Source organism: Tumebacillus lacus (assembly GCF_026410385.1).
In the GTDB taxonomy this organism is placed as follows: domain Bacteria; phylum Bacillota; class Bacilli; order Tumebacillales; family Tumebacillaceae; genus Tumebacillus; species Tumebacillus lacus.
Genome location: NZ_JAPMLT010000011.1, coordinates 55,319 through 112,763 on the forward strand (window position 1 = coordinate 55,319; position 57,445 = coordinate 112,763).

The following is a 57,445-nucleotide window of genomic DNA, read 5'->3' on the forward strand; positions in this document are numbered from 1 at the left end:
GGAGTTGGTGCTGTCCCTCGACGGCCAGATCTTCGAGAAATTGGAACAAAACGATGTGGTGCATGTGCGGCAGGCCCCGTACAAAACCACGTTGATCAAATGGCATGACCGTGAATTTTATGACGTGCTGCGGCAGAAACTCCACCGCGCACCGTAACTTGTGAAGGAGCTCGATTCGATGAAGGGGCAACGCCTGTTAAAAATCCGCGAGATCATCTCGACAAAAGAGATTGAAACGCAGGAAGAATTGGTCGACAAACTGCGCGACGCCGGGTTTCAAGTCACCCAGGCCACCGTATCCCGCGACATCAAAGAACTGCATCTCGTGAAGACGCCGACCCCAAACGGCACCTACAAATATTCGTTGCCGGCAGAACCGACCTACAACCCGGAACAAAAGCTCCGCCGCATTCTGATCGACTCGTTCGTATCCATCGACCGGGCGGAGAACCTGATCGTGATGAAAACGCTGCCGGGCAATGCGCACGCTGTCGGCGCCATCGTTGATGCGCTGGACTGGTCGGAGGTGCTCGGCACCATCTGCGGCGACGACACGATCCTCGTCATCGTCCGCAGCACCGACGCCGCGCAAACGGTCGTCAATCGTTTCCTCTCCTACGTCTAACCAGGGGGATACACCATGCTTCTAGAACTCTACGTAAAAAATTTTGCCCTGATCGAAGAGATTCGCCTTTCGCTGGAGGAAGGGCTGAACATCTTGACCGGGGAGACTGGAGCCGGCAAATCGATCTTGCTCGACGCATTGAGCCTCATCCTCGGCGGCCGCGCTTCCTCCGAATTCGTTCGGCAGGGAGCGGCCAAAGCCACCATCGAGGCTCTTTTTGCCGTTTCTACGTCTCCTGATTTTCAAGAACTGTGTGAGGATATCGGCATCGACTCGGAAGAAGGCTCCATCGCCATCGTTCGCGAGATCTCCGCAAACGGCAAAAACGTCTGCCGGATCAACGGCCGCCTCGTCACCGTCCAGATGTTGAAAAGCATCGCGCCTTACCTCTTGCACATGCACGGCCAGCACGAGCACCAGACCCTGACCGATCCGCAGGAGCAACTGCAGATCATCGACCTTTTTGGCGGCGACACCGTGCTCGACCTGCGCGAACGCGTCTCGCAGTCGTATCACGACTATCGGGCGGCTCGCATCCGTCTGCGCGAGGCGAGGGCGGACGAGCAGACCCGCATCCAGCGGCTGGACATCCTCCGCTTTCAGCTCGCCGAGATCCAAGAGGCGAAACTGCGCCCTGGCGAAGAGGTCGCCCTCGACGAAGAGCGGCGCCGCCTCGCTCACTCCGAAAAACTCCACTCCGCCGCCCAGCGCTCCTACGAGCGGCTCTACACGGGCGACGGTCGGGGTGCGTCCGCCCTCGATCACCTCAACACCGTCACCACCGATCTCGAAGCGGTGCTGCGCTATGACGAAGGGCTGCTGCCGACGCTGGAGTTGGTCAAGACGGCGCTCTACCACGTCGAGGAAGCGGCGCACAACCTGCGCGCCTACCGGGATGACATCGAGTTCAACCCGGCGCGGCTGTCTCAGATCGAAGAGCGGCTGACCGGCATCAACCGGCTGCGGAAAAAATACGGCGAGTCGATCGACGAGATCCTCGATGTGGCCGACCGCTTGGAAACGGAACTGCACAACATCGAACATTATGAAGAAAACATCGAACGTCTGTTGGCTGACGTGAAAAAAACCGGCAGTGTGCTGGCCAAACAGGCGTTGCTACTCTCCAAAGCCCGCCAAGAAGCTGCCACCCGCCTCGCCGACGCCGTGATGGACGAACTGTCCGCTCTGATGATGCCGAAAACGCAGATCGCCATCACCTTCACTCAGATCCAGGAAGAGGGCGGCCTCTCCATCGGCGAGCGGCGCGTCCACGTCTCCGAGAGCGGCATCGACCGCGTCGAGTTTCTGTTTTCGCCAAACGCCGGCGAGCCGCTGCGGCCGCTGGGCAAGATCGCATCCGGCGGCGAACTGTCACGGACGATGCTGGCCTTGAAGACGATCCTCGCCGACGTCGACAACGTCGGGACCTTGATCTTTGACGAGGTCGACACCGGTATCTCCGGACAAGCGGCGATGGCCGTCGCCGAGAAACTGGCCGCCATCGGGGCGAAGCGTCAAGTGCTCTGCGTCACCCATCTGCCGCAGGTCGCTTCGATGGCAGACGCTCATTACCTGATCCAAAAACGCCAAGACGATCTCCGCACCAAAACGGAGGTGGCCGCGCTCTCCCCTTCCGAGCGCGTGCGCGAAATCGCCCGGATGCTGTCCGGAGCCGAACTGACCGAGACCACCTTGCGCCATGCGGAAGAAATGTTGGATCGCGCCCGTTTAATCAAGGTCTGAATCGGGTATCACGGTAAGACCGCCAAGAAACGCGCGTGGCACTCATACCAGATGTTTTCTCGGATAGCAGGGGCGCGGGGGTGGCATTCTATAGCCATCAACTAAAAGATGACCAACTGGCCTCCTGCAAGAGGATGACGGAGGTGTAGACGGGAAGGAAGGGGAGCGTGAGATGGTTTGACGAAACACACCGCAAAAAAGTTGATGGGACTCACCGTTGCAGTGCTCTTTGTCGCCTTGTGTTGGTTCACACCCATTCATCAGCTCGCAAGCATTCCCCAAGAACTGCGTATCCTGCAAGGCGCGAGTACCGCGCTTGACATCGGGCTCAAGTCGTTCGCGACGGTCACCACCTCCGAACCGGCGGTCGTCTCCGTCGCCGGCCCGCAGCAGGATGTATCCGCCGCACACCAAAAGACTCCTCTTACGCTCGATTCCGGGAAGACAGGCACCGCCAACCTGCAGGTCAAACTGTTCGGCGTCATCCCTGTCAAATCGGTGCACGTCAACGTCGTGCCCGATCTGAAAGTGATCCCGGGCGGCCAATCGATCGGCGTGAAACTGAAATCGTCCGGCATCATGGTCGTGGGCTACAACCTCGTCAAAGCTGGCGGAGAGTCGATCTCGCCCGCTGAGCAAGCTCAAGTCAAAGTCGGCGACATCATCACCGCCATCGACGGCAAAAAGGTCAAATCGGTCGAACAGGCCGCCGAGTGGATCAACAAGGCGGGCAAGTCGAACCAAAGTCTAGAATTTTCGATCAAAAGACAGAAAGAGACGTTGAAAGTGAAAGTCAAACCGCTCTACGACAAAGACAGCGACATCTACCGGATCGGTCTGTACATTCGCGATTCTGCAGCCGGGGTGGGGACGCTGACCTTCTATCAGCCGGATCACAACGTATTCGGCGCGCTCGGCCACATCATCACAGACGTGGACACCGGGCAGCCGATCGGCGTCGGCGACGGACAGGTCGTGCATTCCAGCGTCACCTCGATTGAGAAAGGCGAGAACGGCACGCCGGGGGAAAAGCGCGGGATCTTCGTCGACGAGGACAAAGTGCTGGGCTCGATTACGCGCAACAGCGATTTTGGCGTCTTCGGAAAGATGAGCGAACAGCCTGAGTACGGCAAGATCAAAAAAGCGTTGCCGATTGCCCTCGCCGAGCAGGTGCATGAAGGCAAAGCGTCGATCCTCACCGTCGTCGACAACCAAAAAGTCGAAGAGTTTGACATCCAGATCGTCAACGTCATGCGTCAGAAGTACCCGGCGACCAAAAGCATGGTGATCAAAGTCACCGACCCGCGCCTCTTGGAAAAGACGGGCGGCATCATCCAAGGCATGTCCGGCTCCCCGATCCTCCAAGACGGCAAAGTCGTCGGCGCTGTCACCCACGTCTTTGTCAACGACCCGACGCAAGGCTACGGCGTCTTCATCGAATGGATGCTCAACGAAGCGGGCGTCAAAACCAAAGCCTCGTAACACACCGCCCAGCAATGGGCGTTCTTTTTTTGCGCAGAACGAACGCAAGGAAAAAGGCTCTCGACGCGGGAGCCTTTTTCCTTGCGTTCCTGTCAGGCGTTCGCTGCGATCCTGTTCATTCCTTGGCGGCGGCCGTCAGCTCGGCGAGTCCGTCGCGCGTGTACACGTACGCCTTCTCCACGCCGCATACGCGCGCTTGCAACAGCGGCGGCGTCTTGCGGTTGCGGAACACCGGGAGCACGAACTCAGCGCCCAGAGCGGCGTTCACGTCGGCCATCGTCATCCGGCCGTCGCAGTACTTATAGAAGTACGCCTGCGCCGTATGGGTGCCCACTGTGTGCGCGATCCACTCCGACTCGCCGTCGCCGTCCAGATCAAAAGCGATCCGGCATCCTTCCGTCTGCAAAAAAGGCTGCGGTCCGTCGGCGGTCAACAAAAAGCTCACACCGCGCGTCACATTGTGCCCAAACCAGCCGTCACATTGCAACAACGTCTGCGTGCCAAACGGTTCCTCGCGCATCTCTACATGATAGGGGGCGCGGCCGACGGCGCCGAGGTCATACCGCCTGTCATTTTGACGCCAGCCGGCGTGGAGGTGTTCATCATCGCCGGCCTTGATGAACAAAAAGGCGGTGCCTGTCCCGGCCGGCACTTCACGCAGCACGTCCGCGATCTTGGAGGGGGAGAGCGGACGGATGCCGGAGCTTGGTTCCTCCGGCCGAACCGGGTCGAAACGCAACGGGAGCGGAGGTTTGACTCGCACGTCCGCATCGGCAGACGGGGCGGCGGCTTGAACGAACGACAGGACGAGGCTGTTGACTGCAACTTTTCTCAGCACGGGAAACCCTCCTCCGAAAATGGTGTTTGTTCTTACTTTGCCCCGAAAAGAGCCAGAAAAACAAAAAAAGGGACAAGTTGGGTCATGGGTATTTAGAACTATATTACATAACGAATGCTTATTTTTTTCGACAAATATCAGGTCTTTTATCCTGCACCGCTTGATCAAAGTCACGTCTTTCAACCTGTTAGTTTGCGGAATATGTTGAATTCCGTCAGAATGTTTATCAACCGGAAATGAAGGAATAAAAATGCTCTTGTCGAAATATCTTCACGACAGAAACCATAAACCAAATAGCTGAACCACCACCCCAAGGAGGTACACATACAGTGAAACAAATCAAAGTCCTGATCGCCGACGACAACCGCGAGTTTGCGGAACTGCTCAAAGAGTTTGTGACCGAACAGCGCGACATGGAAGTCGTGGCCGTGGCCTACAACGGCAGCGAAGTGCTGGAGCAGTTGGAACAGACGCAGCCGGACGTCATCATCTTGGACATCATCATGCCGGTGCTTGACGGGATCGGGGTCTTGGAGAAGATCCAAGGCATGCAGCTCTCCTTCGATCCGAAAGTGATCATGCTGACCGCCTTCGGACAAGAGAACATCACCCAGCGTGCGGTGGAGTTCGGAGCTGCGTACTACATCCTCAAGCCGTTCGACATGGATGTCCTCGCCAACCGCATTCGCCAAGTCGTGCGCGTGCCGGGCGTGACCACCGCGCCGAAGCAACAGATGATGACCCGCGGCAAAAACGTCGACGCCTCGATCACCAACATCATTCATGAGATCGGCGTACCGGCGCACATCAAGGGGTACCACTACCTGCGGGAAGCGATCGGCATGGTCTACAAAGACGTGGAGATCCTCGGTTCGATCACCAAGATCCTCTACCCGAAGATCGCCGAGAAATACAACACCACCCCGTCCCGCGTCGAACGCGCCATCCGCCACGCCATCGAAGTCGCCTGGGGCCGCGGCAACGTCGATTCGATCCGCTCCCTCTTCGGCAACACCGTCAACGTCGGCAAGAGCAAACCGACCAACTCCGAGTTCATCGCGATGGTCGCAGATAAGCTCCGCATCGAAGCGAAGATTTCGTAATTGCAATCGTACAATTCTCATTGTGAAAAGCCATTTCACCCGATGAACCTACTGGATTCATCGGGTTTTTTAGTGCTCAGAAGATCCTAATCTTTTAATCCCTTTCCATTGAAGATGGACTGCATATATTTTTGAATCCTGACTCAGGAGTTCTTGATATGAGACGTGACAAACACCTTTCAGCATTTGAAGTACAATCACGAAGATATACCGGGATATTTGCTTTGAGTTATCCTTCGCTGTCCCTCTAGACAGTACAAGTGATCTGAAAAAGGAGTAAGAAGCATAGGAAATTAGTCGTGCAATCTTTCATAGACACACTGAAACAGGTGTTCAGTTTGACTATCGATGACTGCATTCTAAGCATCAATACGTATTTAAATATATATGGATAAAACACAAAAATATCACTTGATATTATTTTAATTTATATGATATAGTGTTGGTGAAGTGAAAAACGACAGTAAAGGAGCTCGAACCTATGAAGAATCTCGTGAAAAAGACTGGTTTTCTGTTTCTTGCGGTATCCATGCTTTCGCTCCCTGTTGTCTCTTCGGCCTTGGCAGCGGACACGCTCAGACCTGGCCAATCCATTTCTCATGACGGAAAGCTGACCTCAAGTGATGGCAGATTTAATTTCGTCATGCAGTGGGATGGGAATCTCGTGCATTATCAAGGCGGTTCGTCTCTCTGGGATTCTGACACCAGAGGCGACAAGGTTGAAATCTGGGATCCGTTCTTGGGGCGTTACTTTTACAGATATGCCGAGGTATTGAAACTCGACAGCAGCGGCAATCTTTATATCACAGATCTTGAAGGTAGATTTATGTTTTGGCGTGCAGATACCGCGGCATGGATGGAAGGCTGGTACCACCCGCCGATGGTTGTTCCGACTGGCCTCGTAGGTGATACGCTGATCGCTCAAAATGACGGGAACGTGGTTCTCTATGACACCATTGGAAACTACAACGGCGAGTGGAAGCCTGTCTGGGCTACAAATACAGGCGGGCGATAAGAAGAAAGAACCACGGTTGTTAGGCGGCCGGAAGATGACTTCTGATATTCATCAGGAGTCATCTTTTTTTATGACCATTGATCAGTGCACTCGCAGTAGACGAATCAATGGAAGTGGAAGAAAAACGTGATGATCGCTGAGTCGATTGAGGAAGTTCAAAAAATACTTGAAGATCATGCCATAAAATGTGAGAACGGTTTTATTGGCAGAAGTGTGGGAAAGGAAATTTCCAATTGCGGGCAGGTGACACTAGAGGAATTTTGCAGAAGCACGTCGATCAGCGTATGTGGATGTTTAAGAACTTCATCTTTTACGCTGATTCCGTCGAAGAGGTGCTTGAGATCAAAAACATTTCGGGAGTACCACGAGTTGAAAACGCATTGCATGACTCCTGAACGGCGAATCCCTCTTTCATCCGAATGCCAGACGTCAATGGAGTGCTGTGCATCGGGCGCAATCCGATTCGCTTTATTGAGAACACCTCCGCAAGCGTCTAATCGAAAGCATATTCATGACAACACGACCGATGACAGACATAGCGTTTTGAACGGTTAAGATTATACTTGGGATGGTTAGAAAGATAGTGAATGTCAATGAATGTATACACCTACGGGAAACTAATCGAACTGCTGAATACGACCGGTAGATCTTTAGATCTATCGGTTTTGTTTATGTTATATAATTAATATAAAAATCACGAATTGCTCAATATTGAATTTTAATGGTAATATGTGGTGGCGGTTCATAGGAGCAATGGGAAAAATCCTCTAATAAGCGTTGAGCTACGAAAGGTGGAGAAGCATGAAGAGGTCAAAACCGCTGGTACTTGGTATTCTTGCGGCTGTTCTGGTAGTTGGTTTGCTCTGGTATACCGATGAACGAAGAGAAGATCAACATCGAGAGGAGTACGACCATCATGTGCTCAAAGCCTTTTCCGAAATTGATATGGCTGAACATGAGGTACAGACCGTTTTAGAAAATTGGGAAAAGAAGTCGCCACGTGATATTTCCAGTTCCCTTCTGGCTATCTCTACGGCGCTTGCTCTTGCAGAAAATGATTTGCGGAGTTTGGAAGGCTATCTTCGTTATCATGATGATGCGAAAAGAGGTGGAAGCACTTCATTTCTCTCAAATCTCTTCTTATATTACAAACAAGCGGTAGATGCAAGACTTCGCGAAACATGGCCATATACAAATGACTCGAATCCAGTCAATATGAATTCTGAATTTTGGTTCACGTTGAACAAAGATATGCAAACAATTCAGGGAGACCTTGAACTTCTCGGTGACACTGACAGGTCTGTATTTGAGGATGCCAGTATGCTCGAATTGCATAATGATTGGCTGGATCAGGCTTCGAGATTGAAGTTTCAAGAAGTGAGAACACGTTATGAAGAAATGGAAGGGCGGACCAACTAATATAGTACGGATGAGTTGCAGACCTCACCCGATGAATCCAGTTGATTCGTCGGGTTTTTATTTTCTTCGGAGACTCCTCGCATAAACCTAATCTATCCAGCAAATGGTAACCTAGACAGCTATTGATACACGTAGGTGAGGGGCGGCACGAGATGAGATTTCGCAAGTCAAAAGAACCACAGAAACACAAACATGCGACGGATCACAGAAGTCAACATGAGCACGAGCAAGTGCCTGTGACGCAAACACAAGTCACGCCCGGATTGCAAGATCGAATCGAAGAAACAGCAAAACTGCTGGGCGGCAGCACAGACCTCGGCATTCGGACGTTCAGGCTGGGACCGGCTGGGGAACTATTGATCGGCGTCCTGTTTCTCGATGGATTGGTGGATCAGGCCCGCGTCCAAGACGTGCAGGAAACTCTGTCTTTGCAAGCCGAAAAGGAGGGCTTTGCGAAACAGGCACTCAAGGAGCAGGCGGTCATCGAGTGGGCACAAAATGCGATCACGGTCGGCGACGTGAAACGGGCGACAGATCTGCAGGCTGCGGCGCAGTCGCTCGTATCGGGCGAGACGGTGATCTTGTTTGACGGCTGCCAAGAACTGTTGTCGGTGACAACGAGCGCTCCAGAACATCGTGCCGTCTCCGAACCGGTCACACAGACGGTCATTCGGGGTCCGCAAGAGGCGTTTACCGAGACGTTGCGGGTCAACACCTCGCTGGTGAGGCGGAAAATCAAAGATCCCAATCTCTGGATGGAGACGAAACAGATCGGCAAGGTGACGAAAACGGATGTCGCCATCATGTATATCAACGGCCTCGTCAAAGAGTCGGTCTTGCAAGAACTCCATGCTCGGATGGATCGCATCCAGATCGACGGAATCTTGGAGAGCGGCTATATCGAAGAGTTGATCCGGGAACAGCGATACGCTGTCTTTCCGACTGTAAACAATACGGAACGGCCGGATGTGGTCGCGGCTGCTCTGTTGGAAGGCCGAGTGGCGGTGTTTATCGACGGGACGCCGTTCGTCTTGCTGATGCCCACCGTTTTTATTCAATTTTTTCAGGCGGCGGAAGATTATTATCATCTGTCCGATTTCGGGGTGCTCCGCCTCTTGCGGTTGACCTCCTTTTTTCTGGCTTTGCTCGCTCCGTCGCTGTACATAGCCATCACGACGTTTCATCAGGAGATGCTGCCGACCTCGCTTTTGATCAGCTTGGCCGCGCAACGGGAAGGCATCCCCTTTCCGGCATTTGCGGAAGCGTTGATGATGGAGATCACGTTCGAACTGCTTCGCGAGGCCGGGATCCGCATGCCAAGGGCGGTGGGTACCGCCATTTCCATCGTCGGCGCGCTGGTGCTAGGACAGGCGGCGGTACAGGCTGGTTTGGTATCGCCTGCTATGGTGATCATCGTGTCGATCACAGCGATCAACTCGTTTGTTTTTCCTAACTATGCGATCTCCATCGCCACTCGCGTTTTGCGCTTTCCGTTGATGTTGCTGGCTGCGACGTTTGGCATCTTCGGCATCATCGTCGGCATGCTCGCGTTGCTGTTCCATCTGACCAGCATCCGGTCGTTCGGGGTTCCGTATCTGACTCCCTTCTCGCCGTTTGTATGGGGAGATCAAAAGGACGCTCTGGTGCGATGGCCCCGCGAGGTCAGGGTCGGTCAAAAGGGAGGGAAGGCGGAGTGAAGCGTACGTTCCTGCTCGTTCTCACGATGCTTCTCGTCGTGCTGATGATCACCGGCTGTTGGAATCGGCGGGAACTCAATGAGTTGTCCATCGTGGGTGCGATCGGCATCGACAAAGAACCGGGTGCTGACCAATACATGTTTTCCGTCCAGGTGATCAATCAAGGCGTGATCTCCTCGAAAGGCGGCGGGGAAGGGATCGGACAGGCGTCGGTCACAACGTTTGAAATGGAGACGTCGTCGATGTTTGAAGGCATGCGGAGATTGACGACCGTCTCACCTCGGAAGCTCTATCTGGCGCATATGCGCATGTTGATCCTCTCTGAGGAAGTCGCTAAAGAAGGTGTCGGACCGATCCTCGATCTGTTTTCGAGAGATCATGAATACAGACCTGATTTTTATGTGATCGTGACAAAAGACACGAAGGCGGGAGATGTGCTGAAACAATTTACCCAAATCGAAAAAGTCCCTGCGAACAAACTGTTCAGTTCACTGGAGATGTCGGAGAAACACTGGGCTCCGACGGTTGCCGTGCGATTGGATGAAGTGGAAGCGAGCTTGGTCTCCTTGGGCAAACAGCCGGTCTTGACCGGCGTGATGGTGCGAGGGGATGAGCGGGCCGGGGAAAGTGAAAAGGCTCTGCAGCGTCTGGAGCCGCCCGCTTACGTCGTCTACACAGGCATTGGCGTCTTCCGGGGTGACAAATTGGTCGGCTGGCTGAACGAGGAGGAGAGCAAGGGCTATAACTACATCGCGGACAACGTAAAAAGCACGGTCGGCCCCCTAGCCTGCCCGCAAAAGGGGGAGGTGATCTTGGAGATGATTCGCTCTTCATCCAACGTGCAGGCGAAATTTCAAAACGGCAAACCGCAGATTCAGATCAAGATCAAGGCCGAGGGGAATGTGGGGGAAGTGCTATGCGACGTGGACCTGCAAGATCCGAAGACGATTGAGAAACTGGAGCGCAACGGCGAGCAAAGAATCAAACAGATCATTCAGCGGGCAGTCGACAAAGCGCAGCACCAATACCGCTCCGATATTTTCGGCTTCGGAGAAGTGATCCACCGCGAGGATGCGAAGTATTGGAAGAAGATCCAAGGAGAGTGGGACGAAGTCTTTCCTCATGTTCCTGTGGTTGTCGACGTAGATCTGCAGATTCGCAGAACGGGAACGAAAGTAAACTCCTATCTGACAGAAATGCGAAAAGCAAGGGAAAAGGCCAAGGAGCAGAAGTAGGGAGGTGACGATCAAAGATGGCCGCTTTCACAGTCCTGGCAGCAGCGCTTGCGGTAGCTTGGATCGAAGTCCCCTCTCTTCGGAAACGGAAGCGCAGGAAAGAACTGTGGGTGTTTGCTTTCTTTTTGTGTGTGGCGACAGGGTTGAATGTCCTGAAGGCCCTCGATGTGGAGATTCCGAATCTTTTTCAGCCGATCAACGCGGTGTACAAGCCGGTGAGTGACCTGATCGAGGGAATGTTGAAGTGACTCGGAGTGGAAGACGAGCGAGCGAGGGGGCAAAGCTGTGGATAACGGGAAGATAAGCGGTCATCAATTGATGATCCTGACCATGTTGTTCACGATGGGAAGCAGCATCTTGGTCGTCCCTTCCGGGCTGGCCGGCACTGTCCAGCAAGATGCTTGGTTGCCGGTGGTGGTGGGGATTGTGGTCACGTTGGCCTTGTCCTGGTTCTATCTCTATATCGGGAGTTTGTATCCGGATCGAACGTTGGTCGAGATCATCGAGAAACTGTTCGGACGGTGGGTGGGTGCCCCGATCACGTTGCTTTTTATCGTGGTTGCTTTCTGTGTCGGCTCGGGTAGCTGCCTGTACTATCTGGGAGACTTCATGACCACGCAGATCATGCCGGAGACGCCGATCCAGTATTTCCATCTCCTGTATATCTTGCTGTTGATCCAGGGAACGCGGCTGGGATTGGAAACATTGGCCCGATCTGCGGAGATTTTATTTCCTTTTTTTCTCCTATTGGTGATCGCGTTCATTATCTTCGTGTCCCCTCAAATCGAGACAGACCGGCTGCAACCGATGCTGGAGGCGGAGTTCAAGCCGATCTTACAGTCCACGTTGTCTTATGTGAGTTTTTCCGGTTTCCCGCTGATCTTTATGTTGATGCTGACCCCGGCCTGTACGGATCGAGGCAAGAGACTGCAAAAGAAGTTTTTGCTCGGCAATCTGATCGGGGGACTGTTGATCTTGATCACGACGATCCTCTGTGTGCTCGTTTTGGGCGTGGATGCCACGTCCAGAAGCATGTATCCAAACTATGCGTTGGCAAGAAAAATCAATCTCTTCAACTTCATCAACAGGATCGAAGTGATCATGGCGATCATCTGGTTTGTTTCGTTATTTTTTAAAATCGTGGTTTATTTCTACGCTGGGGTGCTCGCGATGGCGCAACTGCTACGGATCGAGAATTATCGAGTGTTGACCTTTCCGTTTGGGATGATGTTGTATGTGCTGTCCTTGATGGTGTATCCAGACTCTTCGTTTATGCGGCACTGGGACAGCACGATCTGGGTGCCTCTCATTGCGACGTTTGGTTTGGTGTTTCCGCTGCTGTTCGTCGCCGTCGCAATTGGAAAGAAGTTCCTCACCCGATGAAACGAAAAACACTCCGCATCAATGGGATTCCGATTCCCGGTTGATGCGGAGTGTTTTGTTTTCCGGACCTATTGACAAGTTCCGTATGTGGATCTTTATGAAAAATACATAGGCAATAAGACTTATTTGTTAAACCTATCATTGACGATTTTTTATGAAAAATAGTATTGTACTACTCGGGATAATTTTATAAGTGGTTAATGAATAGAATTATTCCGAACTTAATCATCAGCTGTGGAGGTATTCCAAGTACATGTCCAACAATCGCATGAAGTTACTCACCGTTCTCAGTCTCACAGCTCCAGCCATGCTCTTTGCAACCACTTCATCTGCACTCGCATGGTCGGCAGATGATGCGCATCTCCCGGCGAAAAGCACGCACTTGTTTATCGCTTCCAACGCGGTTGAGATCTTGAAACATTCTGCCGACCCGTCGATCAAACTGGCCGGGGACACGATGGAACAGTATCGTCAGGATTGGGAGCAAGGCTTGTACGATGCGGATCACATGAATCCGTATTATGACAGCTACACGTTCACCTCGCACTTTTATGATCCGGACACGATGACCAACTACGCCGGACTGTCCTATCCGACAGCGCGCCAAGCCGGGAGCAAGTATTTCAAAATGGCGGGCGACCATTACAAAATGGGCAACTTGCAAAGCGCCTTCTACTATCTGGGCGTGTCGTTGCACTTTTTCACAGACCTGACCCAACCGATGCATGCGGCGAATTTCTCCAACCTCAATCACGGAGCACCCGGCTATCACTCCAAGTTTGAAGAGTACGCGACTCAGATTCAAAGTCATGCTGCCGTCACCTCCGGGCTCCCGACGCAACTCGCCACCAATGATCCGGAGCAATGGCTGCACCTCACCGCCAAGGAATCGAAGTCGCACTTCCCGGAGATTTACAACAGCGAGATTCAAGGATGGTTCTGGGATGCTACGTTCAGCCAGTGGGCGGCCGATCAATGGCGAGCCGCAGTCACCGCCCCGACGAAGCAACGTTTGACAGCCGCTCAACAACATACAGCCGGTTTCGCCTACCTGTGGTGGCAGACGTATCGCTAAGTGGATTTGTATTTGTTAAGTTTTTATTAAAAAACACATTTGTCATAAATGGTTGATTATGCGATGATGGCAAAAGATTTACACGATCCGAATTTTCCAAAAGAAGGGAAGAGTGAAAATCATGAAAAAACCGATTTCCATCATCGCATGGACAGCCGCACTCGGGTTGACGGCAGCCGTCGCCCCTGCGACGGAGTCACCGACTGCGCACGCTTGGGGAGCAGATGCTCCGCACGATCCGGAGCACAGCACGCACTTGTGGATCGCGGACAACGCCATCGAGATCATGGCACGAAACACGGACGGCACTGTCAAAGCCAACGAAGTCGGGTACTTGAATGATCCCCAGTACCGCAACCAGTTCGAGCAGGGCCTGTACGACGCCGACTATCTCGATCCGTTCAACAACGGCGGCTACACGTTCGGCGGCTGGAAATCGCACTTCTACGATCCGGATACAAAAGAAAACTACTACGGGGAAACTTCACCGACCGCGTTAACGGAAGGTTCGAAGTATTTCAAATACGCGGGTGAGTATTTTCAAAAAGGCAACTATGACAAAGCGTTCTACTTCCTCGGCGTCGCCGCTCACTACTTCACCGATTCCACGCAGCCGATGCACTCGTCCAACTTCACGGCACTCGATTCCCCGACAGGTTTCCACAGTGACTATGAAGAGTACGCGCAGACGATCCATGACCGCGCCTTGGTGACCGATGCGAACGGCCACTACAACAGCGCAATCACCACCCCGGAGAGTTGGGTCCACGCGGCGGCGGTCAACTCCAAGGCAAAATTTGCAACAATCGGCAACTCTACGGTGTACAGCTACTACAACGCCGGAAATACAGCCGCGTGGCAGCAGGCGGTCACGCCGGGCACCTTGTCCAGCCTCGATGCGGCGCAACGTCAGACGGCCGGGTTTCTGCACCTGTGGTTCAAAACGTACGTCGGCGATACTCCTGTCAAAACTCCGAAAGACAACGGGGTGCTGCTGGACTCCAAAGGCGACACGCTGCAGGCTGGGAAACCGTACTACCTGGTTCCGAGCTCGTATCCGAAGCGCGGTTTGACGTTTGAAGTGTATAACAACTGGGACTACGTGCTCCAATCAGCCGCCCAAGCGGACGCGTATGTCCACGGCACGCCGGTCGTCTTGCACAAAGAGGGCGATGTGAACGATCCGAACATCTACCACGGCAGCGATGCCTCGATCTCGATGACAGCCTCCAACTGGAGCAGCTACAACTACTTCACCACGTACAAGAAAAACAGCTACTACCCGTATCAGGACAGCCGAGGTGTCCCGGTCTACATGGACGTGCAAGACCACCGCGATGTGTATCGGCTGACGAGAACGGCCGCCGGCTCTTCTTCTCTCAACCTGAACACGGGCAAGTATCTGAACAGCATCTCGCCGCTCCAACAGGAACTCTACCTGGGCTGGCTGGCGATCAGCACGAAAAACTGGTCGTATCTGACGACCAACCACCAAAGCAGCGAAGCGATCTGGCAGTTCGTGCCGGTTCAATAGTTCAGAAGAGTGCGCAACACCCGATGAATCGAAATGATTCGTTGGGTGTTTTTATTTCGAAGGAAGAAGGCGATGTGCTTATCCGTGGCGTATATGAACATAGGCTATCCATACGGAGTCTATTCAATGGCAACGGGTGACTTCTACAACAACGATTCCTCATCTGCAGAGGAGTGTTTTCAGCGATACAATCAACGAGAAAGAGTCGGGTGATTTTTTTGACGCATCTTATCGGACAGGCGATGGAGCAGGCTGTTCTGGCATCGATTCAGAGCCATTTGTCTTTGATCTTGTTTAATACGCAAGGAACCGTCACGTGGGTCAATGAGAATTTTGCTCGGGCAATGGGCTATGAGACTCATGAAATCATCGGGCAACACCATCGGATTTTTTGTCTGCCGGAATTTACGTCGAGCAAAAGATACGAGGAGTTCTGGATGGACTTGCGGCAAGGGAAAGCCTTTCAGGACAAGATCCACCGCGTCGCCAAGGACGGAACTTCCATGATCTTGGAAGCCACCTACATGCCTGTTCGGGTAGAGGATCGTGTAGAGGCCATTGTGAAAGTGGCGACCGACATCACCGAACGGGAATCGCTGCTGCAATCGAGCACATCTGAATTGATGGCGATGGTGGAAGAGATGACGGCTCACACGGATGAAGTGCTGAAATCGACGGAGCGAATTGTGGATCAAATGAAGGAACTAAACCGGGAGTCCGAGTCGGTCAAACAGTACGTGTCGAGTATTGAATCGATGCTGTCCTTTGTGCAAAGTATCGCCTCCCAATCGCAACTGCTCGGTCTGAACGCAGCCATTGAAGCGGCACGAGCGGGCGAACAAGGAAAAGGGTTTGCGGTGGTGGCCAACGAGGTCCGCAAGATGGCCGACTCCAGCCACAAGTCGGCCGAGGAGATCACGCAGCAGTTGGCAGCGATCACCAAGTCGGTCGCGATCATCACGGAGAGGATCGTCGAAGTGACAGGACAAGTGACGACCAACTTCTCGGCTGTGAATGATTTGAAGGAAGCGTACGATCATATCGCGGGAACGACAGAGAAACTGGCGACCAGCATCTAACGGGAACGCACCCGATGAATCCTTCTGATTCGTCGGGTGTTTTTTCGTTGCTATTTAGGAAACAATACCCCTGTCACACAACAGGAGGTGAATCCCGTGTTTCAACAACTGTCTCAACTGGCATCTCAAGCGGTTGCGCAACTCAACCCGAACTCGCCGCAGAATCAATTGCCGGAAAACAGTTTCACCGTCCACGAGATCATGGAGATCCATGAAATGCAAAACTTCAAAACGATCTGTCTCAACCGATCCAAACTGGTGCAAGGCATGGTCAAGGACCCGGACTTGAAAGCGATGCTCGAAATGGATGTCCAAGCTTCGATCCAAGCGCTCCAAGACTTGAACTGGATCTTGACGCAGATCGTGCCGCAAGCGCAGGAACTGTTGCAATCCACCAACCCGTTGGCAGCATGGGCGATGAAATACCCGCAGGAAGGCCGGCAGATGGCGCAGCAACAACCGCCTTCCGCCCAAGAATCGCAACCGATCAAAACGCACCACTAAACAGGAGGTGACATCGCTATGGATACGCTGAAAACGGATGATCTTGCCCACCTCGCCGGTCTGGATCAGCTGGTCGATCCGGGGATCGCGATGGACCTGCTGCTCGCGACCAAAACGGCGATCCGCAACGGAGCCATCGCCTTGTCGGAGAGCATCACGCCTCAGGTTCGCGGGGTGATACATAAACACCTGGAATTGTCCATCCTCTTTCATGGACAGTTGACAGCTCTGATGATCAGCAAAGGCTGGTTCCACCCTTATCATGTGACCGAGCAATTCACGATGGATACGATCATGGGGCAGATGGCGATCAAGGTCGGTCAGATGCCGTTGTATCCGGATGAGCCAACCCCGGCAGCGACCCGTCTCGAGTCCCAATAAGGAGGAGCCCCCATGAAGGCCGTAACCTATCAAGGCATCAAGGATGTCCAGGTCAAAGAGGTGCACGACCCGAAGATTGAAAAAGCGGACGATCTGATCATCAAAGTCACCACATCGGCGATCTGCGGATCGGACCTGCACTTGATCCATGGACTGGTGCCGAATTTCCCGAAAGACTTTATCATCGGGCACGAACCGATGGGCATCGTCGAAGAAGTCGGCCCTGAAGTCACGAAACTCAAAAAAGGGGATCGGGTGATCATCCCGTTCAACGTCGCGTGCGGGGATTGCTACTATTGCAACAACCATCTGGAAAGCCAATGTGACAATTCCAACCCGCATGGCGATATGGGGGGCTATTTCGGTTATGCCGAAACGGCAGGCGGCTATGCGGGCGGGCAGGCGGAATATCTGCGCGTGCCCTACGGCAATTTCACCCCGTTTAAAGTGCCGGACGACTGTGAGATGGAGGACGAAGAGATCTGTTTGCTCGCCGATGCGGCCTCGACCGCGTACTGGACGGTCGACAACGCCGGGGTGCGCGACGGGGATACGGTGATCGTGCTCGGTTGCGGGCCGGTCGGACTGCTCGCACAGAAATTCGCGTGGATCAAAGGTGCCAAGCGGGTGATCGCCGTCGACTACATCGACTATCGCCTGCAACACGCCAAACGCACCAACAACGTGGAGATCGTCAACATCGAGTCGGACGCCAACATCGGCAACCATTTGAAAGAGATGACCCAAGGCGGTGCGGATGTCGTGCTCGACTGCGTGGGCATGGACGGTAAATTTTCGCCGTTCGAATTGGTACAGACGGCGATGAAGATGCAAGGTGGCTCGATGGGGGCGCTGACCATCGCCACTCAATGCGTGCGCAAAGGCGGCATGATCCAGGTCACCGGCGCGTACGGCGCGAGATACAACGCGTTCCCGCTCGGCGACATCTTCCAGCGAAACATCAATCTGCGCACCGGGCAGGCACCGGTCATCCACTACATGCCCTATCTGTATGACCTGATCAAACAAGGCAAAGTCAACGTGAGCGATGTGATCACGCATCGCCTCCCGCTGTCGGAAGCCAAGCGCGGGTACGAGATCTTCGACTCGAAAGACGACGGCTGTATCAAAGTCCTGCTCAAGCCGCATTAAGGGCACGAAAGAAGCACTGCTCCGACCGAACTCAGGGTCACGCAGTGCTTTTTTTGTACGAGTCAATAGGTTGACGGTCAAGTGTGAAAGGAGGACCCGCTCTATATGAGCGTTCACAGGAGCAGGCTTTTTTTTATTTGTTTACGCCTCACTCATAATGCATCGATTCTTGACAAAAGATAAGGCATCGAAAAGAGTCGAGGGGGACAATCGGATGGGAGTCGTCAGTATCCTTGCGATCATGTTACTCTTGCTGGTTGCATTCGCAGTTGTGCGACATCACCTGCATCCGCAGGAGGTCGTGACGGTGTGGTTTGCGTGCGCGGCTGTTTTGGCTACGGCGTTTGATGCATGTACACCGAGAAACAGCAATTATTTTAAGTTGTCGGACGAACCGCACCTCTTTCTGGTCGAGAGGATCCTCGAGGTGGTGATGATTCCGGTCTTGTTGCTTTTGTATCTGAATCTGATGCTTTGGATTCAATCCCGGACGGGCAAAGTCGCCGCCACTGTCGGGTGTTATGCGCTGTTGCTCGGATTGGAAGCGCTCGGTGCAGCGAGCCAAGCCTTTTGCTATGTGCAATATCAACGTTGGTGGTCGTTGATCCTGTGGGCGGTTGTGATGTTGATGGCCACGGCGATTCAGAAAGGGATTCGTGGACTTCTGCGCAGAGAAGGGGTAACCATATGATCTTTCTGCCGGAGCGGTTCGACCTCAACGAGTGGACCGTGATCGCTTTTTTTCTTCTCACGCTGATCATCGCACTGCGACTGCCGCCACGGTTTCCCCTCTCGATCATCGTGACGATGGCGGTGTTCAGCGCAGCGACGGCGCGTATCTTTGATCATGCGTTGGCTGGACCTGTCGTCAAGGATTTGTATGACATCATGGATCTCAACAAAATCGAATGGTTTGACCTGCTCACGTACCTGATGTTTGCACCGCCTGGGTACCTGTTTCTCTACGCGTACGAGAAGTGGCAACCGAAGGGGTTGCAGATCGTCGCCTTTCTGCTGGCAACTGCCCTATTGGCGACCGGGATCGAGTGGTTGCTTCACCTGGGGCGAGTGTTTACCCATAAGACGTGGAAACTCGAGTACTCCTTTTTGGTGTATCTTTTTGTGCAACCGTTGACGTTGCGGTTGTTTGTCTATCTGAAGAGATATCAATGGAAAGAAGACTAAAAAGCCCCTCTCACTGGAGAACAAGTAGTTAAAACAAAACCACCTGCTCGCAAGGCAGGTGGTCTTTGCGTATTTTACTTATCGTTTCAGCACCTTCAGGCCGGAGCCCATGTCGGAGCCGAGGATGTAGTTGTTGTCCACATAGACACCCCAGACCATCGCGGAGCTCGGCACGTAGGAGGCGACTTCGGTCGGGTTGGCGGGGTTGGTGATGTCGACCATGCGGATGCCGTCGGAGTAGTGCGACAGGTAGAGCGTGTTGCCGTGCACCTTCGGATCATGGACGGTATAGGTGCCGGGGATGCGTTCGCCCGCTTTGATCTGCGTGACGGAGTTGGCGGTGCGGAAGGTGGAGATCAGTTTGGGACGGCTCTTGTCTTTGATGTCAAAGATGCGGGCATACCCCCAGCCCCGCTCAAAGTTCGGGTCGGACGGGTCAGGCGAGAACACTTCACGGGTCTCGATCAGGATGTTGCCGCCGTGAGCCAACGCGGTCGAGTGCGCCGCTCCCTGCACGTTGCGGTCAAAAGAAGTGCGGCCGATGAACTTCGGATGAGCCGGGTCTTCGATGTTGAGGATGATCGTGCCGAGGTCCCAATAGGAGAGATACGCCAGTTTGCCCGTTTCGTCGGCGATCACACTGTGCAGGAAAGCCGTGCGGGTCGCGCCGTTTTCGTCGGTGAAGCGGTATTCGCCGTTGTAGTTTGGCGTGCCTGTCTCGCGCGGGTCCCAGTTGGCCAGTTCGACCGGATGCGCCGGGTCGGTGATGTCGATGATCGAGAAGTCGTGAACGGTGACGCCTTGATCCCGGTACTGGGCCGCTTTGTAGTTGGTGGTGAGCAGGAGGACGCGGTTGCCCTGCTTGGTGATCGTGAACTCATGCGTACCGGTCGGCAGTTCTTTTGGCGTCTTCCAGAATCCCAGTTGCTTCGGCTGCGCGGGATCGGACACGTCGTAGAGCACCACGCCGCCCGTTTCGAGGCGGTCGCTGCCTTTGTAAGTGGGGATCTTTTGCACGGAAAAAGCCGCCAGATCGCCTTTGAAATACGGGGTGGACACGCTCTCGACTTTGACTTTCTCTTGCCAAGTGCCCGGCAGATCGTTGCCCATCACAGAGATCTCGACCGGATGGGACGGGTCTTTCAAATCGAAGATGCGCACGCCCTCGTTGGTGCCTTGACCGCGATATGTGCCCACGTATGCATATCCTTTATGAGCGGTGACATCGCCGGTGATCGCGGGCACGCCTTTGAGCTGCTTCAACGGCACGGCCGCCACTTCAGTCAGCCCTTTAAACTCGTCCTTCCCGCTGATCACGGGCGCACCGCCGAGCGTTTCCGGTCCGGCTTGGATATGCGCCTTTTGCCCGTCCTCGCACGCCATCGCCGTCGGTGCCCCAGCCAGCGTCAAAACAAGCGCCACAGCCAGTGAGGCGCGGAATTTTTTGTTCATGAATGAGTGACCCCCTCTGTTAGTCAACGTTTACACGCGATCCACAGATATGTACGGTCAGAGGCCCGCTTTTAGTACGAATCAAATCGAATACGTCACCCACGGCCCTTTTTGGGCGCCCATTTTTTCATAAAAGCGTTGGGCGCGGTGGTTGTCGGGTGCGGTTTCCCAGGACATCCATGCATAGCCGTGTTCGCGGGTGTAGGACTGGCAGGCGCGGAACAGGCTTTCGGCCGCGCTGGTGCCGCGGGCGGACTCTGTGAGGTAGAGGTCGTTCATTACGGTGGATTTGTCGCATACGGTGGTGCTGTAGGTAAAGTACAGAGTGGCAAATCCGAGCAGGTCACCGTTCTGCTCGGCGACAAACTGGATGCCTGCCTGATGATCGAGCAACGTGCGGATCAGGCCCACGACGCGTGTTTCCGGCGGGCGGGGGCGTTGGTAGAAATCGCAGATGTATTCGTACATCAATTCGCTCAGGCGAGCGACGTCGCGCTCTTCAGCGGGGCGGATCGTGGCTGTTTGTCGGGTCATGGAAAATGACCTCCTTTTGCAGTAGTTAAATGTTGGTAATCTACATCATAACAAAAAAGCACCTGCCGGAGCAGATGCTTTTTTGTGTGGACTCAGCGGATTACAGCAGGCCACCGCGACGGCAACGGATGACGAGAGTGCGACCTCCGATCCGGACCACAACGGTACGACCGCAGCGCACGTTGACGAAGACAACGCGGCGAACTCTGCGACGACGAATGTTCATATGATTCCCCTCCTTCGTTCGATCAAGTTACTTCATCTTATGGAGGAGAGCCTCTGTCGGAAAGGGACAAAGCACCGAGGGGGAAATCCTATTTTTTGAGACAAGTATGCACAAAAATGTCACACATTCATATTATGTGACATACTAATTGCTTGTAGATGGCATGATTGTGAGTTATAATTCATTTAGACAGAGGAAAATATTGCTCAGAATGCGGAGGCGAGAGATATGGCACACAAGTTGGTCTATCTGTTTGACGAAGGTCGGGCGCAGATGCGTCACTTGCTCGGCGGCAAAGGGGCAAATCTGGCGGAGATGCTCCACGTCGGATTGCCGGTGCCGTTCGGGTTTACGATCTCGACGGAAGCGTGCAACGAATATTACGCAAGCGGTGAGAGCGTCACCCCGGAGACGCAAAGGCAGATCGCGACCGCACTGGCCGAACTGGAAGCGCGGACCGGCAAAAAGCTCGGCGACCCGCAACATCCGCTGCTCGTCTCGGTACGCTCCGGCTCGGTTTATTCGATGCCCGGCATGATGGATACGATTCTCAACTTGGGCCTGAACGATCTCACGGTGCAAGGGTTGGCCGACCTGACCGACAATCCGCGCTTCGCTTTCGATTGTTATAGACGATTTATTCAAATGTTTTCCGGTGTCGTGCTCAATATTGAGAATTATCACTTCGAGAACATCATTTTGGAAAAGAAGCGGGAGAAAAACGTCACCCTCGACCTTGAACTGGACGCGGCAGACTGGCAGGCGATCATCGCCCGCTATCAAAAGCTCGTCGTGCAAAAGACGGGCGAGGAATTTCCCCAAGACCCGCTCGTGCAACTCGACCGAGCGGTGCGCGCCGTGTTCTCTTCTTGGAACAATCACCGCGCCATCGTTTACCGTCGCCTGCACAGCATCCCCGATGACCTCGGCACCGCGGTCAACGTGCAGATGATGGTGTTCGGCAACATGGGCGACGACTCCGGCACCGGCGTCGCGTTCACGCGCAATCCGTCGACGGGGGAGAAGGAACTGTACGGCGAGTTTCTGATCAACGCGCAAGGCGAGGACGTGGTGGCTGGTATCCGCACGCCGCAGCCGATCTCGGCGTTGCAGGGGGCATTGCCGCAGGTCTATGAGCAGTTCCACGAGATCGCGCAACGGCTGGAGCAGCACTACCGCGATCTGCAGGATATCGAGTTTACTGTCGAGCGGGGTCAACTGTTTATTCTCCAGACTCGCAACGGCAAGCGCACCGCGCAGGCAGCCGTCAAAGTGGCGGTCGATCTGGTCAATGAAGGGCTGATCAATAAAGAAGAGGCCCTGCTGCGCGTCGACTGCGACTCGCTCGATCAACTCCTGCACCGCCGCATCGATCCCGATGCCAAACTGCACGTGATCGCCAAAGGGCTGGCCGCGTCTCCCGGAGCGGCGTCGGGCGTCGTGGTGTTTGACGCGGATGAGGCGGAGCGACTGGCCGGCAAGGGGCAGCAGGTGATCCTCGTGCGTCCGGAGACGACACCGGAAGACATCCACGGCATGATCGCGTCGCAGGGTATCCTGACCACGCGCGGCGGCATGACGTCGCATGCGGCGGTGGTCGCTCGCGGCATGGGGAAACCGGCGATCTGCGGCTGTGAAGCGTTGCGCGTCGATCTGCGGCACAAGACGGTGACGGTCGGCGAGCACGTGATCCGCGAAGGCGACCCGATCTCGATCGACGGCGGCACCGGCCGCGTGATCCTCGGCGAGATCCCGATGATCGACCCGGTGCTCTCCGAAGAGTTTGAAACGTTGCTCACCTGGGCGGACGACGTGCGCGAACTGGATGTGCGCGCCAACGCCGACAACCCGGAAGACTCGCTGAAAGCGCGTTCTTTTGGAGCGGAAGGCATCGGCCTGTGCCGCACCGAGCACATGTTCATGGCGGCCGACCGCGTGCCGGTCGTCCAAGAGATGATCCTCGCCGAGACGCTGGCCGAGCGGCAAGTCGCGCTGGCGAAACTGTTGCCGATCCAGCAACGGGACTTTGAAGAGATCCTCGAAGCGATGCAAGGTCTGCCGGTCACGATCCGTCTGCTCGATCCGCCGCTTCACGAGTTCCTGCCGAACTTGGAAGACCTGGTCGTCGAGCTGACCAAGCTCCGTCTGCAAGAGGAGGCCCCGCTGTGGAAGATCAAAGAAAAAGAGAATCTGCTCCGCAAAGTCCGGGCTCTGCACGAGTTCAATCCGATGCTCGGTCATCGCGGGTGCCGCCTTGGCATCACGTTCCCGGAGGTCTACGAGATGCAGGTGGTCGCGATCTTCCGCGCAGCCGCCGCACTAAAAGCCCGCGGCGTCGACGCACGACCTGAAGTGATGATTCCGCTGGTCGGCCACGTCAACGAGTTGAAGATCCTGCGCGAACTGGTCGAGGAAAAAGCCCATCAGGTCATGGTCGAAACGGGGCAGCATTTCGAATACACCATCGGCACGATGATCGAAGTCCCGCGCGCTGCTCTGACGGCAGACCGCATCGCGGAGCAGGCCGATTTCTTCTCCTTTGGCACCAACGATCTGACCCAGACGACGTTCGGTTACTCCCGTGACGATGCGGAGGGCAAATTCCTTCACCACTACGTCGACGCGCAGATCCTGCCCGACAATCCGTTCGTCACCCTTGATACGGAAGGCGTCGGCCGTCTGATCGAGACGGCGGAAAAGCTCGGCCGTGCGGTCAAACCGGGTCTGAAACTCGGCATCTGCGGCGAACACGGCGGCGAGAAGCGCTCCATCGAGTTCTGCTACCAGACCGGCCTCAACTACGTCTCCTGCTCCCCGTTCCGCGTGCCTCTGGCCCGCCTCGCCGCGGCGCAAGCGACGGTGAAAAACGGCAAGGAAGCATGGGCGGCTGTCAGTCATTAATTTGATAAAAAGAACCTGTCCTCGAGGGCAGGTTCTTTTTTCGTGTTATAATCATAACATTCAATTTTTGCGAACGGAGGGCAGCACCATGCGCCTGTTAACTTTTTCAGACCTGCACGTCGATCACAACAGCGCCGCTCTGAAGGCCGATCTGATCGACCACATCGCCGCCTACATCCGCGAGACGGCGCCTGACCTCGTCGTCGTCGCCGGCGACATGGCCGGCGGCTCGGAGCGATGCATAAGAGCCATCGACGCGATCGAAAGGGCGACCGGCATCCCGCTGGCGTACATACCGGGCAATCACTCCGTCTGGACGATCAACAAAGAAACCGACTCCTGGCACGAATACGAACAACTCCGCGCCCACCGCTCCTCGCTGATCGACCGCCCGATCCTGCTGCCTGACGACTGGGTGCTGATCGGCGATATGGGCTGGTACGACTATTCCTTTGAAACGGAACGCACAAGGGAACAGGTGATCAAAGACCGCAACTTGATGTGGCGGGACAGCGTGCTCGCCCGGTTCGGGCAGGACGACGACGAACTGTGCGGGCGAATGGTGGACAAGTTTGCCGCCTTGCTCGACCGATACCGGGACAAAAAGATCATCTTCGTCAACCACTTCATCCCGTATCTCGACTATGCCCCAGTCTCGACGCACAACAAAGTGTGGAACATGATCCGACCGTTCATGGGCTCATCCCGCATCGGCGACCTGCTCGATGCGTCGCCGCAGGTGCGTCACGTCATCTTTGGCCATGTGCACTATCGCTACGGCACGAGAATGCGCGGCGACCAACAGGTCATCTGCAATCCGCTCGGATATGTCAAAGAGTGGCGGACCCAAGATCCGATGACTGAGATTAAAAACAGCGCATCTTGGATTGAGATTTGAAAGGAAATTGCATGACAATAAAGAATATATACATTTATAACTGTATAAGGGGGAGCACCTCATAATGAAAAACAAAAAATGGATGGGTGCAGGACTTGCCATCACGATGGCAGCCGTGACGTTGATCGGGTGCAGCAACGGGGATAAAGAACCGGCAAAAGGCGCTGACACGGGCAAACTGGATGTAAAACAAGAGATCACCTTGCCGATCACCGGCGATATTCCATCGATGGACATTTCCAAAGCGACCGATGACATCGCTTTCACGATTCAAGCAGCGGTCAACGAAGGCCTGACCCGCCTTGACAAAAACGGCAAAGCGCAGCCCGGTATGGCGACCGACTGGGACGTCTCCGATGACGGCCTGACCTACACCTTCAAGCTGCGCGATGCAAAATGGGCGAACGGCGAGCCGGTCACGGCGAAAGACTTCGTCTATTCTTGGAAGCGCACGCTCGACCCGAAGACCAAAGCGAGCTACTCCTTCATGGTGGCTTGGATCAAAGGCGGCGAAGCGTACAACACCGAGAAGGGCTCGGCGGACGACGTCGCGGTTAAGGCTGTCGACGACAAGACGCTGGAAGTGACGCTCGCTCACCCGGTTCCGTTCTTTGTGGAGCAGATGGCGTTCCCGGTCTTCTTCCCGCAAAACCAAAAGTTCGTCGAAGCGGCAGGCGACAAATACTCCACCGAAGCGGACAAACTGCTGGCCAACGGCCCGTTCAAAATGTCGGAGTGGGCGCATGAGCAATCGGCGACCCTCGTCAAAAACGATCAATACTGGGACAAAGACAAGGTCAAGCTGACCAAAGCGACGTTCCAAGTAGTCAAAGACTCGACCGCAGCGGTCAACCTCTATGAGTCGGGCGAGCTCGACCGGACGATCGGTCTGGTCCGCGATCAAGTCGAGAGCTACAAAGACTCCAAAGAGTTTTCCGTCGAAGCGGAACTGACGGCCGGCTACGTGATGTACAACCAGCGCGTGCCCGCTCTGACCAACGCAAAAATTCGCCAAGCGCTGACCTATGCGATCGACGCAGAAGCATATGCGGATGTCGTCTACCACAACGGTTCGAAAGCGGCGACCGGTATCGTGCCGAACGGTGTCAACGTCAAGGACGGGGAATATCGCCAGATCGCAGGCGATCTCGTCGGTCGCAAAGACAACGCCGCAAAAGCGAAGGACCTGCTGGCAGAAGGCTTGAAAGAAGCCGGTCTGACCGAGTTCCCGAAGATCAAGCTGACCGCAAACGACGACGACACCAACAAAAAAGGCGCGGAGTTCGTCCAAGAGCAATGGCGTTCCAAGCTCGGCATTGAGGTCGAAGTCGAGACCTTGCCGTTCAAACTGCGCCTCGACAGAGCGCGCAAACATGACTTCGACCTGATGCTTGCCGTCTGGGGCGCCGACTACAACGACCCGATGACGTTCCTCGACCTGTGGATGTCCGACAGCGGCTTCAACTACCCGAGTTGGAAAAACGCCGACTACGACAAGCTGATCAAGCAAGCGCAGGCTGAGCCGGATGCGAAGAAGCGCACCAGCCTGATGGTCGACGCGGAGAAGCTCTTGATGAAGGAAATGCCGATCGGCCCGACCTTCTTCCGCGGTCAGGCGTACCTGACCAAGAGCCACGTGAAAAACTGGCAGACCAGCGTCTTCGGCCCGGACTACGATCTCAAAGAGACCTACATCCAAGGCAAGGAATAACAAGGATTGATCGGACTCCCCCCGGATACGCTATGTTCGGGGAGGGATGTTCCAATGGCAAACAAAGTCGATGCCAACAAAAACGACAACGTCTACAACCCGGACACAGGCTTTGAGAAAAAGCCGTCCAATCTGCCCAAGAACAAGCGCAGAAACAAAAGCAAATAAGCGGTGCCGAGTGTCTGCCAGATGGCAGGCACTCTTTTTTTGATAAAAAATGGCTCGCCGGCACATCCTAATCCTTGGGATTTTCGAAGGGTCAGCCCTTCTCTTCCAAGTCCCGCCAGTGTTGCCAACCATCTCACAGTATCCGATCACCTCCCGGAGGCATGCTATACCCATCAACTCAAGGAGGTGCTTTCAACAATGGCAAACAACAACAACAGCAACCAAGTGCTCGTCAACGGTGCAGAACAAGCTCTGAACCAAATGAAGTACGAAATCGCGTCGGAGTTTGGTGTGAACTTGGGCGGCGAAACGGCTTCCCGTCTGAACGGTTCCGTAGGCGGCGAGATCACCAAGCGTCTGGTCGCATACGCAGAGCAAGCTCTCTCCGGCCGCGCCTAATCGCAGCTTGACCACAACTGAATAGCTCGTTTGTAAACGGGGGCCCCCGTCCGGGGGTCTCCCTTTATGTGTGGAGGTTTGGCAAGTCTTGAACAACGCATCGGTTCGGGGCTTTTTTGGAGTCTCTTCCGAACTGGAAAAAGTTGCATCGCATGAAGGCGCTCATACCGCCCATACTATGACCAATCCCCCAACGCAAGGAGGTGACACACAGATGGCAAACAACAACAACAGCAACCAAGTACTCGTCAACGGTGCACAGCAAGCGCTGGACCAAATGAAGTACGAAATTGCTTCCGAGTTTGGAGTCAACCTGGGTGGTGAAACGGCTTCCCGCCTCAACGGTTCCGTCGGTGGCGAAATCACCAAGCGTCTGGTGGCTTATGCTGAGCAAGCGCTGAGCGGTCGCGTTCAATAATCGGTTCGCAAAGCCAAATTGGTACAAGTTACACGGTATGATCTTCTCAAAAACGAGCACAATAAACTCACATCCCATTCAGGAGGTGCCTTACAATGGCAAACAACAACAGCGGTCGTAACCAAAAGCTCGTCAACGGTGCAGAACAAGCTCTGAACCAAATGAAGTACGAAATCGCTTCTGAGTTCGGCGTAAACCTGGGTGGGGAAACGGCTTCCCGTCTGAACGGTTCCGTCGGCGGCGAAATCACCAAGCGTCTGGTAGCTTACGCAGAGCAAGCTCTGGCAGGCGGCCAACGCTAATCACAACTAAATAACTGCTTAAAGCAAAGAGCCTCCCTCGCGGAGGCTCTTTTCAATTGGTTGAACAAGGTCCATCCCTCAGATAGAATAGAAGAGTTGCACAGGAAACGAAAAGAAGCAAGGTGGAGGGACGCCATGACTGTACAGACAAGAGCTGCTGAAATCGTCAAGGGCACCAACCCGCAGCAAAAACTCGCAGTTGAGACCACGGAGGGACCGCTGCTGATCCTCGCGGGCGCCGGGTCCGGCAAGACGAGCGTATTGACGAGACGGATCGCCTATCTGCTCGGTGTGCGGAACGTCTCGCCCTTTCATATATTGGCGATCACATTTACCAACAAAGCAGCAAAAGAAATGAACGAACGCGTCAAAAAGTTGGTCGGCGAAGCGGCCGAAGACCTATGGATGAGCACCTTTCACTCGATGTGTGTGCGGATCTTGCGCCGGGAAGCGGAACACATCGGCTACAGCAACAACTTTACAATCCTCGACCCGGACGACCAGACCGGCGCGATCAAACAGGCGATGCTCGATCTCAACCTCGACATCAAAAAGTTTGACCCGAACCAGATCCAATGGCGGATCTCCGCCGCCAAAAACGAGCTGATGAGCCCGGACGATTTTGCCAAGACGGCCGGCAAAAAGCTCAGCGACATCGCCGCCGCGCAGGTGTATCGCGTCTACCAACGCCGCCTGCAGGATTTTAACGCGATGGACTTTGACGACCTGATCATGAAGACGGTCGAACTGTTTGAGTACCACCAGGAAGTCTTGGAAAAGTATCAGGATAAATTTGTCTACATCCACGTCGACGAGTACCAAGACACCAACCGGGCGCAGTACAAGCTCGTCAAACTGCTCGCCCAAAAATACCGAAACCTCTGTGTCGTCGGCGACGGTGACCAAGCGATCTACGCGTGGCGCGGAGCTGACATCTCTAACATCTTAAACTTTGAAAAAGACTATCCGGAAGCGACGACGATCAAGTTGGAGCAAAACTACCGCTCCACCTCGACGATCCTCGACGCGGCCAACGCGGTCATCCGCCACAACACGATGCGCAAAGACAAAGACCTCTGGTCGGCGAAGGGGCAGGGGGAGAAGATCACCGTCTACACCGCCCTCGATCAAGAGGACGAGGCGCAATACATCGTGCAACAAGTGAAAAACCATGTCGCCAACGGCGGCAAATACGGCGACTGCACCGTCCTCTACCGGGCCAACGCGATGTCGCGCGTGATCGAGGAAGCGTTTCTTGGCGCGGCGATCCCGTACAAGATGCTCGGCGGCTACACATTCTACGACCGTCGCGAGATCAAAGACGTGATGGCCTACCTGAAATGCCTGTCCAACCCGCAGGACGAGATCTCGCTGCTGCGCATCATCAACACGCCCAAGCGCAGCATCGGCAACGGCACGATCTCCAAACTGCTCGACTTCGCGCACGACCGCGACCTGACGCTGCTCGAAGCGATGGGCTTCCCGGATGAAAACGGGCTGCCTGCCAAGACGGCGGCGACCTGCAAAGAATTTCACGACATGATGAAATACCTGCACGTCTGCCAAGAGGGGCTGTCTGTCTCCGAATACCTCGAAGAAGTCCTGACCAAAACCAAATACCGCGACGTCTACCGCACCGGCAAAGAAGAGGACAACATGCGCCTCGAAAACATCGAGGAGATGTTCTCGATCACCAAGTCGTTCGACCGCCGCCGACGGGGATCGGTCCACGACTTCCTCTCCGAAGTGTCGCTGTTGTCTGACAATGACAAAGAAAAGGGCGACGAAGGCGAAGCGGTGATGATGATGACGATGCACGCTTCCAAAGGACTGGAGTTCCCGACCGTCTTTATCATCGGTTGCGAAGAGACGATCTTTCCGCATATGCGTTCGATGGACGACATTCGCGGCATCGAGGAGGAACGCAACCTCGCCTATGTCGGGATCACGCGTGCCAAGGAAAAACTCCACCTGCTCCACTGTGCGGAACGGACGATCTTCGGCAATACGACGCGCAACGATCCGTCGCGTTTTCTCGACGAGATCCCGGAGGAATTCCTCGACCGGACGCTCGGCACCAACGATCTGCCGGACGACACTTGGAAAGTCGGCGAGATGATCAAGCATACCCAGTGGGGACAAGGCATGATCATCGACAAGAAAGGCACCGAAGACACGCTCGAACTGACGATCATGTTCCACCCGCAGATCGGCGAGAAAAAAGTATTGCCCCGCTTCACCCGCATGGAGAAAATGTAACCGAAAAATACCTTGCCAGCCTTCCCTATGCGGAAGGTTGTTTTTTTATGCGTCCCGTTTGCTGAAATGTTGTAAGGATATGGAATACTCAAATAATTTGCAAAAAGGTATTGCAGAAAAAACCCGCGACTGCTATATTGGTCTCAAGGCAAATATTTCAGAAAGATTACAAAACGATTACTTCGATGTAACGTACGAGTAGATTAGGGGGATGTCAAATGTTCAAAGCTAAAAAATGGCTGACCGTAGGTTTGGCGGTGACCTTGGCAGGCGGCGCGCTTGTTGGTTGCGGCGCTGAAGAGAAGAAAGATGCTGCTGACGGCAGCAAAGACACCGCAATCGACGCGAAGCAGGAACTCAACCTGTACCTGACCGACGAACTGCCGACCATGGACCTGTCCCTGGCGACCAACAACCTGTCCTTCACCCTGTTCGCAAACATCAGCGAAGGTCTGATCCGCCTCGACAAAGACGGCAAACCGGCAGCAGGTCTTGCGAAAGAGTGGAAGCGCTCGGACGACGGCCTGACCTACACGTTCATTCTGCGCGATGGTCTGAAATGGTCCAACGGGGACGCGCTGACCGCGAAAGACTTCGAATACTCCTGGAAGCGCACTCTGGATCCGAAGACCGGCTCCCAATACGCATTCATGCTGACCTGGATCAAAGGCGGCCTGGCATACAACTCCGACAAAGGCACTGCTGATGAAGTAGCTGTCAAAGCGAAGGACGACAAGACCCTCGAAGTCACCCTCGAGAACCCGATCCCGTTCTTCGTCGAGCAAATGGCATTCCCGATCTTCTTCGCACAGAACGAAAAGTTCGTGAAAGAGATGGGCGAAAAGTACGGCGCAGACGCAGACAAAGTGATCTCCAACGGTCCGTTCAAGCTGACCAAGTGGGTGCATGAAGAATCTGTTGCCATCGAAAAGAACGAAAACTACTGGGACAAAGACGCTGTCAAACTGCAGAACGTCAACTTCCAAGTCGTAAAAGACACCACCGCACTGCTCAACCTGTACGAATCCGGCCAAGTGGACCGCACCCTGCTGGTTCGCGAAACCGTTGACCAATACAAAGACTCCAAAGAGTTCTCCATTCAGCCGGAGCTGACCACCGGTTACCTGCAATACAACCAACGCGTCAAGGCTCTGACCTCCGCGAAGGTTCGTCAAGCACTGACCTATGCGGTTGATGGCGATGCATACGCAGACATCATCTACCACAACGGCACCAAAGGTGCGACCGGCTACACCCCGGAAGGCATCTCCAACGGCCAAGGCGGCGACTTCAAGAAAGACGTCGGCGACCTGATCAAGCGCAAAGAAAACCTGCCGAAAGCAAAGCAACTGCTGGAAGAAGGTCTGAAAGAAGTCGGCGAAACGTCCTTCCCGAAAATCAAGCTGCTCGCAGATGACGGCGACGTCGGCAAAAAAGCGACCGAGTTCATCAAAGAACAATGGCGCACCAACCTCGGCATCGACGTCGAAGTCGAGAACGTTCCGTACAAAATGCGTCTGGACCGCTCGCACAAGCATGACTTCGATATCGTAGTCTCCCTGTGGGGCGCTGACTACAACGATCCGATGACCTTCCTCGACATGTTCATCACCGGCGGTGACTTCAACGATCCGCAATGGTCGAACGCTGAGTACGACAAGCTGATCGACTCCGCGAAGAAGGAAGCAGACCAGAAGAAGCGCATGCAAAACCTGTACGACGCAGAGAAGCTCCTGATGAAGGAAATGCCGGTTGGCCCGCTGTTCTTCCGCGGCCGCGCGTACCTGACCAAGCCGTACGTCAAGGACTTCCAATGGAGAATCTACGGCCCGGACTTCGAGCTCAAGCACACCTATATCCAAGGCAAGTAATCGCCTGCCTTGTCACAGTGAAAAGATCGCCCTCTCCCGAGGGCGATCTTTTTTAGGTTCCACCTCTTCTACAGCACGACGATCACCGGATTTTCATACCACGATTGCATCGCATTGACGACTCCTTCCGGCGAATCAAACTGTTCACGCCGACCGAACGGGTTGGTAAACGACATCATGCCGCCCTGTCTTTCAATTGTAAAGATCTGCCCGTCGATGCTTACCTGCACGACCTCGTCATCCTGCATCCGCTGACGCAACTGATCCATCCAGTCCATCTTTCTCGCCTCCTCGCTGCATCTGGCTCCTGTCTGCTAGTATGTGCCAAGGGGCGTATCATTCATGAGTTGATCCTGTTGTCGAACAATGCTATATTATGGATACGAAAAGATGAGAAAAGATCAAATTCTCTAATAATTTTTGGCAATGAGGGGCAAGGGGGAGTAACACGATGATGGCGAGAAAGCGGATGGGGGGTATCCTCCTAGGCGGCTGGCTTTTGATCGGCGGGCTCACCGGGTGCAGCAATACATCGGAACACGACATCGCGGCGGTCACCGACAACGCGCCGCCGGAGCAATCGCTCTCGCTGGCGTTGGCAGACGAGGTACCGACGCTGGACAGCGCCAAGGCGACAGATGAATTGGCGTTTACGCTGTTGACACAGACAAATGAAGGTCTGGTGCGGCTGGACGAAGCGGGGAAGGTAGTGCCGGGCGTTGCACGGGAATGGACGATTTCCGAGGACGGCCTGCGCTATCAGTTTGTGTTGCGTGAAAACGCGCTCTGGTCGGACGGCTCCCCCGTCACCGCTCATGACTTTGAATACGCGTGGAAGCGGGCTTTGCAGAAAGACACCGGCTCGCAGTATGCTTTTTTGATGGAATGGATCAAAGGCGGTGCGGAGTATCGCCATGAACAAGCACCGCTCGACAGTGTAAGTGTGAAAGCGCGGGACGAACGGACGTTGGATGTCGAACTGGCAGCGCCCAAGCCGTATTTTTTGGAACAGTTGTCTTTTCCGGTCTTCTTCCCGCAACAGAAGTCGTTTGGGGAGAAAGCGGGCGACCGCTACGGTGGCGATCCCGGCACGGTGCTGGCGAACGGACCGTTCAAACTGGCCGAGTGGCTTCATGACCAGTCGCTCGGTCTGGTGAAAAACGACACCTATTGGGACCGTGGGCAGGTGCGCCTCGAACAGGTGACATACCAGATCGTCAAAGACGCGACCGCCCGCGAAGATCTCTATCTGGCCGGGGTGATCGACCGCACCGCGCTGGTGCGCGACCAGATCGCTCGTTACCGGGGCAATCCGGAATACATGGAGATCGACGAATTGGTAAATGGCTATCTACAGTTCAACCAAAAACATCGGGTGTTGCAAAACGCCAAGATTCGCAAAGCGCTGACCTATGCGGTGAACGGTGATGCCTACGCCGAAGTTGTCTACCAAAACGGCACTCGCGGGGCGACGGGACTTGTGCCGACCGGTACGTCTAACGGGCAGGGCGGCGATTTTCGCAAGGACGGCGGCGACCTGATCGACCGCATGGAAAACGGCAAGCAAGCCAAGGCGTTGTTGGAAGCGGGTCTGCGCGAGCTCGGCCTCGCCAAGTTTCCGAAGCTCAAAGTGTTGGGCGATGACGGTGACACCGGCAAAAAGTCGACGCAGTTCCTGCAGGAGGAGTGGCGGACCAAACTCGGCATTGAGATCGAGGTCGAGAACGTGCCGTTCAAGCTGCGGCTCCAACGCACGGCCGAACGCGATTTTGACATCGTCGAATCGCTGTGGGGGGCCGACTACAACGACCCGATGACCTATCTCGACATGTGGGTGACCGGCAGTGACTTTAACGAAAGCGGCTACAGCAACGTGCGTTATGACGCTCTGATCGGGCAGGCCAAGGTCGAAGCGGACGCCGCACGCCGAATGCAACTGTTGCTCGACGCGGAACGACTGCTGCTCGACGACATGGCGGTGGGGCCGCTGTTTTTCCGCAGCAGCGCCGTGTTGCAAAAGCCTTACGTCAAAAAGGTGATCCACCGGCACTTTGGACCTCGCTATGACTTGAAGTACGCCTACGTGGAGGGAAAATAAAGACGATGCATGTCAAACTGACGTTGATCATGAAGGACGGTTCGTGCCAGAAAGCGCGCGTCACCGATGCGGACTCGGTCGCCGAGGCGATCCAGTTTATGAAAGAGATGCGGCCGGGCGTCGTCGACGCCGTCGAAGGCTGGGAACGGGCCGAGCAATACGAAAAAGAACAAGCATGAGTACACAGGCACCCTGTCTTGGGGTGTCTATTTATTTATGTAAGAATGAGTATAAATTTATTTGCCGGTTTCCCAATTTTTCAGAGGAAAGAAAATCCAAGCGTAGAATAGTATTAAATCGAAATGACTAATGATTTTGAATAAGGGTGTGTCGGAGCAGTCGGGAGGGTGAAGCGAAATATGGTCATACCGAAGGCGTGGCGTCAACTCGCAACGTTGGTGGAACTGCTGGTGATCGGACTTGGTCTGCTGATCTTGGTTCAACACCCTATTGCCTTCACATCAAATCTGTGGCTAGTCCTTGGGGTCGGCATCCCGGCGATGGCCGCGTTGATCGTGTTTCCGATCACGCTCCCGTCGATGCTGGTCTCGCTCGAATTGGTGTTTACCTTTTATTTCGTGATGACAATGGATGTGAGTTCCGCCCTGTGGGTGAACTTTTTAGGCGAACTGCTGGGGGCGCTGCTGATGGTCCGCCACACGCGGGCTTTGGTCGTGCTGCTCAATCCGGCGCTCAAGGTCGTCTGCCTCGGGGCCGGACTGGCCGCGTGGGAAGCGACGCTGCCGTGGCTGTCCGCGATCGGGGTGAACAGCGGATTGACGGCCGCGCAGTTGCTCGTCGTCAGCGGGGTCTACTTCTTGGTCAACCACCTGCTTCTTCATTTCGCGATCTCGCTTCGCACTTGGCATTTTCATCTCTCTTCCGCGTTGCAAGCTGTGAAATGGGAACTGATCGTCTATTTTGTCACCTTGCCGCTGGCGTATCTCGGCGGGCTGACGCAACCGTACTTTCAAGAGTGGAACTTGATCCTCTTGTTGGTGCCGGTCGCCTTTCTTACGTATCTCATGCGATTGTTTAACCGTTTGCAATGGTCCAACCGGGTCAATCAGGCCTGCATCACGCTCAGCGTCGCCAAAGAGACGTCGACGATCTATCAGCAGACGTTTCAATTGGCGATGGACATGACCGACTCCGCGCACGCGATCTTGCTGCGCAAAGTTGACGACGGTGTCTACCAAGGGCTTGACTGTACGGGCAAGGTGTACGACCGCATTCAAAATCCTCTGCTCGATCACGTCGCCGGCAACCAAGACGTGGTGACGATCACCGATGCAGGCCTGCTCGGGATGTTTCCGGAGTGGCAGGCCCGCTCGATGGTGCTGCTGCCGTTGGTGGGCAAGACCAAGGTGTTCGGGATCATCGTCCTGGCCAAGCCGAACTCGCACGGCTATTACAAATCTCATCTGGGTCAACTGCGCTTTCTCGGCCATCAGGTCTCGATCATCCTCGACCGCAATCATGTCTACGAGGAGCTGGAGCGGGCGGCGGTGACCAATCAATTGACCGGATTGTACAACTACCAGTATTTCAATGAAAAATTGGATGAGAGGTTCCGCTTTGCAAAGGCGACGGGCGAGGAACTGTCCTTGATCATCTTCGACATCGACCATTTCAAGAAATACAACGACACCTACGGCCATACCGTCGGCGATGAGGTGCTGCGGCAGGTGGCGGCGATCGCCAAGCGGATCGCCGATGCGCAGGGGCTGTTTCTGGCCCGCTACGGCGGCGAGGAGTTTGTCGCGTTCGGTCAACTCACCTCCGCAGAGGCGAACGCAGTGGCGGAAGTGCTGCGCCATCGGATCGAGGAGCATCAGTTTGTCTATCAAGACCGCACGCTGAAAAACATCACGATCTCCTGCGGCATCGCGCACGTCGAGGAGCATGATACCACATCGCCGGGCGATCTGATGGAAAAGGCCGACCAAGCGCTGTACTGGGGGGCCAAGGAGATGGGGCGCAACCGGGTCGCCGTGTTTGGCCCGGAGTTTGATCAGCGGCTGTTTGTCGATGCTCTGACCGGTTTGCACACGATGCACTACCTGCGCCGCAAACTGCCTTCGATCTTGGAAAATGAGGCGCATTTCCCGCTGCACTTCCTGCTCGTCGACATCCGCAACATGCGGCGGGTCAATGACGACTACGGCTTTGAGGTGGGCAATCGGGTGCTGATCGACGCCTCGTATGTGCTCAAAAGCGTGATGCGCACGGGCGACTTGATCTGCCGCTACATGGACGATGAGTTTCTCGTCGCGGTCCAGGGCATTCCCGTCACGGAGATCGAGGCGGTGTCCAAGCGGATTCGCGACGGATTTTTCTCTCATCTGTTCCCGATTGTCGGCAGCACGATCTCTTGCGATGTCATCGTTCTGACGATGAACGACGCAGAGGAGACCGCTCACGTGCTCAATTGGCTGGCAACTGCACGCAAACATTTGACAAAAGGTGCGGTATAATAGAAAGGTCTGCCAGTCACGGTTCAGAATGGGAGTGGAGAGTCATGAAACGTTTTACGATTCAGGCGGACGGCACCGACGTCACCGTGTACGAACAAGCGGGCGACGGAGAGCTGACCGTCCTTTTTTTGCACGGAGTCGGCTCGACGGCGAAAGTGTGGTCGCAGTCGATGCGCCGCCTGCAGCCCTTCGGCCGCATCGTGGCGATCGATCTGCCGGGATTTGCCGGGGGGAGCGCGTTGCCGGAGACGATTGAGGATCTGAGCGATCTGGCGCCGTTTGTCTGCCGCGTGCTGGACGAGCTCGGGATCGAGTCGGCCGTGTGGATCGGGAACTCGCTGGGCGGCCGCATCGCCGTCGAGGCGTGCCTGAATGCGCCGGAGCGGGTGCGGGGACTCGGCCTGATCTGCTCGGCCGGCGTGCGTCTGCCGGGCGTGGAGATCGCGACGCCGTATTCGATGGGCGAGGAGGAGTTCAACTCCCGGGTGTTTTATCAGCCGGAGCGGTTTTTCTCCCTTCAGTCGCCGACCTCCCGCCAAGCGACGCTCGACAGTCGCCGCCGCTATGAGGAGCTGATGGAGCGCACGGAGGTCATGGACTTCTCCGAGCGGCTCTCGGAGATCCGGGTACCGACGACGCTGATCTGGGGCCGTCACGACGGCGTGATCCCGCTCGCCATCGGCGAGGCGTTTGCCAAAGGCATCGCCGGGGCACAGCTGCACGTGCTGGAGCTGGCGGCCCACGCACCGCACCTCGAACAGCCGGAGCGGGTGAATGACTTGCTGGAGGCTCTTCTAAGCACTGTCTCTCCTGCGTAACGTAGGAGAGGGAGGTGTTTGGCGATGCAAGCATTGCGGCAATGGCTGCGCAAAGTGACGACCGGATTGGCTGCTTTCTTGCTGTCCTGCGTGCAGATCCTCGGCACAGTCGATCTGACCGGGATGGCGCCGTACGGATACGGGTACATGTGGACCGACTACGGCATGAAAGTGCAGATGATGGAAGAGGAAGAGCGCCGGCATGCGGCCCGCCTCGAAGGTGACGTGCACGAGGACATCATCCGCCAATCGGCGCAACGCGAGCGAAACAACGACAAAAAAGCCGTTTCCTGAGAGCAGGAGACGGCTTTTTTTTTATGCGATGCGAGCGCGGGCGTGTTTACGCCTTCGGAGCCAGCGGTTCCGGGCCTTCGAAGAGAGCCAGTTTCGGAGCGAGAGGTTCCGGGCCTTCAAAGAGTGCTTGTTGCGAAGACGCGTAGCCAAGACCTGCTGCGACAACAGCAGCAAAGAGCAGTGCGAGAGTTGCTTTTTTCATGTTACAAATACCCCTTTTCCTTGAGATAGTTTTGAATGGCTTGCTGCGATTCTTCGAGGATCAGCGTCGCAGATTTATAATCGCCGAGCGATTTGTAGATGTCGCTGAGCATCAAAGAGGCTTTGTGATACTCCTGCGGCGCTTCGACGGCGAGGAACAGGCGCATCGATTCTTTGGCATCGACGATGGCCGCGTCCTGTTCGCCACGAGCGTGGTGCCACAGGGCGCGGACATAGTGGCATTCTCCGCGCAGGGCACTCCCCGGCTCGCTGGTGGTGATCGCTGAGTCGATATGCGCCTTGGCTTCCCCCAGACGTGAGAGGTGCACCAGCAGTTTGGCCACTTCCGCGTGCGCGTTGGCAGAATGGCGTTCGAAACCGTGGAGTTTATACTCGTTCAGACATTCATACAGCGTCTCCAAAGCGGCGTGCGGATCGCCGTTTTCCCCTTGGATGATCGCAAAATTGACCTTGACTTTGATCGAATAGGCGATGTTGTCGAGGCTCTTGAAGATCGTGATCGCTTCCTTGCAATATTCTTCTGCGAGCTGGTACTCCTTTTTGCCATAATACGATTTGCCAAGACCCAAATAGTTCGTCGCCAGGTGATGGAGATTGGTCGTATCGTGAAGGAGAGTGAGCGAATCGCGGAACAGTTCGCTGGAGCGGTCGTAGTTGCCGAGGTGGTTGTGCGTGATCGCAAGGTTGGTGATGATCTCCGCTTTGACAAACAGGTCGATCGGTTCGCCTTTGTCTTCAGCTTCCACCAGCGATTCATGCGCTTTTTGCCAATAGTGAAAGGCGAGCGAGATGTTGTGCTGCTCATAGAACAGTCGCCCGAGCCGGTGCAGTGCGATGGTGTAGGTGACGAGCAGATCATGCTTTAACGCACTGATCATCACTTTTTCAAGGAAATCCTGCGCTTTGGAATACTCCCGCAATTCCAGATGGCAGATGGCCAGATCGAGCTGCAACTCGGTCTCGTCCACGTTGCCGCCATTTGCGGAGAGCAGATTTTCCAATATCGGCACGGCATTTGCATACTCTTTCGCAACGATCAGCGTCTTGGCCAATTTGTGCGAAGTCGTCTGCTCCAGATACCCTTCTTTCTCCTCCAGAAAAAAGTCCAGCGGGACTTCGAGCCGTTCGGCGATCTGGACGAGCAGTTTGTAGGAAGGATTGATCTTGTCAGATTCGATCTGGCTGATCGCGCTGGCACTGACCAAGCCCTTTGCCAGTTGGCCCTGGGTCATCCCCAGTTCCAGTCGCCGTTGCCGGATCTTTGGACCAAGAGAAGCCATGGCTTTCCTCCCGTTTTGGTAAAGAAATCTCTGTCTGTGTAAACAGTATACGTTGACAACTGAGGAACAGAAAAGAGGGTATCTTAAATAAATTTATTTTTATTAAAAAGGTGCATTGTGTTTCGTAAGTATGTATTACTTAAAGTCGTATACTTAAACAAATAGACTGAAAATTATCACTATACTAGTCCCACATAATGTGAGAGTCCGGCACATATTCATCTGATTAGGACAAACACAACGCAAGGAGGAAGCAGGATGCTGCACATCGTCGTCTGTGTCAAACAGGTGCCGGACAGCCGGGAGATCCGCATCGATCCCAAGACGAACACCTTGATTCGCCAAGGGGTTCCGGCGATCGCGAACTTCTACGACATGCACGGGCTGGAAGAGGCACTTCGCATCAAAGATGAAAAAGGCGCCGTGATCACCGTGGTCTGCATGGGCCCGCCGCCCGCCGAAAAATCCTTGAAAGAATGCATCTCGCTGGGAGCCGACCGCGCCGTTCTGGTCACCGACCGCGGGTTTGCCGGCGCGGATACGCTGGCCACGTCTTATGTGCTGGGCTTGACGATTCAAAAGGTGGCCGCGGAGTTCGGCCCGGTCGACATCGTGTTCTGCGGCAAGCAGACGCTCGACGGCGACACCGGTCAGGTGGGACCGGGCATCGCCTGCCGATTGGATCTCGAGCAGCTCACCTACGTGCAAAAAGTCGAGAAGATCGACCAAGAAGCCCGCCGCATCACGGTGCACCGCCATCTGGAAGACGGGGTGGAAGTGGTCGAGACGGCGATGCCGGTGCTGATCACCGCGCTCAAAGAGATGAACAAAGTCCGCCGCGCCCCGCTGCCGGGGATGATCCGGGCGGCCAAATTTAAGCCGGTGATCTGGACGACGCAGGACTTCCCGGGTCTTGAACGGGCGAAGATCGGTTTGAAAGGCTCGCCGACCATCGTCTCCAAGACGTGGGTGCCGGAGCAGCGTCATGTGGACACGGAGATGATCGCGGCCGACACGCCGCAAGCGACGGCCGGTCTTTTGGTCGATAAACTTTGGCAGACCGAATTGCCGCAGCGGTTCGGCTGGGCCAACGGAAGCGAGGTGTGAGCGAGGTGGCGGAAGAAAACAAAAAGAAAGCGGCGGACGACATGCCGGACTGGTCGGACTACCGGGGCGTGATGATCGTCGTCGAGCAGCGGGCAGGTAAAGCGGCCAGCGTCTCCCTGCAATTGCTCGGGGAAGGGCGCAAACTGGCTGACAAATTGGAAACGGAACTGATGGCGCTGGTGATCGGTCATGATGTGCGCCATCTGGCCGAAGAGATGATCTACTACGGAGCGGACAAAGTGTACGTCAGCGACGCGCCGGAGCTGAAAGACTACCGCACGCGTCCTTACTCCCGCGTCTGTTTGCAAGTACTGCGCGACGTCAAGCCGGAGATCGTGCTGCAAGGCGCGACGGCGACAGGACGCGACCTCGCAGGCGCGATTGCGACGCATCTGCCGACGGGGCTGACGGCCGACTGCACGATCCTTGATGTCGAGCCGCATCCGAGCCGCCTGCTGCTGGCGTCCCGGCCGGCTTTTTCCGAGAAGATGCTGGCGACGATCCTCTGCAAGCAGTATCGACCGCAGATGGCGACCACCCGCGCCGGGGTGTTCGAAGCGCTGCCTCGCGACACGACGCGCACCGGCGAAGTGATCACCGTCGAGAACACGATGAAGGAAGAGGAGATCGCCGCGAAAGTGCTGCGATTTATCGAAGAGACGGAGCGGTTCAACCTCGAAGACGCCGAGATCATCGTCGCGGGCGGACGGGGTCTTGGCGGGCCGGAGCCGTTTAAAATGCTGCAAGATCTGGCCGACGCGCTCGGCGGCGTGGTCGGCGCATCCCGCGCAGCGGTCGACGCCGGGTGGATCGAGCACAAGCACCAAGTCGGGCAGACCGGCTACACCGTGCGCCCGAAACTCTACATCGCCGTCGGTATCTCCGGCGCGGTGCAGCATCTGGTCGGCATGCAAAACTCCGACCTGATCGTGGCGATCAACCGCGACCCGGATGCACCGATCTTTAAAACGGCCAACTACGGCATCGTCGGCGACCTGTTCCAGATCATTCCGGCGCTTACGGCGGCTGTCAAGGAAAAGCGCGTGTTGATCCCGCAGTCCTCGGCACAGGAGGGAGTCACTCATGGAAAAATTTGATGCGGTCGTCGTCGGGGCGGGTCCGGCTGGAGCTGCTGCGGCGATGACGATGGCGCGGGCCGGTCTGTCGGTCGTCCTGCTTGAACGGGGGGAGTTCCCCGGTGCGAAAAATCTGTTCGGCGGCGTGCTCTACCGCCGTCAGCTCGAAGACATTCTGCCGGACGAGTGGCAAAACGCACCGGTCGAACGCCAGATCATCGAGCAAAATCTCTGGATCATGGGCAAAGACGCGGTGACCAAGCTCGGCCATCGCAACGAAGCGTTCAAAAGCCCGAACTGCTGGACCGGGATGCGCGTCAAATTTGACCAGTGGTTTGCCGAGCGCGCCGTGGCGGCAGGAGCACTGCCCGTCTACGAGACGGTGGCGACGGAACTGATCCGCGAAGGCGGCAAGGTCGTCGGCGTGCGCACCGACCGCGAGCACGGCGATCTCTACGCCGACGTCGTGGTCATCGCCGACGGGGTCAACTCGCTGCTCGGCAAAGCGCTCGGTGTCCACCAAGAGTGGCAGCCGGATCAAGTGTCGCTGGCGGTCAAAGAGCAGATCTTCCTGCCGAAGGAAAAGATCCTCGACCGATTTAACCTCGAAGGCGACGAAGGGGCGACCATCGAGTTTGTCGGTGAGACATCGGGCGGCATGACGGGGCTTGGATTCCTGTATACAAATAAGGAGTCGATCTCGCTCGGGATCGGCGTGATGGTCTCCGATCTCAAGCGCACACGCGTCAAACCGTACCAACTGCTGGAGCAGGCCAAGCAGCACCCGGCGATCCGTCGTCTGATCCAAGGCGGCGAGACCAAGGAATACGCCGGTCACCTGATCCCGGAAGGCGGCTTGAAAGCGGTGCCGCAACTGTCGGGCGACGGCTGGGTGATCTGCGGCGACGCAGCGCAGTTGGTCAACTTTGTCCACCGCGAAGGGACCAACCTCGCGATGACGTCGGGCCGCTATGCCGGGGAAACGATCATCGCGGCGAAGCAAAAAGGCGACTACTCGCGGGCGGCTCTGTCGCACTACGACCGCCAAGTGGCCGCCTCATTCATCCGCAAAGACCTCAAGAAATACCAAGGTCTGCACGGGCTCCTGAACGAGATCGATCCGAAGCTCCTGTTCTCCCAGTTGCCCAAGGCGGTCAACGAGGCGGCGTTTGAGATGCTGAACGTCGACGGAAGGACGAAGGCGGAGAAGCAGCGGTTTGCCATCAACCACATCAAAGAGACGGCCGGCGGCACATGGGATCTGCTCAAGCTCGGCTGGAAAGGCTGGAGGGCGATCAACGGATGAGCGAAGAGAAAGCGGCACCGCAAAAAGGCGCTTCGATCGAGGAGAAACTGTTCACCATCCGCTACAAGGTGGACGACATCTCCCACCTGATCATCAAGGACCAAGAGGTCTGCATGAAGTGCGAGACCAAGGAGTGCAACGATTTTTGTCCGGCCGATGTCTACTCTTGGCGCGATCTGACCACCCATGTCGCGTTTGAGAACTGCATCGAGTGCGGCACCTGCCGCATCGGCTGCCCGACCTACAACATCGAGTGGGTCTACCCGAAAGGCGGCTACGGCATCACCTACAAATTTGGTTGATCGACACAACAGAATCAGGCAGGACCGAGAGGACGCTCGTATTTCGCGAGTCGTCCTTTTATTTATTCAGAAAATTGATTACACTAGGTGTTATGAAGCGCGTCAGGGAGGTATACATATGTCTACACACACCTTTGAAATCACCAACGAAGAACAGATGAATCAGGCGCTGGACATCCGCCGCACCGTGTTCATCGACGAGCAAAACGTGCCGGAGGACCTGGAGATCGACGAGTACGAATCGGTCTGCACCCACGTGCTCGCTCTGGACGATCAAGGTCGCCCGGTCGCGACGGGACGCATCCTGCCCTACGGCGAGGGAACGGGCAAAATGCAGCGGATCGCCGTCTTGAAAGAAGCGCGCACCGGCGGCTACGGACGCAAGGTGATGGCCGCTCTCGAAGAGATTGGCAAGGCGAAAGGCTACACGCATTTCGTGTTGGAAGCGCAAACACACGCCGAGGAATTTTATAAAAAGCTCGGCTACACGACAACATCGGAACCGTTTTACGAGGCGGGCATCCTGCATGTGAGAATGGAAAAGTCCGTATAGGAAATTCCGTATCGAATTCAATCTGACACACGACGAGGGGGAGTCGGGCAGATGAGGAAGAACTACGCGTTGTTTTGGTTGGCCGCCTCACTCATCTTTGCACTCGACCGGGTGACCAAGGTCTGGGCGGAATCGACGCTCTCCCTCGGCGAGAGCGTGCCGGGCATTCGCGACTGGTACGAGTGGACGCTGTATCACAACACAGGTGCTGCGGGCGGCGTGCTCAGCGGCCATGTCGAAATGCTGATCTTCATCTCGGTGATCGCCATCGCAGGCATCCTGTGGTTTGTCCATCGGGGCGACCACGATGCCAACATCTGGCTGTTGACCGGCCTTGGCCTGATGATCGGCGGCGCGCTGGGCAATCTGTTCGACCGCGTCTGTTACCATTATGTGATCGACTTTATCGATCCGGTCTCGGAAGACTACATCTACAACATCGCCGACAAAGGCATCCGCTGGGGGCTGTACATCGGCTTGTTCGGTCTCTGGCGTTCCCGGAGGCGATATGTCAAGGAAGAGCAACAAAACGAGCAAAAAGTCGTTTCCTGATTTGGAAAGATCATGTATACTGGTGGGTAACCAGTACTTGAGAGGAGGTGAGGCAGGATGAATCGCAACGCACTGAGCGAACAGATCAAAAGATTGGAACATCTGTTCGTACCCGCAACCCGTGCAGCCTTCAACGGGACCCGTCTGTCCTTTTTTACCCCATTCAACGATCAACAGGCGCATTTCATCCTGCCTTGACCTCAACGGATACATCGGTTGACAAAGGCTGCGGGAGATGTTCCCGCAGTCTTTTTTTGTACCCGTCAGGCCTTGGCCGGTAGACCCGGAGGAGGCATTTCCCATGATCATCAACTGCCAACAAGTTCAAAAATATTACGGCGCGCAACTCGTGCTGTCCGAACTCACGTTTGAAATCCGCGAAGGCGAGCGCGTCGGGCTGATCGGCGCAAACGGCGCGGGCAAATCGACGTTGTTTAAAATGCTCACCCGCGAGACGACGCCCGACAGCGGTCTTCTGACGATCCGCAAAGGGCTGCGAATCGGCTCGCTGGCGCAAGTCCCCGACTATCGCGACGGCACCCGCGTCTACGAAGTGCTGGCTCGCGGTTATGAAGAGGTGCGGAGCTGGCAGGCGCGCATCACCGTGCTCGAAGCAGAGATGACCGAGCCGGATGTCTACGAAAACGAAGCGCGACTGGCTCAGGTGCTCGCCGAGTATGACCGGCTGCGGGAGGCGTTTGAGCGAGCCGGGGGCTATGAGATGGAGGCGCAGATCGAGCGCGTCGCGCACGGTCTTGGCATCGCACAGGCGCAGTATGACCGCCCGTTTGCGTCCCTGTCCGGCGGGGAAAAGACCAAGGTCGGTCTCGCCGCGCTCTTGATCGAACAGCCGGACCTGCTCCTGCTCGACGAGCCGACCAACCACCTCGACATGCATGCGGTCGAGTGGCTGGAGGAGTATCTGCGGGGCTATGCGGGCACGTTTGTCGTCATCTCGCACGACCGCTGGTTTCTCGATCAGGTCGTGACCAAAGTGATCGAGATCGAGGATGGCGAAGCGGCGATCTATCACACCAATTACACCGCCTATCAGCAGGAAAAAGAAGAGCGGCTCCTGCAACTGTTCAACGAGTATCAGGAGCAACAGAAAAAGATCAACAAGATGCAAGAGACGATCAAACAGCTGTACGAATGGGGGAGACGGGGCAGCAACGAAAAGTTTTTCCGCCGCGCCCAGTCGATGCAAAAGGCGCTCGACCGCATCCAGCGCGTGAAAAAGCCGGTGATGGAGCGCAGGCAGATGGACCTGCAACTCCAGATGGAAGGACGCTCCGGTAAACAGGTCGCCGTCTTTGACGAGGTGACCAAAACGTTCGGCACGCGCACCTTGTTCAATGGACTGTCTGAGCGATTGGTTTACGGTGAGCGCATCGCCCTGATCGGCGCAAACGGCGCGGGTAAAAGTACGCTGTTCAAACTGTTGCTCGGCCAACTCCGACCGGACGCAGGTCGGGTGACGCTCGGGGCAAACGTCGCAGTCGGCTACCTGGCGCAGGAGCAAGCGCCGGAGAGCGATGACAAGACGGTGTTGCAGTATTTCCGGGAAGAAGCCCGCATGGAAGAGGGAAGGGCGCGAGGGGAACTGGCGCGGTTTCTCTTCTACGGGGCGAGCGTGTTCAAAGCGGTGAAAAACCTCTCCGGCGGCGAGTGGAGCCGTCTGCGACTGGCGTTGCTGATGTATGAGCGGCCCAATCTGCTCTTGCTCGACGAACCGACCAACCATCTCGACATCCCGTCCCGCGAGGCGTTGGAGGAAGCGTTGGAAGACTATCCGGGCACGGTGCTGGTGATCTCGCACGACCGCTATTTCATCAACTCCCTCGTGCAGAAGATCTGGTCGCTGGAAGCGGGACAGTTGACCCGCTATGAGGGCAACTTCCATTATTATTTGGAAAAGCGTCCCGATTCTGTCGTTGCCGTTGCGCCTGTGCAGGCTGAGCAACCGGTCATCGTTGCGCCGGAGCCGGAAGAGAAAAAACGCGTCAACCCGTATGTCAAAGCTCGTCTCGAAGAGACGCTCACCGCTCTGGAAGCGAAGATCGCTGGGCTCGACTCGTCCATCGCCGACCCGGCCCACGCTACAGATGCCGCCCTGCTGGCCGATCTCTGCCGTCAGCGGGAGGAGACGCAGGAGGAGTACGACAACGCATTCGAGCAGTGGATGGAACTGGAAGGCGAATCGGGCGTTTGACACAAAACGTTAACAGGATGGAAAGAACTACTATGTAACCTCTCCCCCTGACAATCGTCTATAATTTACAGGGGAACTCAGGGGGAGGGGAGAAGCAGTGAGAAGATGGCCGTTGTTTGTTTTGGCATTTGCTTTGGTAGTCGTCGCGGCCGTTTGGATGAACGGAACCAACAAGACCGTAACAGATACAGACAGTCAGAGAGATCAAGCTCATACGAATGTACAAAGCACAGAACAAGCCGATTCGTAACGGAGGATCGTTTCTTATAGAAAAGCCGGACCGCCTATTTGCAGCGGACCGGCTTTTTTTCGTGCGTTACCCGTTTACAATCGCGCCGCCGTTGACGTGGATCATCTGGCCGCTCACATACGTGGAATCGTCCGACGCCAGATACACGTAGGCGGGTGCGAGCTCGAACGGCTGCCCCGCACGTTTGTAGGGCACCTCCCGGCCAAACTTTGCCACCTCTTCGGCGGAGAACGACGACGGGATCAGCGGCGTCCAGATCGGCCCCGGTGCCACGCCGTTGACGCGAATGCCGCGGTCGACCAGTTGCAAAGACAAGGTGTAGGTGAAGACGCGCAACGCCCCTTTGCTCGACGAGTAATCGAGCAATTTTTCTTGACCGCGATAGGCGACGATGGAGTCCGTATTGATGATCGACGCGCCGCGTTGCAGATGGGGCAAGGCTGCTTTGGTCAGGAAAAACGGGGCAAAGATATTGACGGCAAACGTCCGCATCCACTGCTCCGTCGAGATCTCCTCGGGACCTTCGGCGACGTATTGCACCGCGGCGTTGTTGACGAGGATGTCGATCTGCCCATACCGGCGGATCGTCTCGTCGATGATCCATCGGCAGTTGTCTTCCGAAGTGATGTCGGCCGCGAGAAAGAGCGAGCGTCCGCCGAGTTGCTCGATCCGTACTTTGGTCTCCATCGCGTCCCGGTGCTCGTTCAGATAGACGATGACCACAGTCGCTCCTTCTTTTACAAATGCATAGGCGACGGCGCGGCCAATCCCGGAGTCACCGCCGGTGATGATCGCGACTTTGCCTTTGAGTTTGCCGCTGCCCCGATAGTTCGGATCTTCCGAGATCGGGCGCGGCTCCATCAGATATTCAAACCCAGGGTGAAAGTCCTGATGCTGGGGTGGGAATTGTTTCGGCAGATCTTGCGAGTCGGGCATAAGAGACAGCCTCCTTGGCAGAATCGTATGCTATGGGTATATGTGGAAGGTTGGGAAATCGTTCATTGCCGGAAACCTCTTCGCTTGGTAGAATTTATCTCATGAATTCTGCGAGCGGGAGGTTTTCCAATGAGTAAAGGAGCCGGGCAAATGTTCGCTGCTCTCGCGTTGGCGGTATTGACAGCCGCTTGTTCTGATTCTTCTGAAGAAAAAACGGAGATCATCCTCTCCGCCGCTGCATCGCTCGGGCAGCCGCTTGGGCAGATCCGCGCCGATTTTGAACGGGAATATCCCAAACTGCGTCTGACGATCCACCTCGGCTCGTCGGGGGCGTTGCAAAAGCAGATCGAGCAAGGCGCGCCTGCCGATCTGTTCTGGTCCGCAGGCGTGGCGCAGATGGACGCACTCGAAAAAAAGGGACTGCTTCTCGACGGTACGCGCCGTGATGCGGCCGGCAACGAACTGGTGCTGGTCTTGCCTAAGGCGGAGGAGAGCGATGTGATCACGTTTAAAAGCCTAGGCGAAGCAAAAGTGCAAAAAATCGCCGTCGGAACGCCGGAAACTGTGCCTGCCGGGCAATATGCACAGCAAACATTGGAGACACTGAATGTCTGGGATTCGGTAAAGTCCCGGGCCGTCTGGACCAAGGACGTCACCCAAGTGCTGACTTATGTGGAGCGCGGTGATGTGCAGGCCGGCATCGTCTACCGCTCCGACGCACAGGGATCGGATAAAGTGCGTGTGGTGGCGACGGCTCCGGAAGGCAGCCACCAGCCGATCATCTATCCGCTCGCCGGGATCAAGGCGACCCGACACCCGGATGCAGTCCGCGAGACGATCCGCTATTTGACTGGGCCGCATGCGCAAGAGATCTTGCAAAAGCACGGCTTCAAGAAAGCAGAGGACCGGTAGATGGACGAGTTCTGGTCGCCTGTCCGTCTCTCCTTGCAAGTCGCACTGTGGTCGACGGTGTTTGCGGGTCTGCTCGGACTGTTGGCCGGTCGTTTGCTGGCACGGCGGACGTTTCCCGGGAAATCGATGGTGGAGACGCTGTTGCTGCTGCCGATGGTCTTGCCGCCGACGGTGGTCGGGTTTGGGCTGTTGATGCTGCTTGGCAAACAAGGCATCGGCTCGCTGTTGCCAGAGGGGCAGACAATCCTGTTCACGTGGTATGCGGCGGTGATCGCGTCGACCGTCGTTTCCTTTCCGCTGATGTATCAAGCGGCCAAGTCCGGATTTGAACTGATCGACCCGGATCTGGAAGCGGTCGCGAAAACGCTCGGAGCAAACGGTTGGCAAGTGTTTTGGCATGTTACGCTGCCGCTGGCATGGCCCGCGTTGTTGTCCGGCGTGCTGCTCAGTTTCGCGCGCGGACTCGGTGAATTTGGCGCGACGCTGATGGTGGCGGGCAACATCCCCGGTCGCACACAAACCCTGCCGCTTGGCATATACAACGCTGTGGAGTCGGGCAGCACGTCGTTGGCGTGGCGGTGGGTGATCTGTTTATTTCTCCTGTCCTTCCTTTTTTTATGGATCATTCAAAGGGCCGGGAAGTGGAAAGATAGCCACAAGGTCTAGACCAAAAAAAGAAAATGTTACGTTTTAGTAGTGGCGGGAATTTGGCAAGTATGGCACAATGGGTAAAGTGTGCTTACAAAACGGTTTATTTTTGACTTTTGGGAGGAACTTATGAAGCATCAAGAACGGCTTCGCAATATTGCGATCATTGCCCACGTTGACCATGGGAAGACAACCCTCGTCGATAAATTGCTCCAGCAGTCCGGTATCTACCGGGCAAACGAGCAGGTCGTCGAACGCGTTATGGACTCGAACGACCTGGAAAGAGAACGCGGGATCACGATCCTCGCGAAAAACACCGCTGTCGACTACGGCGACTACCGCATCAACATCGTCGACACCCCTGGCCACGCCGACTTCGGCGGCGAGGTAGAACGTATCCTCAAGATGGTTGACGGCGTACTGCTCGTCGTCGACGCGTTTGAAGGCGTCATGCCGCAGACCAAGTTCGTTCTGCGCAAAGCCCTCGAGCAAAACCTGACCCCGATCGTCGTCGTCAACAAGATCGACCGTCCGACCGCGCGTCCGGACGATGTCATCGACGAAGTGCTCGGCCTGTTCATCGAACTGGATGCAAACGAAGACCAGCTCGAGTTCCCGGTCGTGTACGCGTCGGCGATCAACGGCTACGCGATGCTCGACCACACGCAGCCGGGCACCGACATGAAGCCGCTGTTCGACTCCATCGTCGAACACATCCCGTCTCCGAACGTCGACCCGGATCAGCCGCTGCAGATCCAGATCAACATGCTGGACTACAACGACTACCTCGGCCGCATCGGCATCGGCCGCGTCCATCGCGGTGTTGTTCGCGTCAACGACCAAGTCGCTGTCATGAAGCGCGACGGCAAAGTTGAACGCCAGCGCGTGGTCAAGTTGTTCGGCTTCTCGGGCCTCGCCCGCGTCGAAGTCGAAGAAGCGCAAGCGGGCGATCTGATCGCCTTCGCAGGCCTTGGCGAGATCAACGTCGGGGAGACCATCGCCGACCTGAATCATCAGGAAGCTCTGCCGCTCCTGCACATCGACGAGCCGACCCTGCAGATGACGTTCATCGTCAACGACTCGCCGTTCGCAGGTCAAGAAGGCAAGCACGTCACGTCGCGCAAACTGCGCGACCGCCTGTTCGCGGAGCTGGAGACGGACGTTTCCATGCGTGTTGACGAAACCGATTCGCCGGACGCGTACATCGTCTCGGGCCGCGGTGAACTCCACCTGTCGATCCTGATCGAGAACATGCGCCGCGAAGGGTTCGAGCTGGCCGTTTCCAAGCCGCAAGTTATCTTCCGCGAGATCGACGGCGTCCTCTCCGAGCCGTACGAGCACCTCGTGGTCGACGTGCCGGAAGAGTACACCGGCGCGGCGATGGAACGCCTCGGCCTTCGCAAAGCGGACATGACCAACATGATCAACAACGGCACCGGCAACGTGCGCCTTGAGTTCTTGATCCCGGCGCGCGGCCTGATCGGCTTCCGCACCGAGTTCCTGACGATCACCCGCGGCTTTGGCATCATGAACCACTCGTTCCACAGCTACATGCCGTCCAAAGGCGACATCGAAGGCCGTCACGCAGGCGTCCTCGTGGCTGCTGAGACCGGCACCGCTTCCTACTACGGCATCGAAGGTCTGGAAGATCGCGGTGTCATGTTCATCGAGCCGGGCACCGAGGTGTACGAAGGCATGATCGTCGGCGAACACAACCGCGACAACGACTTGACCGTCAACCCGTGCAAAACCAAGGCGGCGACCAACGTCCGTTCCGCGACGAAGGACGACACGACCCGCCTGAAAGCTCCGCGCCTGATGTCGCTGGAGCAAGCACTCGAATACCTCAACGACGACGAGTACTGCGAAATCACGCCGAAGTCGGTGCGTCTGCGCAAGAAGTACCTGAAGAAGAACGAGCGTGAGCGCTTCGAGAAAGAAAAGAAATGGGCGAAGCAAAACGTATAGTCGACTTTTGCAACGGCAATCTCATGACGTTCGGGATGGAAATGATCCACGAACTGCGTGAGAAGCGCCCGGAGTGGAGCGTCAGTCGCTACGGCTGTCTGACCAACTGCGGCGAGTGTGCCGTTCGTCCCTTTGCCATCGTCGATGACGAGATCGTCACCGCAGCAACTCCCGAGGAACTGCTGACGAAATTGCTCGCCGATTGACCCGGAAAGACCCTCTCGCACCTGTGAGAGGGTCTTTTTGGCGTGACGTATGGGAACAGGTAAAAGATGTTATAATGACTGGTAGAAAGCTTGTTCGAAAGGGGTTCTCTCGCATGGCTGAAAAATTGATGAACACACTCTCCAAGGAACTGGTCGACTACCTGCAGGGAGAGCGGATCGTGTCTCTCGCTTCCATCGATGCGGACAACGGTTCGCCGAACATCCTCTGCATTTCTTGGTTGCTCGCCACCGACGCGTCGACGATCCGACTGGCAGTCGACGGACGTTCGCAACTGCTCAAAAATATTGAAAAAGACAAACGCGTCACCGTCAATGTGCTGGGAGCCGGTTCTGCGTACGCGATCATGGGCACGGCCAGCAAGTACACAGACAATCTCGAAGGCGTCGCGCTGAACATGGCGGGCGTGGAGATCAAAGTCGAGCAGGTGTACGACGTGATGTTCTACGGCGGTAAACTGACGACCGAGCCGGGATTTGAAAAGACATATGACAAAGCACTCGCTGAGAAATACGACACCGAAGTCTACACGGCTTTGCGCCGCTAATACATACTCGAAGATTCTGCGCGGATCTTCCACATCTCCACGAACTCCAAAGGAGGGACGTACAATGGATAAGCCATTTTCTTACCCGCTGACGATGAAAAACGGCAAGGTGTTTGACGCTGCCGGCAAAGACGTGACCGATCTGTATCAGGAGTACAAGCAGTCTGAGGCTGCTGACAAGATGATCAACGCTCTGGAGAAGCTCGCCGAGGCGAAACTCGGCGGTCAGGAGACGCGGCGGATGCTGTTCATCGACTCGGCGTACAAGTACACGGCTGTGATCGAGACCTTTATCGGAGACGATCTCTCCGACCGGCTCAATCTGGCCTATGCGGGCAAGGTGGAGCTGAACGAAAACGGCGACTGGTATCTTAACAAAATGAACCGCAAGATCGTCGCGATTGAGAGTCTGGCCCAACTGTACAGCCTTGTATCCCGCGGTGACATCTCGATGGAGATGGCGGAGACGGCGTGGGACAATCGCGAGTCGTGCTTCTATATGATTCGCCGCTAGGACACGACTTGACTCCTGTTACTGTATGGAAGCCCACTGTACATTTGACAGCATATCGGGTATCCTGTTAGTGCAAGATGAAGAGAGGAGGTGGGTCATTTGGTAACGTTGACGAATAGTGCTGCTGAGAAGATCACTTCCCTGCTGGCCGGGAAAGAGGACGACCAACTGGCTCTTCGTATCTACATCAAATCCGGTGGTTGCTCCGGTTTCTCCTATGGCATGGCACTCGACCGTGCAAAGGACACCGACCAAGTCTTCGAACAAGAAGGCGTAAAGATCGTGATTGATGAGATGAGCCGTCAGTACCTGGAAGGCGCACAAGTCGACTATGTCGACTCGATGATGGGTGCCGGTTTCAAGATCGAAAACCCGAATGCGTCGTCCACCTGCGGTTGCGGTTCTTCCTTCCGCACGAAGGACAACGCGGGCGCTCCGGGCGCTTGCTCCTAATCGCAGCAAACAAAGAAAGCCTACCCGCAAGGGTAGGCTTTTTCTTATGTGCGTTTCAGGAATTACAGAGCTGCTTTCGCTGCTGCGATGGCTGCTTCGTAGTCCGGGTGGGTGGTGACTTCCGGCACGTATTCGACGTGCACGAGCTTGTCGTTTTTGTCGATGACGAAGGTAGCGCGAGCGAGCAGGCGCAGTTCTTTGATCACAACGCCGTACGCGTGACCGAAGGACAGGTCGCGGTGGTCGGAGAGGGTTTGCACGTTCTCGATGCCGGCAGCGCCGCAGTAACGGCCTTGTGCGAACGGCAGGTCGACGGAGACGGTGAGGATCTTCACGTCGCCGAGGTTAGCTGCTTCTTCGTTGAAGCGGCGGGTTTGTGCATCGCATACGCCGGTGTCAACAGACGGCACGACGGAGATGATGCGGACGGAGCCTTTGGAGTCTTCCAAGGTGACCGGGGTCAGGTTGTTTGCCAGCACGGTGAAGTTCGGTGCTTGGTCGCCTACTTTTACTTCGTTGCCAACGAGGGTGACGGTGCCACCTTTAAAGGTAACGGTTTGACGTTCTGCGAGTTGCGTCATGAGCGAACATCCTCCTTTTTCTTGTAGAGAGAAATATGTACAAACACTATCTTACCCTAATCCTATCGATTTTTCATCATAGGACTGTAAAAATGTGAGGCTGATCACGTGATCAGCCCGCCGTTGGGGGACAGGACTTGTCCCGTGATGAACGACGACGTGGGCAAAGCGAGAAACAGCACAGCAGCAGCGACGTCCTCCGGGGTGCCGAGGCGGCCGACCGGCGTCTCCTCGGCGAGCATCTGCAGAGCCTCCGGGTCGAGATGGCCGAGCATGTCGGTCTGCACTGCGCCGGGGGCGACTGCGTTGACGGTGATCCCGGACGGGCCCATCTCTTTGGCCAGCGCTTTGGTCAAGGAGATCAGGCCGCCTTTGGAGGCGGAGTAGGCCACTTCAAACGATCCGCCGGCCAGCCCCCAGATCGAGGAGATGTTGATGATCCGGCCGTAGCCGTTTTGGATCATGTACGGCAGGACCGCTTTGGCGCAGAGAAACGGCGATTTGAGATTGGCGTTCATCAGCGCGTCCCACTCGTCCTCCGTCGTGTCGAGCAGCAGCCCGGAGCGGGCGATCCCGGCGTTGTTGACGAGGATCGTCGGCGGGCCGATGTTCACAGCGGCGGTTTGCACGAGCGAAGCGACCTCCTGTGCCTGCGACACGTCCGCCCGCACGGCAAGCGCTTGTACGTCAAACTGGCGGCACGTCGAGACGACGTCAACCGCCAGCGTTTCGTTTTGCCGATAGTTGATCACCACGTTCGCACCGGCGGCGGCCAAGTGCAAGGCGATCGCCCGCCCGATGCCGCGCGATGCCCCTGTCACGATCGCGTTGTGACCGTGCAGGGGGCGGTAGGGCTGGGTTCCTGCTGGTGTTCCGTATGATAGCATATCCAAATTTCGTTCCGCTCCCTTTGCTTGCTGGATCTCCTCATTCTACCATATGAGGAAGCGGGAGTGCCCGTTTCTGCGACTCCCCGGCGCGGAGATCGAGACCTTGCAGCCATTCCTCCAGCACGGCGTTGAACGCGTCGGCTGCCCGCGTGGCGACGGCGTGGTTGACCCCGTCGACGACGGAGATCTGGGCATGCCGGATCTTTTCGGTCAATGCGGCCGCATTGGTGCCGGAGGATTTGTCTTTTTTGCCGTGAACGAGCAGGGTCGGGCAGGTGATCTTTGTGATGTCGTGCTCGTGCAGAAACTCCTGCGAGGCTTCGATCATCTGGACGCTTTCCGTCGGATCGGCGCGTTTGGCGATGCGGTAGAAAAAGCCGCGCTGAACGAGATTTTTCGCGTTGGACGTGGCGACCGAGTAGGCCAGGGCTTTGTGCAGTTTGGAGTGGATCATCCAGCGGGAGAAATCCATGCGCACGCGCAAGTAGAGATTGTTGACGCGGTCGATTGAGCCGATGCAGCAGATGCCGGCGGTGCGGTCCGGGTGGTTGACGGCGAAGCTCTGGGCGATCAACGTGCCGGTCGAGTAGCCGATCAACACGGCGCGTTCGATGCCGAGGTGGTCGAGCAACGCGAGCAGATCTCCGGCCAGATCGCGGATCGACAGCTTGCCTTTGGTCGTGCCGGTGCCGCCGTGACCCCGGCAGTCGTAGGTGACCATTCGGTAGCGAGTGGAAAAGACGGGAGCCTGGGCGATCCAGTTTTGGTGCGAGAGGCCGAGCCCGTGGATGAACACGAGCGGATCGCCTTGGCCCACGTCGGTGTAGAAATGGGAGATACCTTCGTGTTCAAATCTCGGCACGTCCGATTCCTCCTTTAATGGCCCGGCGTGCTGTCCTCCACGTCAGGGGAGAGAGCCAGCGGATCGATCAGGTTGAAATCGCCGTAGCCGATGTTCGGATCGACAAAGTTCTGCGGCGAGAGGGGAGCCAGCGGATCGAGCGTGTAGCCGTCGCGGCGGGCTGACCGGCGGCGCTCCTCGCTCGTCACCTGCGGAACGCCGTCTTTTCGTTCATCGCCCGGAGGCTCCAGCGTGTCGTGACCGACATTATAGGTTAATTTCCCATCCTCTGCGGTGCCGTACCCCGCGTTCGCAGACGTAAAAAACGACGCATCGCGGGCATCCATTTGGTCGTAGGGATAGGGATCTGTCAAATTGGCCGTATGATAAGAAGTTTCCACCGTGTCATCTGCGCGTGTCGCATTTGTTGCATTCGCTCGATCCGCTTCCTCTGCGCCGTTTTGAACCTCCCGATTTTCCTTCTCCTCCCCGTACATCCCCACGAGCGGCGCAGGCACACCGCCCGGTGTGAGCATCGCGGCGATGGAGATCGGGTCGATCACGCCCGGATCGGCCGCCACGAGGTCGCTCACGCCGCCGTCCGTCAGCAGATCAGCCTCGGTCGCCCCCTCGTCCTCCGCGCCCGTCATGCCGCCCGTGCGCGCCGCTTGCGAGCCTTCGTGGCGTGCTCCGGCATTCATGTCGTCAGCCGACGCACGGCTCACCGTCGACCCGCCCGTCGCCGTCCCGTCCGACGTGGTCATCCCCGTCGTATCCGACACCTGCCCTCCTTGCTCTCGCTCCACAAGCCCGCCATGCTTTTTCATCGTATCCATCGCTATCTTCGCCTCCTCGTCGTTTTGCACGTCCACAGTGATCCGATACACCGGGTCGATGCCGCGGTTGTACCGGTGCAGATTGGAATTTTGCCTCGGCAGATCTTCCTCGTCCCCCTGCGTGTGTTTATCCGGACGCAGGTACTCGCCGTAGCTTCTGCGAATCATCTTGTCGTTCGCAGGGGCACCGGTCAGCACCGGACCGAACTGCGGCACTGTAAACGAAGCCGACCCAAACGTCACCCCGCCCGTCTCCAGCGCATCGTCGGTCAACAAGGGCGAATTTTCTGCATCATTGACAACATCGCCGTTTTCACTGAGCGGACCCCGCTCTGGAGAGCGGGTTTGCCCTTCTTTCTGTTCAATTACTGAGATTCTTCCTCTAAAATGCGGCGTCAAGTCCTTGACGCAACCCTGAACGGTTGTATACGATAAAAAATGAGTGATGATTCGTTCATTTTTCATGTTCCTGCTCACCCCTTCATGGGTACGATTCCCGGAAGAGGGCGCGCAGATTCTAGGAGGGTTTGCCCTGTGTTCCGTAAAATTTTGATCGCGAACCGCGGCGAGATCGCTTGCCGTGTCATTCGAACCTGTAAAGCATTAGGCATCCAAACGGTCGGTATATATTCGGAGGCTGACGCGGAAGCCCCGCACGTCAAACTGGCGGACGAAGCGTTCCTCGTCGGCGCACCGCCGGTCGCACAGAGCTATCTGAACGTTGACCGGATCCTTGAGATCGCCAAAGAGACCGGAGCCGAGGCGGTTCACCCGGGCTACGGCTTGCTGTCCGAAAACACCGGCTTTGCCAAAAGCTGCGAGGCGGCCGGCATCACCTTCATCGGCCCGTCCACCGAAGCGATCGCCGCGATGGGCTCCAAAATCGAGTCCCGCAAAGCGATGGAAGCGGCTGGCGTCCCGGTCGTGCCGGGCATCACCCGCCCGCTGATCGACGAGG

At 56.0% G+C, this 57,445-nt stretch carries 59 protein-coding genes (2 of these 59 cut by a window edge); 48 read left to right on the top strand and 11 right to left on the bottom strand.

Annotated features, from left to right (window positions below; translation table 11 throughout):
* From OS242_RS16340 to spoIVB, 4 genes are all read left to right on the top strand, one after another.
* On the top strand, positions 1-157 hold the 3' portion of the coding sequence (locus OS242_RS16340; protein WP_267152767.1) for an NAD(+)/NADH kinase. The gene continues 701 nt to the left of window position 1, outside the view; the window shows 157 of its 858 coding nt (coding positions 702-858); its start codon lies off the left edge, out of view; the stop codon is at positions 155-157.
* 21 nt (positions 158-178) lie between these two features.
* On the top strand, positions 179-625 hold the full coding sequence (ahrC, locus tag OS242_RS16345; RefSeq protein WP_267152768.1) for a transcriptional regulator AhrC/ArgR: 447 nt from the start codon (positions 179-181) through the stop codon (positions 623-625).
* Between the two features lie 15 nt (positions 626-640).
* On the top strand, positions 641-2,368 hold the full coding sequence (gene recN, locus OS242_RS16350; protein WP_267152769.1) for a DNA repair protein RecN: 1,728 nt from the start codon (positions 641-643) through the stop codon (positions 2,366-2,368).
* Positions 2,369-2,545: 177 nt separating this feature from the next.
* Entirely contained in the window at positions 2,546-3,850 is a 1,305-nt protein-coding gene (spoIVB, locus tag OS242_RS16355) for a SpoIVB peptidase (RefSeq protein WP_267152770.1), read from the top strand.
* Positions 3,851-3,965: 115 nt separating this feature from the next.
* On the opposite strand, the gene OS242_RS16360 is transcribed toward spoIVB, so the two are convergent.
* Complete coding sequence (locus OS242_RS16360; RefSeq protein WP_267152771.1) at positions 3,966-4,688, bottom strand: hypothetical protein; 723 nt, start codon at positions 4,686-4,688, stop codon at positions 3,966-3,968.
* Positions 4,689-5,017: 329 nt separating this feature from the next.
* Between OS242_RS16360 and spo0A the strand changes: the two genes are divergently transcribed.
* The 15 genes from spo0A to OS242_RS16435 all read left to right on the top strand — a co-directional run bounded on the left by spo0A (position 5,018) and on the right by OS242_RS16435 (position 19,450).
* Entirely contained in the window at positions 5,018-5,791 is a 774-nt protein-coding gene (gene spo0A / locus OS242_RS16365) for a sporulation transcription factor Spo0A (protein ID WP_267152772.1), read from the top strand.
* A 481-nt stretch (positions 5,792-6,272) separates the two neighbouring features.
* On the top strand, positions 6,273-6,806 hold the full coding sequence (locus OS242_RS16370) for a hypothetical protein (protein ID WP_267152773.1): 534 nt from the start codon (positions 6,273-6,275) through the stop codon (positions 6,804-6,806).
* 801 nt (positions 6,807-7,607) lie between these two features.
* Positions 7,608-8,225 (top strand): hypothetical protein, encoded by a 618-nt coding sequence (locus OS242_RS16375; RefSeq protein ID WP_267152774.1) that lies wholly within the window; start codon positions 7,608-7,610, stop codon positions 8,223-8,225.
* Positions 8,226-8,461: 236 nt separating this feature from the next.
* Entirely contained in the window at positions 8,462-9,922 is a 1,461-nt protein-coding gene (locus OS242_RS16380) for a spore germination protein (RefSeq protein ID WP_267152775.1), read from the top strand.
* Positions 9,919-11,157, top strand: a complete 1,239-nt coding sequence (locus tag OS242_RS16385; protein ID WP_267152776.1) for a Ger(x)C family spore germination protein — start codon at positions 9,919-9,921, stop codon at positions 11,155-11,157. Before OS242_RS16380 ends, OS242_RS16385 begins: the two co-directional genes overlap by 4 nt.
* A 17-nt stretch (positions 11,158-11,174) precedes the next feature.
* Positions 11,175-11,405: a hypothetical protein gene (locus tag OS242_RS16390; protein ID WP_267152777.1), complete on the top strand. Its 231-nt coding sequence runs from the start codon at positions 11,175-11,177 to the stop codon at positions 11,403-11,405.
* 37 nt (positions 11,406-11,442) lie between these two features.
* Positions 11,443-12,540: a GerAB/ArcD/ProY family transporter gene (locus OS242_RS16395; RefSeq protein ID WP_267152778.1), complete on the top strand. Its 1,098-nt coding sequence runs from the start codon at positions 11,443-11,445 to the stop codon at positions 12,538-12,540.
* Between the two features lie 253 nt (positions 12,541-12,793).
* The gene (locus OS242_RS16400; RefSeq protein WP_267152779.1) at positions 12,794-13,615 is read left to right on the top strand and encodes a phospholipase C; all 822 of its coding nucleotides are present in this window, start codon (positions 12,794-12,796) and stop codon (positions 13,613-13,615) included.
* Between the two features lie 121 nt (positions 13,616-13,736).
* Complete coding sequence (locus tag OS242_RS16405; RefSeq protein WP_267152780.1) at positions 13,737-15,149, top strand: zinc dependent phospholipase C family protein; 1,413 nt, start codon at positions 13,737-13,739, stop codon at positions 15,147-15,149.
* A gap of 242 nt (positions 15,150-15,391) precedes the next feature.
* The gene (locus tag OS242_RS16410) at positions 15,392-16,228 is read left to right on the top strand and encodes a methyl-accepting chemotaxis protein (RefSeq protein ID WP_267152875.1); all 837 of its coding nucleotides are present in this window, start codon (positions 15,392-15,394) and stop codon (positions 16,226-16,228) included.
* Between the two features lie 96 nt (positions 16,229-16,324).
* Entirely contained in the window at positions 16,325-16,732 is a 408-nt protein-coding gene (locus OS242_RS21335) for a hypothetical protein (RefSeq protein WP_323372968.1), read from the top strand.
* Positions 16,733-16,750: 18 nt separating this feature from the next.
* Complete coding sequence (locus OS242_RS16420) at positions 16,751-17,113, top strand: spore coat protein (protein ID WP_267152781.1); 363 nt, start codon at positions 16,751-16,753, stop codon at positions 17,111-17,113.
* Positions 17,114-17,125: 12 nt separating this feature from the next.
* Positions 17,126-18,265 (top strand): zinc-dependent alcohol dehydrogenase, encoded by a 1,140-nt coding sequence (locus tag OS242_RS16425; protein ID WP_267152782.1) that lies wholly within the window; start codon positions 17,126-17,128, stop codon positions 18,263-18,265.
* 214 nt (positions 18,266-18,479) lie between these two features.
* Positions 18,480-18,956, top strand: a complete 477-nt coding sequence (locus OS242_RS16430; RefSeq protein WP_267152783.1) for a hypothetical protein — start codon at positions 18,480-18,482, stop codon at positions 18,954-18,956.
* Positions 18,953-19,450 (top strand): hypothetical protein, encoded by a 498-nt coding sequence (locus OS242_RS16435; protein ID WP_267152784.1) that lies wholly within the window; start codon positions 18,953-18,955, stop codon positions 19,448-19,450. Before OS242_RS16430 ends, OS242_RS16435 begins: the two co-directional genes overlap by 4 nt.
* A 78-nt stretch (positions 19,451-19,528) precedes the next feature.
* Here the strand turns inward: OS242_RS16435 and OS242_RS16440 are convergent, their stop codons facing one another.
* Both OS242_RS16440 and OS242_RS16445 read right to left on the bottom strand, forming a co-directional pair.
* Positions 19,529-20,902 (bottom strand): LVIVD repeat-containing protein, encoded by a 1,374-nt coding sequence (locus OS242_RS16440; protein WP_267152785.1) that lies wholly within the window; start codon positions 20,900-20,902, stop codon positions 19,529-19,531.
* Positions 20,903-20,983: 81 nt separating this feature from the next.
* Complete coding sequence (locus OS242_RS16445; protein WP_267152786.1) at positions 20,984-21,436, bottom strand: GNAT family N-acetyltransferase; 453 nt, start codon at positions 21,434-21,436, stop codon at positions 20,984-20,986.
* Between the two features lie 454 nt (positions 21,437-21,890).
* On the opposite strand from OS242_RS16445, the gene ppdK reads away from it, so the two are divergent.
* The 8 genes from ppdK to OS242_RS16485 all read left to right on the top strand — a co-directional run bounded on the left by ppdK (position 21,891) and on the right by OS242_RS16485 (position 32,589).
* Entirely contained in the window at positions 21,891-24,563 is a 2,673-nt protein-coding gene (gene ppdK / locus OS242_RS16450; RefSeq protein ID WP_267152787.1) for a pyruvate, phosphate dikinase, read from the top strand.
* A gap of 88 nt (positions 24,564-24,651) precedes the next feature.
* On the top strand, positions 24,652-25,461 hold the full coding sequence (locus OS242_RS16455) for a metallophosphoesterase (protein WP_267152788.1): 810 nt from the start codon (positions 24,652-24,654) through the stop codon (positions 25,459-25,461).
* Between the two features lie 64 nt (positions 25,462-25,525).
* The gene (locus OS242_RS16460; RefSeq protein ID WP_267152789.1) at positions 25,526-27,172 is read left to right on the top strand and encodes a peptide ABC transporter substrate-binding protein; all 1,647 of its coding nucleotides are present in this window, start codon (positions 25,526-25,528) and stop codon (positions 27,170-27,172) included.
* Between the two features lie 366 nt (positions 27,173-27,538).
* A complete protein-coding gene (locus OS242_RS16465) occupies positions 27,539-27,739 on the top strand; it encodes an alpha/beta-type small acid-soluble spore protein (RefSeq protein WP_267152790.1) in 201 nt (66 codons plus the stop codon).
* A 214-nt stretch (positions 27,740-27,953) separates the two neighbouring features.
* A complete protein-coding gene (locus OS242_RS16470) occupies positions 27,954-28,157 on the top strand; it encodes an alpha/beta-type small acid-soluble spore protein (RefSeq protein WP_267152791.1) in 204 nt (67 codons plus the stop codon).
* A 95-nt stretch (positions 28,158-28,252) separates the two neighbouring features.
* Positions 28,253-28,459: an alpha/beta-type small acid-soluble spore protein gene (locus OS242_RS16475; RefSeq protein ID WP_267152792.1), complete on the top strand. Its 207-nt coding sequence runs from the start codon at positions 28,253-28,255 to the stop codon at positions 28,457-28,459.
* Positions 28,460-28,594: 135 nt separating this feature from the next.
* On the top strand, positions 28,595-30,718 hold the full coding sequence (gene pcrA / locus OS242_RS16480) for a DNA helicase PcrA (RefSeq protein ID WP_267152793.1): 2,124 nt from the start codon (positions 28,595-28,597) through the stop codon (positions 30,716-30,718).
* A 218-nt stretch (positions 30,719-30,936) separates the two neighbouring features.
* Entirely contained in the window at positions 30,937-32,589 is a 1,653-nt protein-coding gene (locus OS242_RS16485; protein WP_267152794.1) for a peptide ABC transporter substrate-binding protein, read from the top strand.
* A gap of 68 nt (positions 32,590-32,657) precedes the next feature.
* On the opposite strand, the gene OS242_RS16490 is transcribed toward OS242_RS16485, so the two are convergent.
* Positions 32,658-32,867 (bottom strand): hypothetical protein, encoded by a 210-nt coding sequence (locus OS242_RS16490; RefSeq protein ID WP_267152795.1) that lies wholly within the window; start codon positions 32,865-32,867, stop codon positions 32,658-32,660.
* A gap of 173 nt (positions 32,868-33,040) precedes the next feature.
* Between OS242_RS16490 and OS242_RS16495 the strand changes: the two genes are divergently transcribed.
* From OS242_RS16495 to OS242_RS16515, 5 genes are all read left to right on the top strand, one after another.
* Positions 33,041-34,687 (top strand): peptide ABC transporter substrate-binding protein, encoded by a 1,647-nt coding sequence (locus OS242_RS16495; protein WP_267152796.1) that lies wholly within the window; start codon positions 33,041-33,043, stop codon positions 34,685-34,687.
* A gap of 5 nt (positions 34,688-34,692) precedes the next feature.
* Entirely contained in the window at positions 34,693-34,866 is a 174-nt protein-coding gene (locus OS242_RS16500; RefSeq protein WP_267152797.1) for a hypothetical protein, read from the top strand.
* Between the two features lie 180 nt (positions 34,867-35,046).
* Positions 35,047-37,164 (top strand): sensor domain-containing diguanylate cyclase, encoded by a 2,118-nt coding sequence (locus tag OS242_RS16505; protein WP_267152798.1) that lies wholly within the window; start codon positions 35,047-35,049, stop codon positions 37,162-37,164.
* Between the two features lie 44 nt (positions 37,165-37,208).
* Positions 37,209-37,982: an alpha/beta fold hydrolase gene (locus OS242_RS16510; protein ID WP_267152799.1), complete on the top strand. Its 774-nt coding sequence runs from the start codon at positions 37,209-37,211 to the stop codon at positions 37,980-37,982.
* A 24-nt stretch (positions 37,983-38,006) separates the two neighbouring features.
* Positions 38,007-38,276: a hypothetical protein gene (locus tag OS242_RS16515; RefSeq protein WP_267152800.1), complete on the top strand. Its 270-nt coding sequence runs from the start codon at positions 38,007-38,009 to the stop codon at positions 38,274-38,276.
* Between the two features lie 46 nt (positions 38,277-38,322).
* On the opposite strand, the gene OS242_RS16520 is transcribed toward OS242_RS16515, so the two are convergent.
* On the bottom strand, positions 38,323-38,478 hold the full coding sequence (locus tag OS242_RS16520; protein ID WP_267152801.1) for a hypothetical protein: 156 nt from the start codon (positions 38,476-38,478) through the stop codon (positions 38,323-38,325).
* Between the two features lies 1 nt (position 38,479).
* Entirely contained in the window at positions 38,480-39,778 is a 1,299-nt protein-coding gene (locus OS242_RS16525) for a tetratricopeptide repeat protein (RefSeq protein ID WP_267152802.1), read from the bottom strand.
* Positions 39,779-40,036: 258 nt separating this feature from the next.
* On the opposite strand from OS242_RS16525, the gene OS242_RS16530 reads away from it, so the two are divergent.
* The 8 genes from OS242_RS16530 (at position 40,037) to abc-f (ending at position 46,886) form a co-directional block, all read left to right on the top strand.
* Positions 40,037-40,885, top strand: coding sequence for an electron transfer flavoprotein subunit beta/FixA family protein (locus OS242_RS16530; RefSeq protein ID WP_267152803.1), 849 nt, complete (start codon positions 40,037-40,039; stop codon positions 40,883-40,885).
* A gap of 41 nt (positions 40,886-40,926) precedes the next feature.
* Entirely contained in the window at positions 40,927-41,982 is a 1,056-nt protein-coding gene (locus OS242_RS16535) for an electron transfer flavoprotein subunit alpha/FixB family protein (RefSeq protein ID WP_407702123.1), read from the top strand.
* Positions 41,969-43,267 (top strand): FAD-dependent oxidoreductase, encoded by a 1,299-nt coding sequence (locus OS242_RS16540; RefSeq protein ID WP_267152805.1) that lies wholly within the window; start codon positions 41,969-41,971, stop codon positions 43,265-43,267. Before OS242_RS16535 ends, OS242_RS16540 begins: the two co-directional genes overlap by 14 nt.
* Positions 43,264-43,569, top strand: coding sequence for a ferredoxin family protein (locus OS242_RS16545; protein WP_267152806.1), 306 nt, complete (start codon positions 43,264-43,266; stop codon positions 43,567-43,569). The genes OS242_RS16540 and OS242_RS16545 overlap by 4 nt, the downstream gene beginning before the upstream one ends.
* 118 nt (positions 43,570-43,687) lie before the next feature.
* Entirely contained in the window at positions 43,688-44,122 is a 435-nt protein-coding gene (locus OS242_RS16550; protein ID WP_267152807.1) for a GNAT family N-acetyltransferase, read from the top strand.
* A gap of 51 nt (positions 44,123-44,173) precedes the next feature.
* Complete coding sequence (lspA, locus tag OS242_RS16555; RefSeq protein WP_267152808.1) at positions 44,174-44,674, top strand: signal peptidase II; 501 nt, start codon at positions 44,174-44,176, stop codon at positions 44,672-44,674.
* Between the two features lie 57 nt (positions 44,675-44,731).
* Entirely contained in the window at positions 44,732-44,872 is a 141-nt protein-coding gene (locus OS242_RS16560; protein ID WP_267152809.1) for a hypothetical protein, read from the top strand.
* A 103-nt stretch (positions 44,873-44,975) separates the two neighbouring features.
* Positions 44,976-46,886, top strand: a complete 1,911-nt coding sequence (gene abc-f, locus OS242_RS16565) for a ribosomal protection-like ABC-F family protein (RefSeq protein WP_267152810.1) — start codon at positions 44,976-44,978, stop codon at positions 46,884-46,886.
* 316 nt (positions 46,887-47,202) lie between these two features.
* Here abc-f and OS242_RS16570 read toward each other — a convergent pair whose 3' ends face one another.
* Positions 47,203-48,072 carry an SDR family oxidoreductase gene (locus OS242_RS16570; RefSeq protein WP_267152811.1) on the bottom strand — a complete coding sequence of 290 codons (870 nt, stop codon included), beginning with the start codon at positions 48,070-48,072 and terminating at the stop codon, positions 47,203-47,205.
* Positions 48,073-48,201: 129 nt separating this feature from the next.
* Between OS242_RS16570 and modA the strand changes: the two genes are divergently transcribed.
* The 7 genes from modA to erpA all read left to right on the top strand — a co-directional run bounded on the left by modA (position 48,202) and on the right by erpA (position 53,339).
* The gene (gene modA, locus OS242_RS16575; protein ID WP_267152812.1) at positions 48,202-48,984 is read left to right on the top strand and encodes a molybdate ABC transporter substrate-binding protein; all 783 of its coding nucleotides are present in this window, start codon (positions 48,202-48,204) and stop codon (positions 48,982-48,984) included.
* Complete coding sequence (modB, locus tag OS242_RS16580) at positions 48,985-49,650, top strand: molybdate ABC transporter permease subunit (RefSeq protein ID WP_267152813.1); 666 nt, start codon at positions 48,985-48,987, stop codon at positions 49,648-49,650. It begins immediately after the preceding gene.
* A 111-nt stretch (positions 49,651-49,761) separates the two neighbouring features.
* A complete protein-coding gene (typA, locus tag OS242_RS16585) occupies positions 49,762-51,600 on the top strand; it encodes a translational GTPase TypA (protein WP_267152814.1) in 1,839 nt (612 codons plus the stop codon).
* Positions 51,579-51,806 carry a DUF1450 domain-containing protein gene (locus OS242_RS16590; RefSeq protein ID WP_267152815.1) on the top strand — a complete coding sequence of 76 codons (228 nt, stop codon included), beginning with the start codon at positions 51,579-51,581 and terminating at the stop codon, positions 51,804-51,806. Before typA ends, OS242_RS16590 begins: the two co-directional genes overlap by 22 nt.
* A 113-nt stretch (positions 51,807-51,919) precedes the next feature.
* On the top strand, positions 51,920-52,372 hold the full coding sequence (locus tag OS242_RS16595) for a pyridoxamine 5'-phosphate oxidase family protein (RefSeq protein WP_267152816.1): 453 nt from the start codon (positions 51,920-51,922) through the stop codon (positions 52,370-52,372).
* Between the two features lie 64 nt (positions 52,373-52,436).
* Complete coding sequence (locus OS242_RS16600) at positions 52,437-52,886, top strand: hypothetical protein (protein WP_267152817.1); 450 nt, start codon at positions 52,437-52,439, stop codon at positions 52,884-52,886.
* Between the two features lie 90 nt (positions 52,887-52,976).
* Positions 52,977-53,339, top strand: a complete 363-nt coding sequence (gene erpA, locus OS242_RS16605; RefSeq protein WP_323372969.1) for an iron-sulfur cluster insertion protein ErpA — start codon at positions 52,977-52,979, stop codon at positions 53,337-53,339.
* A 62-nt stretch (positions 53,340-53,401) separates the two neighbouring features.
* Here erpA and tpx read toward each other — a convergent pair whose 3' ends face one another.
* From tpx to OS242_RS16625, 4 genes are all read right to left on the bottom strand, one after another.
* Positions 53,402-53,920 carry a thiol peroxidase gene (gene tpx, locus OS242_RS16610; protein WP_267152819.1) on the bottom strand — a complete coding sequence of 173 codons (519 nt, stop codon included), beginning with the start codon at positions 53,918-53,920 and terminating at the stop codon, positions 53,402-53,404.
* 104 nt (positions 53,921-54,024) lie between these two features.
* On the bottom strand, positions 54,025-54,807 hold the full coding sequence (ymfI, locus tag OS242_RS16615) for an elongation factor P 5-aminopentanone reductase (RefSeq protein ID WP_267152876.1): 783 nt from the start codon (positions 54,805-54,807) through the stop codon (positions 54,025-54,027).
* 40 nt (positions 54,808-54,847) lie between these two features.
* Positions 54,848-55,672, bottom strand: a complete 825-nt coding sequence (locus OS242_RS16620) for an alpha/beta fold hydrolase (protein WP_267152820.1) — start codon at positions 55,670-55,672, stop codon at positions 54,848-54,850.
* Positions 55,673-55,686: 14 nt separating this feature from the next.
* A complete protein-coding gene (locus tag OS242_RS16625) occupies positions 55,687-56,763 on the bottom strand; it encodes a hypothetical protein (protein ID WP_267152821.1) in 1,077 nt (358 codons plus the stop codon).
* Positions 56,764-57,021: 258 nt separating this feature from the next.
* Between OS242_RS16625 and accC the strand changes: the two genes are divergently transcribed.
* Positions 57,022-57,445: the 5' end (the start) of an acetyl-CoA carboxylase biotin carboxylase subunit gene (accC, locus tag OS242_RS16630; protein ID WP_267152822.1), read on the top strand. Its footprint extends 923 nt past the window's final position; only the first 424 of its 1,347 coding nucleotides appear in the window; it begins with the start codon at positions 57,022-57,024; its stop codon lies off the right edge, out of view.

What these genes read in the sequence shown, in the direction of transcription:
- OS242_RS16505 (WP_267152798.1), top strand. Translation starts at nt 35,047, where the DNA reads ATGGTCATACCGAAGGCGTGGCGTCAACTCGCAACGTTGGTGGAACTG.
- abc-f (WP_267152810.1), top strand. Translation starts at nt 44,976, where the DNA reads ATGATCATCAACTGCCAACAAGTTCAAAAATATTACGGCGCGCAACTC.
- OS242_RS16510 (WP_267152799.1), top strand. Translation starts at nt 37,209, where the DNA reads ATGAAACGTTTTACGATTCAGGCGGACGGCACCGACGTCACCGTGTAC.
- modB (WP_267152813.1), top strand. Translation starts at nt 48,985, where the DNA reads ATGGACGAGTTCTGGTCGCCTGTCCGTCTCTCCTTGCAAGTCGCACTG.
- recN (WP_267152769.1), top strand. Translation starts at nt 641, where the DNA reads ATGCTTCTAGAACTCTACGTAAAAAATTTTGCCCTGATCGAAGAGATT.
- OS242_RS16370 (WP_267152773.1), top strand. Translation starts at nt 6,273, where the DNA reads ATGAAGAATCTCGTGAAAAAGACTGGTTTTCTGTTTCTTGCGGTATCC.
- OS242_RS16375 (WP_267152774.1), top strand. Translation starts at nt 7,608, where the DNA reads ATGAAGAGGTCAAAACCGCTGGTACTTGGTATTCTTGCGGCTGTTCTG.
- OS242_RS16535 (WP_407702123.1), top strand. Translation starts at nt 40,927, where the DNA reads ATGCCGGACTGGTCGGACTACCGGGGCGTGATGATCGTCGTCGAGCAG.
- OS242_RS16455 (WP_267152788.1), top strand. Translation starts at nt 24,652, where the DNA reads ATGCGCCTGTTAACTTTTTCAGACCTGCACGTCGATCACAACAGCGCC.
- OS242_RS16515 (WP_267152800.1), top strand. Translation starts at nt 38,007, where the DNA reads ATGCAAGCATTGCGGCAATGGCTGCGCAAAGTGACGACCGGATTGGCT.
- OS242_RS16525 (WP_267152802.1), bottom strand. Translation starts at nt 39,778, where the DNA reads ATGGCTTCTCTTGGTCCAAAGATCCGGCAACGGCGACTGGAACTGGGG.
- OS242_RS16540 (WP_267152805.1), top strand. Translation starts at nt 41,969, where the DNA reads ATGGAAAAATTTGATGCGGTCGTCGTCGGGGCGGGTCCGGCTGGAGCT.
- modA (WP_267152812.1), top strand. Translation starts at nt 48,202, where the DNA reads ATGAGTAAAGGAGCCGGGCAAATGTTCGCTGCTCTCGCGTTGGCGGTA.
- OS242_RS16460 (WP_267152789.1), top strand. Translation starts at nt 25,526, where the DNA reads ATGAAAAACAAAAAATGGATGGGTGCAGGACTTGCCATCACGATGGCA.
- OS242_RS16475 (WP_267152792.1), top strand. Translation starts at nt 28,253, where the DNA reads ATGGCAAACAACAACAGCGGTCGTAACCAAAAGCTCGTCAACGGTGCA.
- OS242_RS16430 (WP_267152783.1), top strand. Translation starts at nt 18,480, where the DNA reads ATGGGAGTCGTCAGTATCCTTGCGATCATGTTACTCTTGCTGGTTGCA.
- pcrA (WP_267152793.1), top strand. Translation starts at nt 28,595, where the DNA reads ATGACTGTACAGACAAGAGCTGCTGAAATCGTCAAGGGCACCAACCCG.
- OS242_RS16490 (WP_267152795.1), bottom strand. Translation starts at nt 32,867, where the DNA reads ATGGACTGGATGGATCAGTTGCGTCAGCGGATGCAGGATGACGAGGTC.
- OS242_RS16495 (WP_267152796.1), top strand. Translation starts at nt 33,041, where the DNA reads ATGATGGCGAGAAAGCGGATGGGGGGTATCCTCCTAGGCGGCTGGCTT.
- OS242_RS16545 (WP_267152806.1), top strand. Translation starts at nt 43,264, where the DNA reads ATGAGCGAAGAGAAAGCGGCACCGCAAAAAGGCGCTTCGATCGAGGAG.
- OS242_RS16435 (WP_267152784.1), top strand. Translation starts at nt 18,953, where the DNA reads ATGATCTTTCTGCCGGAGCGGTTCGACCTCAACGAGTGGACCGTGATC.
- OS242_RS16595 (WP_267152816.1), top strand. Translation starts at nt 51,920, where the DNA reads ATGGCTGAAAAATTGATGAACACACTCTCCAAGGAACTGGTCGACTAC.
- OS242_RS16440 (WP_267152785.1), bottom strand. Translation starts at nt 20,902, where the DNA reads ATGAACAAAAAATTCCGCGCCTCACTGGCTGTGGCGCTTGTTTTGACG.
- OS242_RS16465 (WP_267152790.1), top strand. Translation starts at nt 27,539, where the DNA reads ATGGCAAACAACAACAACAGCAACCAAGTGCTCGTCAACGGTGCAGAA.
- ahrC (WP_267152768.1), top strand. Translation starts at nt 179, where the DNA reads ATGAAGGGGCAACGCCTGTTAAAAATCCGCGAGATCATCTCGACAAAA.
- OS242_RS16470 (WP_267152791.1), top strand. Translation starts at nt 27,954, where the DNA reads ATGGCAAACAACAACAACAGCAACCAAGTACTCGTCAACGGTGCACAG.
- OS242_RS16570 (WP_267152811.1), bottom strand. Translation starts at nt 48,072, where the DNA reads ATGCCCGACTCGCAAGATCTGCCGAAACAATTCCCACCCCAGCATCAG.
- OS242_RS16500 (WP_267152797.1), top strand. Translation starts at nt 34,693, where the DNA reads ATGCATGTCAAACTGACGTTGATCATGAAGGACGGTTCGTGCCAGAAA.
- OS242_RS16445 (WP_267152786.1), bottom strand. Translation starts at nt 21,436, where the DNA reads ATGACCCGACAAACAGCCACGATCCGCCCCGCTGAAGAGCGCGACGTC.
- OS242_RS16420 (WP_267152781.1), top strand. Translation starts at nt 16,751, where the DNA reads ATGGATACGCTGAAAACGGATGATCTTGCCCACCTCGCCGGTCTGGAT.
- ppdK (WP_267152787.1), top strand. Translation starts at nt 21,891, where the DNA reads ATGGCACACAAGTTGGTCTATCTGTTTGACGAAGGTCGGGCGCAGATG.
- OS242_RS16600 (WP_267152817.1), top strand. Translation starts at nt 52,437, where the DNA reads ATGGATAAGCCATTTTCTTACCCGCTGACGATGAAAAACGGCAAGGTG.
- OS242_RS16405 (WP_267152780.1), top strand. Translation starts at nt 13,737, where the DNA reads ATGAAAAAACCGATTTCCATCATCGCATGGACAGCCGCACTCGGGTTG.
- OS242_RS16560 (WP_267152809.1), top strand. Translation starts at nt 44,732, where the DNA reads ATGAATCGCAACGCACTGAGCGAACAGATCAAAAGATTGGAACATCTG.
- typA (WP_267152814.1), top strand. Translation starts at nt 49,762, where the DNA reads ATGAAGCATCAAGAACGGCTTCGCAATATTGCGATCATTGCCCACGTT.
- ymfI (WP_267152876.1), bottom strand. Translation starts at nt 54,807, where the DNA reads ATGCTATCATACGGAACACCAGCAGGAACCCAGCCCTACCGCCCCCTG.
- lspA (WP_267152808.1), top strand. Translation starts at nt 44,174, where the DNA reads ATGAGGAAGAACTACGCGTTGTTTTGGTTGGCCGCCTCACTCATCTTT.
- OS242_RS16550 (WP_267152807.1), top strand. Translation starts at nt 43,688, where the DNA reads ATGTCTACACACACCTTTGAAATCACCAACGAAGAACAGATGAATCAG.
- OS242_RS16590 (WP_267152815.1), top strand. Translation starts at nt 51,579, where the DNA reads ATGGGCGAAGCAAAACGTATAGTCGACTTTTGCAACGGCAATCTCATG.
- OS242_RS16400 (WP_267152779.1), top strand. Translation starts at nt 12,794, where the DNA reads ATGTCCAACAATCGCATGAAGTTACTCACCGTTCTCAGTCTCACAGCT.
- tpx (WP_267152819.1), bottom strand. Translation starts at nt 53,920, where the DNA reads ATGACGCAACTCGCAGAACGTCAAACCGTTACCTTTAAAGGTGGCACC.
- OS242_RS16520 (WP_267152801.1), bottom strand. Translation starts at nt 38,478, where the DNA reads ATGAAAAAAGCAACTCTCGCACTGCTCTTTGCTGCTGTTGTCGCAGCA.
- OS242_RS16530 (WP_267152803.1), top strand. Translation starts at nt 40,037, where the DNA reads ATGCTGCACATCGTCGTCTGTGTCAAACAGGTGCCGGACAGCCGGGAG.
- OS242_RS16425 (WP_267152782.1), top strand. Translation starts at nt 17,126, where the DNA reads ATGAAGGCCGTAACCTATCAAGGCATCAAGGATGTCCAGGTCAAAGAG.
- OS242_RS16390 (WP_267152777.1), top strand. Translation starts at nt 11,175, where the DNA reads ATGGCCGCTTTCACAGTCCTGGCAGCAGCGCTTGCGGTAGCTTGGATC.
- OS242_RS16485 (WP_267152794.1), top strand. Translation starts at nt 30,937, where the DNA reads ATGTTCAAAGCTAAAAAATGGCTGACCGTAGGTTTGGCGGTGACCTTG.
- OS242_RS16410 (WP_267152875.1), top strand. Translation starts at nt 15,392, where the DNA reads ATGGAGCAGGCTGTTCTGGCATCGATTCAGAGCCATTTGTCTTTGATC.